The sequence below is a fragment of the Microbacterium sp. PI-SA-G genome (genome assembly GCF_057215335.1).
On the sequence record NZ_CM170103.1, the window covers coordinates 2425152 to 2480372 of the forward strand.

Consider the following 55221-nt stretch of genomic DNA (forward strand, 5'->3'; position numbering starts at 1 on the left):
CCCGGTGGAGCTGTCCGAGGCCGCCGAGCTGGACGGCGCGTCACGCGCGCGCATCCTGTTCCAGGTGCTGCTGCCCACCGCCCGGCCCGCACTGACCACACTCGGACTGCTGACGTTCATGTGGGCGTGGAACCAGTTCCTGCTGGCGCTCATCCTGCTGCGCGACCCGACCATGCGAACGGCACCGTCGGGGCTCGGAGCGTTCGTGCAGCAGTACGGCGAGAACGTCCCGCTGCTGGCCGCGGGAACGCTGATCGTGATCGCCCCGATCGTGATCCTGTACTTCGTCTTCCAGCGACAGTTCATCAGCGGAATGCTGCAAGGAGCGGTGAAATGACCGAACTCGACCTCGTGCTCGAGCACCCCGAGTTGCAGGCCACACCGGTCTCGCACCGACTCATCGTCGTGGGAGCCGGTTCACGCGGAACCAACTACGCTGCCATCGCGACCGCCTCGGGTCGCGCCGTCGTCACGGCTGTCGTCGAACCCGATCCCGAACGGCGTCGGATCTTCGCCGAGCGCTTCGGCATCGCCCCGACGGCGACCTACGCCGAGTGGTCCGATGTCGTCAGGCGTCCGCGTATCGCGGACGCTGCCCTGATCGCCACTCCGGATGACGCGCACGTCGAGCCGGCGGTCGCGTTCGCCGATGCGGGGTACCACCTGCTGCTCGAGAAGCCCATGGCTCCGACCGAGGCGCAGAGCGCGCGCATCGTCGACGCCGCCGACCGCAACGGCGTCCTGCTCCAGGTATGCCACGTGCTCCGCTACAGCGAGTACACGCGTCGGGTGAAGGAGGTCATCGACAGCGGCCGGATCGGCGACATCGTGTCGGTCGAACACCTCGAGCCGATCGGCTGGTGGCATTTCGCGCACTCGTACGTGCGCGGGAACTGGCGCTCGGCGGAGACGTCCAGTCCGATGATCCTCGCGAAGTCCAGTCATGACCTCGACTGGTTGAGTCACATCGTCGGTCAGCCGGTCACGAAGATCAGCTCGTTCGGGGGGCTTCATCACTTCACGCCGGCCAACAAGCCCGCGGGGGCGGCGGAGCGCTGCGTGGACTGCCCTCTCGTGTCGATGTGCGCCTACTCGGCCCCGCGGATCTACTCCCGCTTCCTCGGAGATCCGGTGGGAGAGAAATGGCCTCTGGCCGTGCTGACGACCGACGTCACGGCCGCTGGAATCGCGCGAGCGCTCGAGACGGGCCCCTATGGGGAGTGCGTATACAACGGTCAGAACGATGTCGCCGACCATCAGGTCGTCAACCTCGAACTGCGTGACGGCGCGACCATCTCGTTCACCGTGACCGCCTTCACCGAACTCGACTTCCGCAAGACGCGGATCTTCGGAACGCTCGGCAGCATCGAGGGCGACGGACGCAGCATCGTCGTCACCGACTTCCGTTCCGCGGAGACGACGGCGATCGAGGTCGCCCTCGACGGCGGAGCGAGCGCCGCCGACGGTCACGGCGGAGCCGACACCTCGCTGATCGAGCACTTCCTGACACTGCTCGATCAGCCCGACCGAGACGCCGCCAGACAGCACGCGCACGCGAGCCTCTACTCGCACCGGCTCGCGTGGGCGGCAGAAGAATCACGTCGGCGTGGAGCCGTCGTGTCACTGGACGAGTCGACCGGACTCGTCACCGACTGATCGAAAGGAACTGGTCCGATGAAGCACCGCACGATCCTGACCGTCGCGGCTGTCGCCGTGGCAGCACTGATCGGAGGGTCCGCGTCTCCCGCGGTCGCCGCCGACGCCCCGCCGAACCCGCCGTCCAAGCCCGGCTACACGCTCGACTGGGCCGAGGAGTTCGACGAGCCGAGCCTCGACACGACGACGTGGACGCCCTACTACCTGCCCCATTTCGCCGATGTGCGCGAGGACGCGAAGGGTCGGTACACGATCGCGAACGGGGTGCTCACGCAGCGCGTCGATCAGGATCAGAAGCCGTGGGCGCCGACGCGCGACGGCACGGTCCGCAGTTCCGCACTGCAGACGTACAACGCCGACTGGTGGCACAAGTTCAATGCGAACGCGACGCTGGCGCGCAGCGAGCCGACCTTCGACGGATATCAGGTGAAGTACGGCTACATCGAGCTCCGGGCGAAGCTCTCGACCGTCGGCGGGGGCGGACACCAGGCGCTCTGGCTGGTCGGCACCGAGGACCGCACGAGTGGATCACGCAATCCTGAGATCGACATGCTGGAGTCGTTCTTCTCACACGGGAACACCTGGCAGATCGCCTCGCACTCCTGGGGGTCGCCGGACTTCAATCCGACGGATCGCTCATGCGTGTGCGCGGTGCCCGGAACGCCCAAGGGGGAGTTCCACAACTACGGCATGGAGTGGACCCCGACCGAGCTGAAGTTCTACTTCGACGGCACGCTGATCAAGACGATCGCGGACGCGCCGAATCAGTCGATGGGGATCATCCTGAACATCTACACCGATGCGGGATCGGGCGTGCACAACGACGTCTGGCCCAAGAGCTGGCAGGTGGACTACCTGCGCGTGTTCAAGAAGACCGGCGGGTACTACGAGTACGAGACGCTGAAGGACCGGCAGAACGGTCGTCTGCTGAACGTCGAGAACCGCACGGGCCAGGTCGAGTCGTCCGCCGTTCCGGCGACCGCGTGGAGTGCGCACTGGATTCAGGAGCGCACCCCGGACGGGTTCGTCCGGTTCAAGAATCGTTGGACGGGAGCGTACATGCACACCGAAGGCGCCACGGGCGTCGTGCAGGCCGGAACGGTGCAGAGCGGATGGTGGTCGGCGCAGTTCTCGAAGGAGATCGTGGACGGACATCACCGGCTGAAGAACCGCCAGAGCGCGGGCTACATGTACGCCGACGGCGCTCTGGCCCGCTACGGAGCCGTCGCTCCGTCGACATGGACGAGTCAGTGGAAGATCGCTCCGGCTCCGGTGAGCTGAGAGTGGATCATCTGAGACGCAGCGCCGCGATCGCGGTGCTGCTGGCCCTCGGCATGGGGATGTCGGGATGCTCGGACCCGGGTCCGAGCGGGGATGCCGCGGCGCCCACCGCGGCATCCCCGGCCCCTCCGAACCGCAGCGATGACGCTGAGGTCTCCGCTCCCGACGCCCTCGCCGGCCAGACGTTGTGGAGCATCGACGGCACCGGCGAATCTCTGCCCGACGATGACCCCGACGTCCAGGCGGTGCGCACCCTCGTCACCGTCCACTCCGGTGCCGTCGACGACCGTGGGCCCGACACCGTCGATCAGGCCCTCGAGGACGAGTACGCGGCATATGCTCCGCAGTTCTCGGCGGCGCTCGACGGGGTCGACTGGCGCAGCCGGAGCATCGCGCGCACGCTCGACAGCGATGTGGTGAGTGAGCAGGCGGGTCTGGCCTGGCTGCAGTCGACCATCAGCGCCGACCGGCGATCTGCGACCGCCCAGTACGAGGCGTTCATCGTCTTCACCGCCGCGGACGATGCCTTCTTCGCCGAGAACGACATCGAGCCCGGGCGCGAGTACAGCATGTCGCGCATGGTGGAGGCAGAGAAGATCGACGGCGTGTGGCTGATCTCGGATGTGCGCGAGTCGAGCCTGCGTCCGCGCGGTGAGCCCGACGAGTGAGGGTCGCAGACCGCACGTCACCCGGCCGGCGCCCCGACCGCTCCCGCAGGCCGCTGACGATCATCCAGACCGCATAGACACCGAGTGCGCCCACGAGGACGGGCACGATCACCGCTCTGAGCTCACCCGTGATCAGCTGTGGCACCCAGCCGACCCACGGGAGCGCGTACCAGAGCGTGCCGCGGACCTGCACCTCCTGCACCCAGCCAGGGTCGGGCGAGGGGTTGGCGTCGCCCTGCGTCACGAATAGTCCGAACGGCGCAACTCCCGTCCGTCAGTCGTTCGATGCCACGACGTCGGAGCGACGCCCTTGGAGGAACCACACCGTGGGCCTGAGGGCGGGCGACTTGTCAAGGCAGTTCTCCGGCCGCCTGCGACGAGCGACGATCAGCCGATCACACGGCGGCAGACACGAGCATCGGAGTACTCATGAGAAAGACCACTCGGACGTGACCGAGATCGCCACGTCAGGCAGCTTCCGGAGCGCGTCGCCGCACGACGCGTCGTCGCCCCTCGGCTCCCGGTTCTTCGGCGGGCTGTTACGCGGCGGCATCGCGGGACTTCTGCTGCTGCGGCGGCCCAGACCCATTCACGCCCGCGGTGCCGTCTTCGAGGGGGAGATGACGATCCTGCGACGACGAGACCCGTCGGGAATCGGGTGGATCGATGATCCGCCCGACGGTCAGGTCGAGATCGTCGCGCGGGTTTCGCGCTCGGTAGGGCTGCCCCCCGCGCTTCCGGACGTGTACGGCATCGGAATCCGCTGGGAGCATGAGGGGGCGCCCGTCGATCTGGAACTCTCGTCGACCGGCATCGGCGTTCCGGGCCGATACCTGCTGATGCCACGACTCACACCGTCGCGCGTCACGCTGAGCAGCCTGCTGCCCTATCGGACCGCCCGCGGACCTGTGCTCCTCTGCGCGCGGACCGTACCCGCGCGAAGGCTCCCCGGCGATCTGGCGGGCCTTCGGCGGAGCGTGGATGAAAAGCCCTGGACGCTGCGCCTGTACTTCGCGTCTCCTCAGGGGAGATGGCATCCCTTCGCTGACATCCGTCTGACGCGCTCTCGCCCGGACGACGACCCGACGCTGCGCTTCGACATCGACAGGCATCCTCTTCCGGGCGCCGGAACCTATGCCTGGGTGCGCGCGCTGCGGCAGCCGTCTTACCGGCTCGCTCAGCGCGATCGACGAACCACGGAAACGGTCAGCCGATATTCGCCGTGATCCGCGCCAGGTGGGCGGCTGACTCCTCCGTCGAGCGGGTCCTGCCGCTTACTCCGGGCCGCTGCTCCCACGGGCGGGGGCCATCGGCGTGCCGGTACTCCACGCCCGCCGCGTCGAGGCGGGCGAGGTGCTCGGTCAACCGGGGAGCGAACTCGGCGTATTCGCGGTCGCCGTCGGTCCAGAGAGCTTCTGCGACGGCAGCCAGACGCGGGAATGCCCGGTAATCGAGCCCGCGCATCGAGTCGATGTGCTCGGTCCAGAGATTCGCCTGGCCGCCGAGCACATGCTTTGCCTGGTCGGCGTCGAGTTCCGCGGGCACCGGGTCGAAGGAGTACGCGGTCTCGACGGTCGTGACGGTGCCGGTCGGAATGGGTTCGGTGGCCAGGTCTGACTCGCGGTAGTCGAGATAGACGGTGTCCTCCGGGCACGCGATGACGTCGTGCCCGGCGCGCGCGGCAGTCAGCGCTCCGACCCGCCCACGCCACGACAGCACGGTCGCGCCGTCGGCCAGGCCGCCCTCGAGGATCTCGTCCCAGCCGAGAAGCTTGCGGCCGCGTGACGCGAGGTGTGCGCCGATCCGGGCGACGAACCAGCTCTGCAGCTCCTCCTCGTCATGCACCCCGAGCTCGCGCATGCGCTCCTGGGTGCGCTCGTCCTCCACCCATTGGATCTTTGGGCACTCGTCTCCGCCGATGCAGATGTACTCCGAGGGGAACAGATCGATCACCTCGTCGAGCACGCCGCACAGGAACGCGATGGTCGATTCCTCGACGTTGAAGATCACGGGATTCACACCCCAGAGCGTCCACGGTGTGGTCGGGGCGTTGTCTCCCACACCGAGCTCCGGGTACGCCGCCACGGCTGCCTGCGCGTGACCGGGCAGTTCGATCTCGGGGACGACGGTGATCCCGCGCGCCGCGGCGTACGCGACGATTTCGCGAATGTCGTCCTGTGTGTAGAAGCCGCCGTGCGGTCGCCCGTCGGCGTCGGAGCCGTGGGCGGCGCCGAGCTGGGTCTCCGGACGCCAGCCGCCGATCTCGGTGAGCCGAGGGTAACGGGCGATCTCGATTCGCCATCCCTGGTCGTCGGTGAGGTGCAGGTGCAGCGTATTGAGGCGGTGCATCGCCAGCAGGTCGATGAAGCGCAGCACGTCGCGCGTCGGTGCGAAGTGTCGGGCGACGTCGAGCATGGCGCCTCGCCACGGGAACTTCGGTGCGTCTTGCACTCGGGTGGCAGGGGCGGTCCAGACGGTGGTCGTGTCGGGGGAGCGCCGGTACACCGCCGGCGGGAACAGCTGCAGCAGCGCCTGCACGGCCCAGTGTGCGCCGCGCTCGGTCGAAGCCGTCAGCCGGATCGACCCAGGCAGCACCTCGAGCTCGAACGCCTCGGGCGCGAGCGACGGATCGAGATCGAGCCGGATGCTCGGCGTGTCCGCACCGTCCACCGGGGTCGGGACCTCGGCGACGGAGACGGGCAGCACGAAGCCGGTCGCCGCGCGCAGTCGTTCCTGCAGTCGCAGCACGGGCTGTGTCAGTTCGGGGTGGGTCGACAGCGCGGTGTCGACCGTGAGGACGAACTCTCCCGGCTCGGTGGTCCGGGCGGTCGGCCGGGGCAGAAGGGTCGGCATGGGGGCAACTCCCTGATGAATTCGAGCGGCATGAATTAGTTGGTTTCATGCCCCAATAATTGGTAAATAAAGTGACCTAATACGACGGGCAGAAAACTCCGCCGTGGCGAAACAATACCGTCATATCGCAGAAACGTAACAGCTCTGAAGATATGAACATAATGATTGACAACGGATATGAAACAGGGGTGTACTAACTTCACCGCTCGGCACATCGACGTATCCGTCGCGGTACCCCCACCTACCAAGGAGAGTTAAGTGGCAATCAGGAAGTTGGCGACATTCGGTGCGATGGGCATCGTCACGGCCCTCGCGCTCAGCGCATGCTCGGGTTCCTCAGGTGCAGGCACTGCCGCCGCCCCCAGCGACGGAAAGGTGCCCGAGGTCGACGGCGCGGGCGAGAAGATCACCGTGTGGGTCATGCAGAACGACTACAGCGCCGAGACGCTCGACGCGATCAATGCGAAATTCACCGAGGTCACCGGAGCCGAGGTGAGCGTGCAGTCCCAGACATGGGACGGCATCACCACGAAGATCACGACCGCCCTCGCGACGGACTCCCCGCCCGACGTCCTCGACGTCGGCAACACGCAGATCGCCAGCTATGCCGCCAACGGCGGTCTGCTCGACCTCACGCCGTACGAGGACGATCTCGCCCAGGGGCAGACGTGGCTCGACGGTCTGGTCGAGCCGGCCACGGTCGACGGAACGCTCTACGGCGTTCCCGGATTCGCCGGTGCGCGCGCGGTCATCTACAACAAGAAGATGTGGGCGGATGCCGGGGTCACTGAGGCGCCGACCACCTACGAGGAGTTCACGGCCGCGCTCGACAAGGTCAAGGCCGCGAATGCGCAGATGCCCGACTTCTCGGCGTTCTACCTGCCGGGGCAGTACTTCTACGCCGGCATGCAATTCGTGTGGGATGCCGGGGGCGACATCGCGACCGAGAAGGACGGGGAATGGACGTCGGGTCTCGGTTCCGACGAGGCGATCGAGGGACTCGAGGCGTTCAAGACGTTCCAGAACGAGTACTCCACGGCCGCGTCTGCGACGCTCGACACGTTTGAGCCGAACCAGAGCCAGCTTTTCGCCGACGGCAAGACCTCCGCGATCCTCAACACCAACACCGGCGCGATCCTGAAGATCAACCCGGCGCTCGAGCCCGACCTCGGCACCTTCCCCTTCCCTGGGATCTCGGGTGAGGCGCAGCCGGTCATGCTCGGCGGATCGGACTGGGCGGTTCCGGCGAAGTCGCGCAACTCCGACCTGGCGCTGAACTGGGTGAAGATCGCAGCGAGCCCGGAGATCCAGCGGGACTTCGTCGTGGGCGTCGACGGCTGGATCCCGAACAGCGTCGAGGGCATCGAGTTCGCGCAGGAGTCGCTGGACGAGGTGAAGTCGAGCTTCTTCACCGCCGCGCTGACGTCGAAGGCGACCCCGGCCAACGCGAACTGGACGACGATCGAGAGCAATAAGGACATCAACAGCCTGTTCTCCTCGATCGCCTCCGGCGCGAAGCCCGTCGAGAAGGCGGCGAGGGACTACGACGCCGCCGCCGACAAGACCCTCAACATCCCGTGATCCGAGGGGATGCCGTGCGCTCACGCCGCACGGCATCCCCTCGCATCGAATTCTTTCTGCCGCCCGCGCGCGCGGCACCTCCGCTCTGACGAAAAGCCCGACCTTGGTCACCACCTCCACGGAGCCCCCGCCGACGGCTCCCCGCCGCGCTCCCCGGTCCGCTTCGTCACCGCAGAAGCGGCGCTCCGGCAGCCTGACCCGCACATCCGCGCCGTTCTGGCTGCTGACCCCCGCCGGGCTGATGATCGTGTTCGTCACGCTCCTGCCGATCGGCTTCCTCGTCTTCACGTCGTTCACGAACTACAACCAGCGGACGCTCTTCACCGGCGCCTTCGACTTCGTCGGCCTCGACCAGTACGCGGCCGTGGTGTCGGACCCGGAGTTCTGGCGGTCGCTCCTGCGCACCATCGTCTTCACCGCGGCCCTCGTCGTCGGCAGCGTCGCGATCGGCGCGGGCATGTCGCACCTCATGACGCGACTTCCCTCGGGCATCCGCCACCTGACCACCGTGGTCCTGATCCTGGCGTGGGCGATGCCCAACGTGGCCTCGTCGATCGTGTGGTCGTGGCTGTTCCAGCCGCAGTACGGCGTCATCAACTGGATGCTGACGCAGCTGGGGGCCTTCGGCGATATGACCAGCCGCGACTGGGCGTCCGATCCCGTGCTCGTCTGGGTGTGCATCTGGCTGCTCGTGGTCTGGGGCGCTGTCCCCTTCATCGCACTGACGCTGTACGCGGCAGAGACCCAGGTCGCGGTCGAGCTGAAGGAGGCGGCGCGCCTCGACGGTGCATCCGAGTGGAGCATCTACCGCGTCGTGGTGCTGCCGTCGATCGGGCCGACCATCCTGCTGGTCACGATGCTCTCCATCATCTGGGACTTCAACGTCTTCAACCAGATCTGGCTCATCTCCGAAGGTGGCCCCGACGGGGCGACGTCGACCCTCGGCGTCTTCACCTACACGACCGCCTTCTCGGGCAACCTGCAGATCGGCGCCGGCTCGGCGATCGCGGTCGCCTCGACGATCATCCTCGCGGCGCTGAGTGCCGTGTACATCCGACACCTCGTGCGTTCGGGAGAGGACCTCTGACATGACCACTCGAACCCGCCGTCTGCGTCGTGTGCCCTGGATCAGCAGCAGCATCGCGATCCTGTTCTGCATCGTCTGGGCGTTCCCCGTCTACTGGATGGTCAACACCGCCTTCAAGCCGCGGTCGGAGATGCTCAGCAGCACACCGCACTTCTTCCCCGAGGCGCCGACGCTCGACAACTTCTTCACCGCGATCGGCAAGGGGCAGTTCCTCGTCTACCTGCAGAACTCGGTGGTCGTCGTCGCGGGCGCGGTGATCTTCGCGATCGTGCTCGGCATCTTCGCGGCCGCAGCCCTCTCGCGGTTCCGCTTCCGCGGACGTCGGCCGATCCTCGTCCTCATCCTCATCGTCCAGATGCTGCCGGGGACGGCGCTGCTGATCCCGCAGTTCCTCATCTTCAACTCGATGGGACTGCTGGGCACCTACTGGGGTCTGATCTTCGCGTACGTCGCCAGCGTGCTGCCGTTCTCGATCTGGGTGATGCGCGGGTTCTTCCTGGCCATCCCGATCGAGATCGACGAGGCCGCCCGCATCGACGGCGCGTCGACCTGGCAGGTTCTCACCCGCGTGCTCTTCCCGCTCGTGATGCCGGGGATCATCTCCAGCAGCGTGTTCGCCTTCATCGCCGCCTGGAACGACTACATCGTCGCGTTCACCTTCATGAAGGACCAGGCGAACTACACCCTCCCGGTGTGGCTCAACTCGTTCACCGTCTCGGTCGGCGGCGAGATGGGCACGGACTACGGCGGGCAGTGGCCGCGGCCACCCTGTTCTCCCTTCCGGTGGTGGTGTTCTTCATGATCATCCAGCGCAACCTCGTCACCGGCATGTCCGCCGGTGCCGTCAAGGGCTGAGCGTCCCGGATGCGAGCGGGGGAGCACGAGCAGGATTCCGTATGGACGCAGGGCTCTGCCGAGAGACAATGGGCTGTGGCCGACCTCCGCATCACGACCAAAGCGCTTCCCGAGCACAACCGGCTGCGCAATCGGGCGATGCTGCTGCAGACGCTCTTCCACGAGGGGCCGCGCAGCAGGGCCGACATCGCACGGGGATCCGGCCTGAACAAGGTCACCGTCTCGGCGATCGTCGGCGAGCTCATCGACCAGGGCATCGTCGTCGAGGTGGGTCACTCGGCAGACGTGCGCGTCGGCAAGCCGGCCACGCTGGTGGCCATCGATGACGACTCGCGATCGATCATCAGCCTCGACCTGTCCGATGCGCTGTCGTTCCGCGGGGCCGTGATGAATCTGCGGGGTGAGATCTCTCACCAGCGCCAGGTCGGCGTGCTCACTGAACGGGGTGATGCGGCGATCGCCCGCGCCGTCTCCCTGGCGGAGGAGATGCTGGCGAAGGCGACCGCCCCCGTGCTCGGCATCGGTGTGGGGAGTCCGGGGATCGTCGATCGAGCCGGAGTCGTGCGCTTCGCGCCTCACCTCGGATGGTTCGACGCCGACCTGCGCGGCGCGCTCGCCGAACGGTTCGGCCTTCCCGTGCACGTCGTCAACGACGCGAACGGCATGGCCCTGGCGGTGCACACCTTCCGCGGGAACGACGGCCGCGGCATCCTCATCGTCACCATTCAGCGCGGCGCGGGAGCCGGACTCATCGTCGGCGAGACGCTGGTCGACGGCATGGACTTCACCGCCGGCGAGATCGGCCACGTCGTGGTGGACCCGCGGCGCGAGACCGCCTGCCTGTGCGGGCGGTCCGGCTGCCTCGACTCGATCGTCGCTGTTCCGCAGATCCGGGAACGGCTCGAGCGCGGCGAGGAGCGCGACGTCGTCATGGCGGATGCCGCAGACGCGCTCGCCGCCGCTCTCGCCCCGATCATCTCCGTGCTCGGCGCGACCCGCGTGGTGCTCGTCGGGCCCGACGACATTCTCGACGACGAGTTCGCCGCGCGAACACGCGCGACCCTCACCGAGCGCACCCTCCCCGCCACCACCAGCGTCATCAGCGTCGACATCGGATCCGACGGCGGCCTGCTCGCCCTGCAGGGCCCTCTCGTCGCCGTGTTGTCCGCCGAGCTGGGCATCTCGTGAGCGACGGCAGAGCGCCGACGGCCGCAGCGACGAAAGCGAACCCGAAGAAGATCGATGCGACCGGCGCGTCGCGCGATACCGAGAAGGCGCTCCCCGAGCACACCCGTCGAGCCAACCGCTCGCTGATCCTGCGGACTCTCTTCCGCAACGAGGCGATGAGTCGGGCTGATCTGGCGAGGGCGACGGGCCTCTCACGGGTGAGCGTGTCGCGCATCGTCGACGATTTCTCCGCCGAGGGCCTCGTGCGCGAGACCGGGCCGAGCCCGGAGGGCAGAGTGGGAAAGCCGAGCACCCTCATCGCTCTCAACCCCGACTCGTACCACGTGGTCACGCTCGACCTGTCGGCATACGCCGAGCTGAGCGGCGCGATCATGAACCTCGACGGCGAGGTCGTGCACTCGCTGAGCGTTCCCACCGGCGGCGCTCTCGGTGCGGCACTGCTCGATAAGGTCTGCGCCCTGGCGTCGGCGCTGGTCAAACGCTCGACCGTGCGCGTTCTCGGCCTGGGCGTCGGCTCGCCCGGTGTCGTCGACACGGCCGGGGTCGTGCGCGAGGCTGTGGCCTTCGAGTGGCACGATCTCGACGTCGCCGCAGCTCTCTCTGCTGTCGTTCCGGTGCCGGTTCATGTGGCCAACGACGCCAATGCTGCGGCGCTGGCCGCGCGCACCTACGGCCAGCCCGGCGTCGGCAACCTCGCCCTCGTGCGCATCGGGCAGGGAATCGGCAGCGGCATCATCGTGGAGGGAGCGCTCGTCACCGGTGCGCGTTTCACCGCTGGCGAGATCGGGCACGTGCTCGTCGACGAGGGTGGTGCGGTCTGCCGGTGCGGTCGCCGGGGATGCCTCGAGGTCGTCGCCGCCGTGCCCTACATCCGGCGGCGGCTCGCGGAAGCGGATGCCTCGCCCCACAATGTCCTGTCGCAGGCGGGCCGAGCGCTCGGACAGGTGCTCGCTCCCATCGTCGCCGCGCTCGGAGTCGAGCAGGTCGTCCTGTCCGGACCGCTCGACATCGTCGAAGGCGTGTTCCTCGAGGAGACCAGGGCGGCGATCGAACACCACTCTCTGGCGATCGTCACCGACGATCTCGAGATCCGCGTCGCGGTGCGGGGCGATGACATCGTGCTGCTCGGCGGCGCCGCTCTGGTGATCGCCGAGGAGCTCGGCATCCGCTGACGACGAACGCAGACGGCGCAAAAAATGCATCTTTCCCGATCCACCGTTGACAGCCGAGGCTCATTCGGCATATCTTGCTAATACGAATTACCCACGCGGCACCGACGCCCGGAGCGGACAGAAGAGCATGAAGGCCAAGAGCACCAAGCCCAGCCAGCGCGACATCGCGCTGGCCACCGGGGTGTCTCAGGCGACCGTCTCGTTCGTGCTCACCAACAGCTCGGTGAAGAACGGGATCTCCGACGAGACCCGCCGTCGCGTCGAAGAGGCCGCGATCGAACTCGGCTATTCCCCGAACGTCGCGGCACAGTCGTTGCGCGGCGGCCGCACCGGCCTCATCGGAGTCCACACCTACGAGCGCATCTTCCCCGTCAGCCCCGATCACTACTACCACCCGTTCCTGATCGGGCTCGAAGAGGAGGCATCCGACCTCGGCGTCGACCTGGTGCTGTTCACCTCGGCGCAGAAGTCCACGGGCGCCCGCTCGGTGTACCACGACGGTCACAACCGCATGCGGCTCACCGACGGGGCCGTGATCCTGGGTGCGCGCAAGGACGACCAGGATCTGCGCCGCCTGTCGGAGGAGGGGTTCCCGATCGTCTCGATCGGACGCCCGGCGCACTCCGCCGCGCCCGTCGCATCGGTCGCCGCCGACTACCGCACCGCGGTCGCGAAGACGGTCACGCAGCTCGCCTCGTCGGGTCATCGGCGCACGCTCTACGTCGGGCACACCGAACGCCTGACCGCCCGCCAGGACCGACTCGACGGATACGTGGCCGGGGCCGAGGCGAACGGCTTCCGTCCGTCGCCGCCCGCCCTCCTGGACCCCGTGCGGATCGACGTGGCATGGCTGAACTCGGTCGTCGACGCGGGAGTCACCGCGATCCTCGCCGAGACGACGGCGCATGCCCAGGCGATCTTCTCGGTCGCCGCCGCTGCCGGGGTCATCGTGCCCGCGCAGCTCTCCCTGGTCAGTCTGGACGTGAGCTCCAACCCCGGAAGCTTCGTCCCGTGGAGCCACATCACCGTCCCTCGCCATGAGCTGGGACGCCGATCGCTCCAGGTGCTGAACGATCTGCTCGAAGGACGCGTCACTCCGGACCACACGGAGACGCTTCCCTGCGGGCCGGCGCTCGACACCACCATCGCTGCCATCCGACCCTGAACCTGGGTCACCCGCTCAGATCCCTTTCCATTCTCATTAGCTAATACGAATTAGGAGCCGACATGGACGTCGCATACCCCCGATCGCCGCGCAGAGGCACGCTACCCCGAGCAGTGAAGACCCTGGCGGCTCTGAGCGCCGTCGCGGCCCTGGCCCTCACCGGATGCTCGTCGACGTCGGCAGAGCAGCCGGCGCCGGAGGACAAGGAGCTCACGGTGTGGTTCCCGGGCAACAACCCGGTCGAGATCGAACTCGTGACCAAGACCATCGTTCCGGCATTCGAAGAGAGGACCGGCGCCAAGGTGAACGTGACCTTCCTCGACTACAGCGACCTGTCGACGAAGCTGAACGCCGCCTTCGCCGGAGGCACGGCCCCCGACGTGTTCGGGCACGGTCCGGCCGCGGTGGCGGACTTCGTGGTGAACCAGCGCATCGAGCCGCTCGACGACTATGTCGACAGCATGTCGGCCGACGACCGCGACGACATGGCGAGCGCGCTCGACGGCGGCAAGGTCGACGGCACGCAGTACCTCATGCCGCTGTCCCTTCAGGGCGTCCTCCTCGTCTACAACAAGGACGACTTCGCCGCCGCCGGCCTCGACCCCGAGGAGCCGCCGACGACCTGGGAGGGCGTGCTGGATGCTGCCGAGCAGCTCACCACGCGCGATGCCAGTGGAGCGGTGACGCACTCGGGACTCCTGCTGCCGAGCCAGCCCGTCGGCAGGCAGCAGGCGTTCTCGACACTGCTGGCTTCTGCGGGCGGATCGCTGCTCTCGAAGGACAGCTCGAAGGCCGCGTTCGATTCGCCCGAGGGTCTGCAGGCGCTCGAGTTCTTCGTCGACACCTACCGCGGCCCGGACGCGGTGTCGTCGGGCCTCGGCGCCAACTACATCGACACGCCCACGGCCCAGCAGCCGCTGGCGACCGGCGAGGCATCGATCACCGCCCTCTCCGCCCAGGCCGCGAGCCAGCTGCAGAAGACCTTCCCCGACCTGAACCTCGGGGTGATTCAGCCCCCGAAGTTCGAGGACGCCGACGAGGGATTCGCCACGGGCGGCGCGGGAGCCGGCCTCATGATCAACGCCGACAGCGAGCAGAAAGAACTCGCGTGGACGTTCATCGAGTACATGATCTCGTCGGAGACCGCCACGGCGTACACCGAGGGGATCGGCACCGTCCCGATGCGCGAGACCGCGATCGAGTCGGAGTACGTGAAGTCGAGCCCGATCATCCAGGCGTGGCTCGAGGCCAGCCCCCAGCTGCGGGCCAACCCCAACGTGCAGGGATGGGTGCAGATCCGCGACACGATCGACAAGTATCTCGAGCAGGCGCTGAACGAGACGCTGGATCCCCAGGAGACGCTGACGCAGATGGCCGCGGCCGTCGACGCGATCCTCGCCCAGAACCAGTAGTCCCCCGAGGGGTCTGGGGCGAGCGCCCCGGATCCCTCGGCGACGGAGGAGATCATCATGAGCACGACACCCGTCATTCCGCCGCAGGCTGCCGCGGAGTCCGCCACCAAGGTGCTGACGACGCAACGGCGACGCGGCGTGAAGAAGCTGCGGCCCGCCAGGTCGCATCCCAGGCGCTGGAGCCGCCTGAACTGGGTCGGACTCGCCTTCGTGGCCCCCGCCGCGATCTACATCGTCGTGTTCCATCTGTTCCCGGTGCTGTACGGGCTGGTGCTGAGCTTCACCAAGTACAGCCCCCTCGCCCGCGGCGGCCCCGAGTTCATCGGCACCAAGAACTACGAGGCGCTGCTCACGAACCCCGAGTTCGGCAACTCGCTCCTCGTCACCGGCAAGTACGTGCTGATGGTGCTCCCCGCCACCGTCATCATCGCGCTGCTGCTCGCGCTGATCGTCAACCGCCCGTTCAAGGGCGTCGGCATCGCCCGCTCCGCGCTCTACATTCCGCACATCGTCTCGCTGACGGCCGTCAGCATGGTCTGGCTGTGGATGTACTCGCAGAACGGTCTCTTCAACGAGATCCTCGGCTTCTTCGGAGTCCCCGGCCAGGCGTGGCTGCTCGATGAGGACACGGCCCTCGTCGCGGCATCCGTCATGCGCATCTGGAAGGCCCTGGGCAGCAACATGGTGCTGCTGCTGGCCGGTCTGCAGTCGATCCCGCGCGAACTCTACGAGGCCGCCGAGATGGACGGCGCCGGCAAGTGGCATCAGTTCCGCTACGTGACCCTCCCGGGGCTGCGACCGGTACTGGTCTTCGTCGTCGCGATGGACATCATCGCCCTGGCGCAGAGCTTCGCCGAGATCTTCGTCCTCACCCAGGGCGGCCCCCTCGGCTCGACGACCACGGCGAACTACCTCATCTACACGCAGGCGTTCCAGTACAACCAGTTCGGTGCCGCGTCGGCGATGGCGTTCGTGCTCTTCGCCTTCATCGCCGGATTCTCCATCCTGGCCGTCCGCGGCCTGACCGGGAAGCAGAGCACCCGATGACCCCCGTCATGACCCACCGCACGCGCCGCCGCGTCTCGGGGTTCGGCAAGCTCGTCCTCGTCTTCGGCGCGGCGCTGCTGGTCCTCGCTCCCTTCCTGTGGATGGTGAGCCTGGCGTTCACTCCCGCCGATCAGGCGTTCGGCAGCGTCAGCCTGATCCCCGCCGAGCCCACACTCGACAACTTCACGACCGCTCTCACCGAGGCGAACATGCTGCGGGCGCTGGTGAACTCCGGGGCGGTCGCGGCCATCGTCGTCATCGGGAACTGCCTGTTCGCGGTGCTCGCCGGCTACGCCTTCGCCATGCTGCCGTTCCGCGGGAGCACGGCGGTGTTCTACACGATCCTCGCCACCACAGCGATCCCGGCGTCGGTCACGCTGATCCCGCTGTTCCTGATGACGAAGAGCTTCCCGCTCGCCGGAGGCAACGACCTCCTCGGGCAGGGCGGCACCGGTCTGCTCGACTCGATCGCCGGCCTCGCGCTGCCGAGCCTGATCGGGGCGATGAACATCTTCCTCGCCCGCCAGTACTTCTCGGGATCGGCGCCCGATCTCGCCGAGGCCGCGCGCATCGACGGGGCCGGCGAGTGGCTGATCTTCCGCAGGATCTACCTTCCGCTCGCGAAGCCGCTCATCGCCGTCGTCGCGATCTTCTCGTTCGTGGGCGTGTGGGACGACTTCCTGTGGCCCCTGGTCATCACAACGTCGCGGAGCAGCCAGACGGTGCAGCTCGCCCTCGCGCAGTTCCTGTCGAGCGGCAACGTGCAGTACGGCCCGCTGATGGCCGGTGCGGTGCTCATCACCGTCCCGGTGCTCATCGTGTTCATCCTCAACCAGCGCGGGTTCATCTCGGGGCTCGCCGACGGAAGCGTGAAGGGATGACACCCGCGCGTCGCGCCGTGCTGCCCACTCCTCCCGCCCGTCAGAACGTTCACCGCGGCCCCGCCGCGTCGACTGGAAAGTAGCGTCATGCCGATCCCCCACATCAACCAGCAGCCGGACGTCCTCGTGGTCGGAGGTGGACTCGGCGGCGTCTCCGCCGCGCTCTCGGCGCTGAAGAACGGCGCCTCGGTCGTCCTCACCGAGGAGTACCCGTGGCTGGGCGGTCAGCTGACCAGCCAGGGCGTACCCATGGACGAGCACACGTGGATCGAGCAGACCGGAGCGACGGCCACGTACCGGGCGCTTCGCGACGGCATCCGCGAGTACTACCGGCGCTGGTACCCGCTCACCGAAGAAGCGCGCGCCACGCGGTACCTCAACCCCGGCGCGGGACTCGTGAGCGGGATCTGCCATGAGCCGCGGGTCGCCGTCGCCGTGCTCGATGCCATGCTCGCGCCGTTCCGCAGCTCGGGTCGGCTCACCGTGCTCGAACGGACCGTCGCGGTGTCGGCGACGGTCGACGGCGATCGGGTCTCGTCGGTCACCGTCCGCTCGCAGGTGACCGGCGACGAGTACGAGATCGCGGCGACGTACGTCATCGACGCGACCGAGCTCGGCGACCTCCTTCCTCTCACCGGAACGGAGTACGTGACCGGGTTCGAAGCCCAGAGCGACACCGACGAGCCCAGCGCGCCCGCGGTGGCGCAGCCCGACAACCAGCAGGCCTTCAGCTGGTGCTTCGTCGTGGACCACGTCGACGGCGACCACACGATCGACCGGCCGCAGGACTACGACAGCTGGCGTGCGGTGCAGCCGGACTTCTGGGGAGCACCGATGATCTCGCTCACCGGTCCCGACCCGCGCACGCTCGAGACCTTCACCCGCACCTTCACGCCCACCATGGACGACGACCCGCTCGCCGAGACCGCCGACCAGAAGGCGAGCGGCGGCGACCGGGAGCTGTGGAAGTTCCGGCGCATCGCCGCGCGCAGGCTCTTCCGCCCCGGCGCCTACGAGAGCGACCTCGTGCTCGTGAACTGGCCCATGATCGACTACCTGGGCGGAACGCTGCCCGACAACCCCGACGCCGCGCGGCACCTCGAGGCGTCACGGCGACAGTCCCTGGCGATGTTCTACTGGCTGCAGACCGAGGCCCCGCGACCGGACGGCGGCACCGGATGGCCGGGGCTGCGCCTGCGGGGCGACGTCACCGGCACGGAGGACGGTCTCGCGCAGGCGCCGTACATCCGGGAATCCCGCCGCATCCGGGCGAAGCGCACCGTCCGCGAGCAGGACCTGTCGATCGCGGTGCGCGGCCACGGTCGCCCGGCCACCTGGGAGGACAGCGTCGGCGTCGGCATGTACCGCATCGACCTGCACCCGACCACCGGCGGCGACAACTACCTCGACGTGGCCAGCGCGCCATTCGAGATCCCACTGGGCGCTCTGATCCCGCGACGCACGCGCAACCTGCTTCCCGCCGGCAAGAACATCGGCACCACGCACATCACGAACGGGGCGTACCGCCTGCATCCGGTCGAGTGGAACATCGGTGAATCGGCCGGTGCCCTTGCGGCGTTCTGCCTGCACAACGACACCGAGCCGCACGCGGTCGAGGCGTCGACGGCTCTGACCGCTGACTTCCAGCGGGCGCTCACGAGACAGGGTGTGCAGCTGCACTGGCCCGACATCACGGGGTACTGATCTCCGTTCGGCCCCGCCCGTCCACGACTCCTCCAGAAACGACTGCACCATGAAGATCGACCGACTGGTCATCACGCCCATCGCCTTCCGTGACCCGCCGCTGCTCAACGCGTGGGGGGTGCATGAGCCGCTCGCCCTCCGCACCATCGTCGAGCTGCACCTCGAAGACGGGACGGTGGGCATCGGCGAAGGCACGGGGGAGCGGCACACTCTCGACCGGCTGATCGCCGCAGCCGCTGCCATCCGCGGGGTCGACGTGCACGCCACCACTCTCATCGAGTCTCTGGTGCACGGCCTCGCGCCCGGGGCGGAACGGCTCGCTGCCCCGGCATCCGGCGCAGCGACGAAGGCGTTCTCGATCATCGAGGTGGCCTGCCTCGATGCGCAGGGCAAGCTCGCGGGGGTGTCGGTGAGCGAGCTGCTCGGCGGACGCGTGCGCGACTCCGTCCCGTACAGCGGCTACCTGTTCTACAAGTGGGCCGCGCACCCGGGCGAGGAACCGGATCGGTGGGGCGAGGCGATGGATGCCGCGGGCATCGTGCGCCAGGCGCATCGGCTCGTCGATGAGTTCGGCTTCTCGTCGTTGAAGCTGAAGGGGGGCGTGCTGCCTCCCGAGGTCGAGATCGAGACCATCGGTGCGCTGGCCGACGCCTTTCCCGGGCACGCCCTTCGCCTCGACCCCAACGGCGCGTGGTCGGTGGACGTGGCGGTGGAAGCCGCTCGTCGCCTCGACGGGGTGATCGAGTACCTCGAAGACCCCGTGCTGGGAACGCCGGCGATGGCCCGCGTGGCCGAGCAGACCCGTGTGCCGCTCGCCACGAACATGTGCGTCGTGTCGTTCGAGACCATCGCGCCGGCGGTCGACAGCGACGCGGTGAAGATCGTGCTCGCCGACCACCACGCGTGGGGCGGCCTGCGCCACTCGCGCGAACTCGCTGCGATCTGTGCGGCGTTCGATCTCGGGGTGTCGATGCACTCGAACTCGCATCTGGGCATCTCTCTCGCCGCGATGACGCATCTCGCCGCATCGACCCCGAATCTGGCGTACGACAGCGACACCCACTACCCCTGGAACATGGACGACGACGTGATCGAACGCGGCTCTCTCACCATCCGCGACGGTGCGGTGGCGGTGCCGGATGCTCCCGGGCTCGGGGTGCGCCTCGACCCCGCGCGCCTCGCCCAGGCGCACGAGCGCTACATCCGATCGCGTCGCACCACCCGTGACGACACCGGATACATGCAGACGGTCGACCCGACCTTCGACCCGCAGATGCCGCGGTTCGTGCTGCTGTGACCCTCTCTGGAGAAGGAATGACGATGACCTCGACCCTGACCGCCCTCGACGGGCTCCTCTACTTTCCGGTGACTCCGTTCGCCGCCGACGGCTCGGTCAGCGAGGAGCAGCTCGACGCCCACCTGCGCAGTCGGCTTCCGTACTCGCCCGGTGCGGTCTTCGCGGCCTGCGGCACCGGGGAGTTCCACAGCCTCAGCGCCCGGGAGGTCGCCCTGGTGGTCGCCACCACCGTGGCCACGGTCGCCGGACAGGTGCCCGTCGTCGCCGGCGCCGGCGGACCGCTCGGGCACGCGATCGAGTGCGCACGGGCCGCGGCCGACGCGGGGGCGGACGGTCTGCTGATCATGCCGCCGTACCTGGTCACCGGGCCCGATCGCGGGCTCGTCGCCTACGTGGAGGAGATCATCGCGGCCAGCGGTCTGCCGGCCATCGTCTACCACCGCAGCACCGCGCAGTTCTCCCTCGCGGCGGTGCGGGCCCTCGCGGCGAATCCCCTCGTCGTGGGCTTCAAGGACGGCGTCGGCGACATCGGCCGCACGCAGGAGATCGTGCGAGCGGTCACCGCCGAAGGCCGCTCGGACCTGCAGTTCTTCAACGGCCTGTTGACCGCCGAGCTCACCCAGGCGGGATACCGCGGACTGGGCGTGCCGCTGTACTCCTCGGCAGCGTTCGCGATGGCCCCCGCGGTGGCGATCGCCTTCTACGACGCGTATCGCGGGGGCGACGAAGCGCGCCGACTCGACATCCTCGACCGGTTCTACCTGCCGCTGGTCGCGCTGCGCGACGAGGTCCCCGGGTTCGGGGTGTCTCTGGTGAAGGCGGGCCTGCGGGTGCAGGGACACGACGTCGGCTCGGTGCGGGCGCCGCTGGTCGACCCCGACGCGCGGCAGCTCGCCGAGCTCGAACGCATCCTTGCGGTCGGCGAACGCCTGGCGGCCGCGCAATGAGCGTCAACGAGACGGTGGCGCTCGCCGCCGCAGCCGCGCCCGCCATCGCCTCGGCGCCGCGTGCCGACCGCGCCCGCTGGCTGATCGCCGTGGCGGATGCCGTCGACGCGTCGGCGGACGAGCTCGCGGCCCTCGCCGACGCCGAGACGTTTCTGGGCGAGACACGGCTGCGCGGCGAGGTCGCCCGGACCACCGGGCAGCTGCGTCTGTTCGCCGAGGTGCTGCTCGAGGGCTCGTATCTCGAGGCCACGATCGACCATGCCGACGCGGATCAGACGCCGCCGCGCCCCGACCTGCGACGCCTGCTGATCCCGCTCGGCCCGGTCGCGGTGTACTCCGCCTCGAACTTCCCCTTCGCGTTCTCGGTCCTCGGCGGCGACACGGCGGCTGCGTTGGCAGCCGGAGCACCGGTCGTCGTCAAGGCTCATCCGGCGCATCCGAGGCTCTCCCGACGCGTCGTCGAGATCGGCACAGATGCGCTTCGGCACGCCGGTGCTCCCGAGGGAACGCTCGGGATGGTCGAGGGATTCGACAGCGGCGTCGATCTGATCCGGCATCCGTCAATCACCGCTGCCGCCTTCACCGGCTCCGAGACCGGAGGCCGTGCCCTGTTCGACCTGGCCGCCGCGCGGGAGGTGCCGATTCCGTTCTTCGGAGAGCTGAGCAGCGTGAACCCGGTGGTGATCACTGCCGACGGGCTGCGCGATCGTGGCACGGACCTCGCGCTCGGTCTGGTGACGTCGTTCACTGCGGGCGCCGGTCAGTTCTGCACGAAGCCCGGGCTCGTCTTCGTGCCCGCCGGCGCCGGGTTCGGTGAACAGGTCGCAGAGGCGCTCGGGGGAGCGCGCGTGCACCGGATGCTGACATCGACGATGCAGGAGCAGCACGCCACGCAGGTGGGCGCCGCGGCGGCGGTGACGGGCGTGCGGACTCTGGCCCCGGCACCGGACTCGGCACCAGACTCCCTCGGCGACGAGAGCGCGCCCGTGCTGCTCGCCACCGACGTGGAGACACTGCTGACCCACCAGCCCGAACTCCTCGCGGAGCACTTCGGGCCCTCGACGCTGCTGGTGGAATACCGATCGACGGCCGAGCTGCATCGGGCGCTCGCCGCTCTTCCCGGAGGGCTCACCGCGACCCTGCACGCCGGCGACCGGGAGCCCGTCGGTGACCTGGTGGCGGCGCTCGAACGCGTCGCCGGACGGCTGCTGTTCGCCGGTTGGCCGACCGGGGTCGCTGTCACCTGGGCGCAGCACCACGGCGGGCCGTACCCCGCCACGACCTCGCAGTTCACGTCGGTGGGGGCCACGTCGATCCGCCGCTTCCTGCGCCCGATCGCGTATCAGTCGGCGCCCGAGAGCGTTCTGCCGGAAGAGCTGCGGGATGGCCCGTCGTCCATTCCGCGACGGATCGACGGCGTGCTCCGCGCCCCTGAGGTGGGGTGACGGCATGGTCCGCTCGAGCGTGTGTGCGTACCCCTGGGATCTGCTCGGCGATGATTCCGCCGCAGACCGGTTCGCGGCGCTGGGCGCCGATCGGGTGATGCTCGCAGCGGCGTACCATGCGGTGCGCGCCGGCACGCCTCGGCATGCCACGCGCCGGGTGGTCGAGGCCCCGCGGTCGGCGCTCTACATTCCGGTACGCGAATCCGCGTGGAGCGGACGGCGGCTTCGACCGGTGTCGGCAGCGGACTGGATGGGCGCAGACACGGACTCGTTCGGGCATGCCCGCGCGGCCCTCGAGCGGGTGGGCCTCGCCACGGACGCGTGGGTGGTCCTCACGCATGACGATGCGCCGACGTCGGCGGCCACGGCCGACCTCCGCGTGCGCAACGCCTTCGGCGACACCCTCGCGCACGCGCTGTGCCCGGCGTCGGCCGAGGTGCGGGAGTACTGCGTGACGCTGGTCGAGGAGGTGGTCTCGGTCGGCGTGGAGCACATCATGCTCGAGGCGATGGGCCCACTCGGGATCGAGCATGCGGGCGCGCACGACAAGACCAGCCTCGCCGACTGGACCCCGATCGATTCCGCGCTCCTGTCGATCTGCTTCTGCGCGGTGTGCACCTCGGACCTGGCCGCCGCCGGCGTCGACGCGCATGCGGCGGCTGCGACGGTGCGCGCCGGCGTCGGCTCCCGAGCGCTGACCGTCGAGGAAGCGATCGGCGAGTACGCCGCCCCGATCCTGCGCACGCGCCGGGCCGCGGTCGCGCTCCTGCTCGACGAGGTCGTCGGCGCCGCGCGGTCAGCCGGAGCCTCGCGGGTGTCGGCACACGCGGGTCTCGATGAATGGTCGACGAGCTCGTTCGCCTTCCTCGGTGACGGGGTGGCCGCGGTCGATGCGGTCGTCCTCTCGGAGAACACGATCGACTCCCTCGATGCGGCAGCGATCGCCGCGCTCCGCGCCCAGGGTTCCGGGGCGATCGCGGCATACCTGTCGGCGCCGCCCGACTGCACGTCCGAGCATCTTCGCGTCCGCTGGCGCGAGTACATCGACCGGGGCGTGGACGAGCTGGTCATCTATCACGGCGGACTCCTGTCCGCGCAGAGGGCGGCGTCCGTGACCACGGCGCTCGCAGCGATCACGGCGGCCACCGAGGAGCGGACATGAACGGAACACCGCAGCGCATCGTCATCACCGGCGGTGCCGGCACGCTGGCGTCGATGCTTCGCCCCCGACTGGCGCGACCCGATCGCACTCTTCACCTGATCGACGTGCGCGACGTGCAACCCGAAGCCGAGCAGGCGAGGGGCGAGTCGAGCGCACGCGTCGATCTGCGCGACCTCGATGCTCTGACCGAGGCGTTCGCGGGCGCGTCCCTCGTGATCCACTTCGGCGGTCACGCGCGCGAACGCTCCTGGGAGGAGATCCTCGACGTCAACATCCACGGCAGCCGCAACGTCCTCGAGGCGGCCCGACGGGCAGGCGTTTCGCACGTCATCCTGGGCAGCTCGATCCATGCGGTCGGTTTCGCGCGCACCGATGCCGTCTCGCAGACCGAGAATCCACTGCCGCGCCCCGACAGCTACTACGGGGTGGGCAAGGTGGCCATGGAGGCGCTCGGCAGCCTGTACGCCGACCGGTTCGGCCTGCATGTCCTCTCGCTGCGCATCGCCAACATCGCCGATGCCCCGCACAGCGCGCGGGGTCTGTCGCTCTGGCTCTCGCCGGACGATCTGGCCCGAGCCGTCGAAGCCTTCCTGCTCGACGCGACGCCGGGCCACCTCATCGCCTGGGGGGTGTCGTCGAACACCCGTGGAGTGCTGGATGATCGGGCAGCGCACCGGTTCGGTTTCTTCGCGGCCGACGATGCCGAGCAGTTCGCAGATCAGGTCGACCCGACCGTCCACTCCTGGGACGACCTGCTCGCCGGCGGGTTCCTCGCGCCCGGGCGTGAGCTCGGCGAACCGTTCTGACCCGATCACCGCCATCGCACCGCCCGCCACTGCTCCCGCCCGCCATCGAGAGAAGCCGCCATGCCCCGCACCGATCTCGCACTGCCCGAGCTCGAGAACCTTCGCCCGACCGTCGACGAACCCGACGACTTCGACGACTTCTGGGCGCGCACGCTCGATGAGGCGGCGGAGTTCGACCTCGCGCTCGTGGTCGAGCCCGTCGAGTCCGTCTACCGGCTGGTGACGATTCACGACATCACCTATGCCGGGTTCGGGGGCGATCCGATCCGCGCCTGGCTCACCCGCCCCGCCGACGCCGAGGCACCCCTGCCGACCGTGGTGGAGTTCATCGGGTACGGGGGAGGGCGAGGTCTCCCGGGACAGCACCAGCACTGGGCGTCGGCGGGATACGCGCACCTGCTCGTCGACACCCGAGGCCAGGGAGCGAACCAGGGCGACGGGGGCGCGACCGCCGACCCGCACGGCTCGGGACCGGCGACCTCGGGGTTCACGACTCGCGGGATCGAGAACCGCGACGACTACTACTACCGGCGCGTCTTCACCGACGCTGTGCGCGCGGTCGCGGCGGCGAGGGCGCTGCCCGGAGTCGATCCGCGCCGCGTCGCGGTGCGTGGCGGAAGCCAGGGCGGAGGCATCGCCCTCGCGGTCGCCGGCCTGGTGCCCGACCTGTTCGCGGCGATGATCGACGTGCCGTTCCTGTGCCACTTCCGCCGCGCGGTCGACATCGGCGGCCGCGACCCCTACCTCGAGATCACCCGCTACCTCTCGGTGCACCGCGGGTCGGTCGAGAACGTCTTCGCGGTGCTGTCCGCCTTCGACGGGGTGCACTTCGCCCGGCGCGCGCACGCCCCGGCGCTCTACTCGGTCGGGCTCATGGACCCGACCTGCCCGCCCTCGACCGTGTTCGCCGCGTACAACCACCACGCCTCGGCGCAGAAGGACATCGCCGTGTATCCCTTCAACGGGCACGAGGGAGGCGGGTGGACGCAGACCCTCCGCCAGACCGCGTGGCTGAACGAGCTCGTCGCTCGCGCGGGGGACTGACCTGCCCAGCGGGCACCCGAATCCACCCATCCGCATCATCGAACAAAGGAGTCAGAGATGCATCATTCAATGAAGGGGCGCAGAGGCGTCGGAGTGTTGGCCGCCCTCGCCTTGGCCCTGGGATTCGTGGTCGCCGGCGGGCCGCCCGCGTATGCGGCGCCCGCGACGATCCAACCGGTGCCCGTCACTGCGGCGCACTCCGTCTCGACCTCGTACTCGCTGACCGTGAACGGCGTCGCCGTCCCGGTGAACGGATACGCGAGCACGCAGGAGCCCTACGACTACGCGGAGTTCGCGATGGGCTCCGGCACGGCCGAGATCACCGTGACCAAGCTCGACGGTAGCGCGGTGACGAAGACGTACATCACGCCCATCAAGGACAATCATGTCGCCACGCACAGCGGGCCGCGGTCGACCTTCACGATCTCCACGCCCAAGTATCTGATCGTGAAGCTGGACACGGGTCGCAGGCTGATCATCTCGGCCGAAGCCGCCGAGACGAACGTGCCGGCGACGAGCGGTGCGGGGATCTTCCGCGTCGGCTCCGCCGCCTATCCCGCCGACGCGTCAGGAGGCACGCTGTCGACACCCGGCGTGCAGGCGGCCATCAATGCGGCCAGCGCGTACGGCACCGCAGCCGGGACTCGCGGCATCGTGTACGTACCTGCGGGCGTGTATTCGTTGGGGAACATCGAGCTCCGCAGCAACATCGACGTGTATTTCGCGCCGGGGTCGGTGTGGCGGATGCGGCCGGACAAGAGCCTGTACACGGTCGACGCACACAAGTCCTCGCAGAACAGGGATCTGACGTGGTGGATCCAGACGGAATTCGGCTCGGAGAATATCACGATGCGTGGTCGCGGAACGCTCGACGGCAACGGGAAGGCAGCGTTCGCGGCCGGATTCGGCATGAACATCCTCGCGCCGATCGCGACGAGCAACTTCCGGCTCGACGGCCTGACGATCCGCGAAGCGGCGAGCTGGGCCGTGATCCCCACCCGCTCGAACGACCTGCAGTTCACGCATATGAAGATCTTCAACCGCTTCGACATGGGAGAGAACGACGGGATCGACGTCATCGAGTCGCAGAACGTTCTCGTGCAACACGGAATCGCAATCGGTCATGACGACCCGTACAGCACGAAGAGCTGGCCCAAGAACGTGGGCATCACCATCAATTGGCCGGGCGATCCCGAGATCGTGCAGAACGTCACCTTCGACCGCCTCATCTCGTGGACCGGATGCTTCGGCTTCAAGGTCGGTCAAGGCGTGGTGTCGAATCACACCGACGTGAGGTTCACGAACAGTGTCATCCACGACTCGTCGGTGGGCATCGGCATCAACCACCAGTCGGGGGCCGGCACCGCGGGCGACATCGAGTTCCGGAACATCGACATCGAACGCGTCACGAAGACCAATAACGTGTGGCGCACCTGGGCGCTGTTCCAGATCGGCGATGCCTACAACGACGGAGCCGGACCGATCGACGGCGTCACCGTCAGCCACATCAACGTCCGCGACGACGGAACGAGCACGCCGATCCTGAGCGGATTCAGTCCGACGTCGAACATCCGCAACGTGGTGTTCGACTCCATTCGGATGCCGGGCAGCTCCGGCTATGCGATGTCGCTGGCTGAGCTCGGATTCACCAATCCAGTCCACACCGCGAACATCGTCGTGCAGTAGCGCCGCGCAAATTACGAACATGTTCGTTACGGGTGATATCGTAACGAACATGTTCGTTTGCGCGTCATCCGTCGTCGACAGACCGACCCGGGACGCGTCTACTCCAGGGAGCTCTGCATGACCACCACAGCCATCACCGATGTTCGGATCTTCGACGGGGAGCAGGTCCTCGAGGCCACCACCGTCGTCATCGAGAGCGGTCTCATCGTCGGCATCGGTGACCCGGTGCCCGACGGCGCCGAGATCGTCGACGGCTCCGGACGCACCCTCCTTCCCGGCCTCATCGACGCGCATACGCACACCGACAGGAAGAGCCTGGGTCTCGCGCTCCGGTTTGGTGTGACCACGGAGCTGGAGATGCAGGGCGCGAACACCCGATTCCGTCGGGCCGAGATCGGGGCCGACGACTCGGTCGCCGACGTTCGCTCATCGGGCTTCGGACTGACGCCTCCCGGCGGGCACCCGGAGGAGCTCTTCCCCGAGGGATTTCGGCCCGGTCCGCCTGCCGGGGCTCCGGCTCCGGCAGGCCCGCGTCCGGTCGCGGCTTTCGTCACCACGCCGGAGGAGGCGCGGGCGGTCGTCCCGCGGCTAAAGGCCGACGGATCCGACTACATCAAGTTTATGGTCGACGACGGTTCCGTCGAGGGCCACCCCGGCATCCCGATGCTCGACCAGGCGACGCTCGACGCCGGGGTCGCCGCCGCTCACGAACAGGGCCTGCTCACCATCGCGCACACGCTCACGGCGGATGCCACGCGCATGGCGCTCGACGCCGGTGTCGACGGACTCGCGCATCTGTTCGTGGATGAGCCGCACACCGACGCGATCGTGTCGGCCATCCGCGATGCGGGAGTGTTCGTCACCGCCTGCGTCGTCCTCAACGCATCGATGATCGGCATCACCGGAGTCGAGCTCGCCGACGACCCCCGGGTCTCCTCGCGTCTGCCCGAAGAGTGGGACACCACCTTGCGGTCCAGCTTCGGGCACTACCCGCAGGGGAGCCTCGCAGACGTCCTCGCCACGGTGAAGGCGTTGCACGACGCCGGCGTCGACATCCTGGTGGGAACCGACGCCTCCGTCGCGCTGCCGTTCATGGGAGGCCTCGCGCACGGTGCCAGTGTGCACCAGGAACTCGGCTACCTCGTGCGCGCAGGGTTGACGCCGGTCGCCGCCCTCGCTGCCGCCACCTCGGTCACGGCCCGACGCTTCGGCCTCGACGATCGCGGACGCATCGCCGTCGGGCTTCGGGCTGACCTGCTCCTCGTCGACGGAGACCCGACGGTCGAGATCGGCGACACGCTGAACATCCGATCGGTCTGGCGTCGCGGCACCCGACTCGCCGCCTCGCAGGGGAGCGGTCGGCAGCCCGCGGAGGCGTGAATGACGCTCGATACACTGGGCCGGTGAACGACACGCGGGGCAAACGGCGGGCGCGCACGGCCAAGCCGTCGTTGTCGATGGAGTCGATCGTCACCGAGACCATCAGGATCATGCGTGCCGAGGGGCTCGAGCGGGCGACGATGCGTCGGGTCGCTGACGCGCTCGACACCGGCCAGGCATCCCTCTACGTCTACGTCGACAGCACCGTCGGACTGCACTCGGCCGTGCTCGAGCATCTGCTCGGTTCGCTCACCGTCCCGGTCGACGGTGGATGGCGAGTGCCACTCCGACAGGTTCTTCGGAGCTACGCCGAGATGCTGTTCGAGAACCCCGGGCTCGCCCGATCAGCGCTGCTGCAGCGCCCGACGGGTCCGAACGCCGTGCGCCTCTACGAGCGCATCCTGTCGCTGCTCCTCGCGGGCGGCGTCGAGCAGGATCGGGCAGCATGGGGCGTCGACCTGCTCCTGCTGCACGTGACGGCCAGCGCGGCGGAGCACAGTCCGGCGGGCGGCCGGAGCACGAAGAGCCGCGTGGCGCAGAGCGACGGGCTCGGTGCTCTGCGGGGAGCGTTCAGGAACGCCGACGCGGGGGAGGCGCCGAACGTCGTGCGGTTGGCCGACGCCCTGGTCGCCGGCACGCCGGTGAGCCGGATGACATGGGCACTCGACGTTCTCATCGACGGCATCGCGAGCACTCCGGTGCCGTCCGATTAGTCGAGAAGTATCCGTCACCTCCTTCCTGATGGTACCCCCCGGGGGTATGCTCGTCCCATGAAGAACCGTTCCACGGCGGCCGCCGCCGTCACCCTCACCGCCCTGCTCGCCCTCTCCGGTTGCGCCGGCACCACCGGCTCCGGAGGCGACATGCCGGGCATGGACCACGGCAGCAGCTCCGGTCCGGCAGCCGAGGGCGAGGCCAATGACGCGGATGTCATGTTCGCGACCATGATGCGGGAACACCATGTACAGGCCGTCGAGATGTCAGACCTGATCCTCGGCAAGGACGGCGTAGACGAGCGCGTGCGTGCGCTGGCCGAGAAGATCAAGGCCGCCCAGCAGCCCGAGATCGAGAAGATGGAAGGCTGGCTCGAAGAGTGGGGTGTTGATGCCGCGGACTCCGGCGCGATGGACCACGGCAGCGGCATGATGAGCGCCGACGACATGCAGGCTCTCGAGGATGCCAGTGGTGCCGACGCTGCACGTCTGTTCCTCGAGCAGATGATCGAGCACCACGACGGGGCGATCGACATGGCTCAAGACGAAGTCGACGACGGCCGAGACAGCGAGGCCGTCGCTCTGGCGCAGGAGATCATCGAGGCGCAGACCACCGAGATCGTCGAGATGGAAGCGATCCTGGCGACGCCCTGACCACGGCTGAGCGGGTCAGATCGGCGTCGAGGTCGATGTGACGGAGAGATGCTCGGTGACGAACATCGTGATCGAGAGGGACGTGCTCAAATCGACTCAATCCCGTCATGATTTCGCAGTTGCAGTTGTGGGGCCATCACCGTGCATTTAATCGGGCGGGTCATACGTGCACCCGGCGATCAGCGCTAGCCAGCCGAATGCCGCGCTTCCACGGGACTGCGCTGGTGAGTTTCGGGCTGGCTGTCCTAGCTGCAGACCAAGGCGGCGACGTGACGCACACAGTAGGTTGTGATCCGCGACGCCGCGCGGTTGGTGAGCACGACACCGCGAGGCATCCAGTTGGACCGAACAGATCAGTCAGCCCCGGAAGCTGGACGCGTCGTGAACGCTTAGCGCGCGATGAAAAAGATCACGCCCACCACGGCGATGGCAGCTACACACAGCACAATCCAGCCGATCCAGCCGTCCCTGAGCGGCCTACCGAGCGCTGGAGGCATCCCCAACTGCTGCCGTATCGCGGCTGCCTGGAGTTCGAGTTCTGCGGATTGGGTTCGCAGTGCCCGAGGCGGACCATGCGGCCAGCGCAGACCATCCTGCTCGCGGTCCACTAACCGGCGCTCGAGCTCGGCCAGCCGGCCTTCCACCGCAACACGCTGATAGTCGGTGAGGTTCTCTGAGCCCTCGTCCTCGCGGTCGCTCAAGAACAGCTCGGCTCTGTGAACTAGGTCACCCGAGGCTCAATGATCGCTTCGCCATGATCGAGGGCATACTTGCGCGCTCGACGTAGCTGTATCACCGCGAGAGGTCCGAAAGCGATGATCAGTGCGACGAACAGAATCACGAGCACGAGAGAAAGCACTTCGGTCGGATCATCAAGGAACCGAATGAGCTGCACGGTTCCGATTCCACCCATCAGGCCGATCAGTTGCGCGAGTTGATAAGCCTGCGCGACCGCTGAGAGGGCCGCAAACCGGGGGGCGACGGCCTCAGTCTCGGCGGAAAGGGAAGTTTTCTTGCCGCGAACGATGATCTTTCCAAGTTCACGTATTCGGTCGAGGTCGCCGTCGACGAGGTCTCGCTGCTGCCGCCCCAGACGCACGCTCACGAAGGTGCAAGAGATCGCCGCGGCCATGATCGCAAAGAGCAGCGCATAGAAGATCATTCCCCACCCCGGCGCCTCCCCCTCGTCGAGCGCCAAGATGAGAGCAGTGATTCCCGCAGCGCTCACGACCAGGGACACCAAGCCGGTCACAATAATGCGGCGTAGGTCACGGTGGAGGTCGGTACGCGTGTACACCGCACCCTCGGTCCGCAAGGACGAGGGACCCTCCGTCCGCCTCATCACCGGACCGAGCCCGACAGCGACGGCCGTAAGTCCGATCCCAATGATGGCGAACAGCGGTACCACCCACCAGGGAGTTCGACTGAGGACGACGTAGACGCTCAGCAGAACCGTGGCGAGCACCTGGGCGCCAACCGTCGTGAGCAGCGATCGACGATAGGCGCGCCGGGCGCTGTCGGACTGTCTCGCATCCCAGAACATCAGCATGCTGCCCAGCAATAGCGGCGCGATCACGTATGTGGTCATCGCAGTCGTCGCCAGAAGGATCCACTCACCCCCACCCTCTGCCTGCAGCGCAAGCAGGACCCCACCGCCCACCAACAACGCCACCGTCACAACAATCGCACCGATGATCGCCAGAATTCGCATGCCGTCTCCCCAGACTCGCCCCAGGACTCAGGGTGCCACAGTCAGGCAGCACGGCGCACTCATTCGCCAGCGGCCAATCGGTACGGACCAATCGCTCGTCCCCGCTGTCGGGCGGTGAACACGGCTCGAGAGGTCGACGTGCCTCTAGGTCGCCGCGACCCGCAGTCCTCCTCCAGTACGCCCCGTCCCGACATGCACGCCAAGATCCTGTTCTCTGGGAGGCTTCCGATATGACAACGTCATTTTTCCAAGCGCCTACGCCGGTCCATCGCGCCGACCGACTCGCCGCGTCCCTAGGCCTCGACCCTGCCCGCTTCTGGATCAAGCGTGACGATCTGATCGGACTGGGCGGAGGCGGGAACAAGGTTCGAAAGCTGGAGTACAGTCTCGCCGAAGCCATCGAAGCGGGTGCCGACACCCTCGCGACAACGGGCGCGGCTCAGAGCAACCACGCTCGCCTCACCGCGGCGGCTAGTTGCGCGGCTAGGGCTCGATGTAGTTCTCGTGCTGAGCGGCCCGCCCGCCGAGCCCACCGGCAATGTGCTCCTGGATCAGCTGTTCGGGGCGTCCGTGGTGTGGGCAGGTCAGACGGATGCGGACGTCCACGCCGATCGCACCGTAGAGACTTTGAAGGATCAGGGGAAGCAGCCGTATCGCATCCCGTGCGGCGGCTCGCGTACGCATGCGCCCGGGCAAGGCAGTCGATGACCAAGTTCGAATGCGCGCCGGGCTTCATCTATCGCTGGCAATACATCGAAGTACACTAAGTACACAACCGTTCACAGGAGGTGTCATGAGCGAGACCAACCCATTTCGACCTACGGCTGGGGCCGAGCCGCCTCAGTTGATCGGACGCGCGGGGGTCCTCGATGAGTTCGTTTACGGACTCCGTATTCGCTCCGGCGCCCCGGGTTTGCTCACCATCTTCACCGGCGCGCGCGGCATCGGCAAGACCGTGATGCTGGGCGAAGCGGAAGACGCCGCTCTTACTCAGGGGTGGATCGTGGTTTCTGAGACCGCCACCCGAGGGTTCTTAGGACGGATAGGCGAGTCGATGCGCTCGGCATCCGAGAGCATCGGCGTCGGGCCCGCCGGCCGAAGAATTACTGGTATCAGCGCGGCAGGCTTCTCCGTCACGACAGAACTTCCCCCGGTGCAACAAGCGGGATGGCGCCAGGTCGGCGAAGAGCTGCTGCGCCACCTGGATGCGCGCGGAACCGGGCTAGCTATCACCCTGGACGAGATTCACGGTGCGGATCGCGACGAGCTTGCCCAGCTGGCAGCATCCGTTCAACACTTCATCCGCGACGGCCTACCCATCGCTCTAGTCTTTGCAGGTCTCCCCGCGGCAGTATCTGACCTTCTGAATGAAGGTGTGGCGACGTTCCTCCGACGCGCCGACCGTATCGACCTGCATGCCGCAGCCATCGATGAAGTCGAAAGCTCATACCTTGAGACGTTCTCCGCCCTCACACCTCAGCTGGACCCGGCCCTACTCCGAATCGCTGCGGAATCTACCGGCGGCTACCCATTCCTGATTCAGCTGATCGGCTACCACCTCTGGCAACTCGCCGAAGCCACCGACGCGCCGCTCACCGCTGAGGACGTGCAGCTCGCTCTGTCCGCCGCCCACCGTCGCAACACCCGGGTCGTTATCGAAGCAGCTCTCTCGACCGTGTCCCAAAAAGACTTGGCTTTTCTGCAGGCTATGGCAGAAGACGATGCGCCGGCCTCTACCGCTGATATCGGGCAGCGGCTTGGAGACAAGAAGAACACCGTCGGCAACTACCGCGCACGACTCATCGACGCAGGCCTTATCCAACCGGCGGGACGAGGCCGACTGGAGTTCGCTATCCCAGGACTTCGAGAGCACCTCCGGCGCAACTAACGGCGTCATCGCGCCGCAGGCCCCCGAGATAGGCTCCGAGGTCTTCGACCCTCGGTCACGCACGCTGGCTGGCTGGCTGGCTGGCTGATCCGCACGCAGTAGCAACGACGCCGCACAGTCATCGCCGCGAACGACTCGCAGTGATCAAGGAGCAGCAATCTGAGGTGTGGCGCGCAGGGTTGAGCGTCGGCGGCGGCCATGCTGCCGATAGTCGACGGTGGGAGCTCGAAGACGAAGCGCGTGCGGTGGAGTCGCGATTGGCTGAACTCGCTGATTGAGGATCGCGCCGCAATGCCTCGGCGGGTACTCACCCGGCTCGTGATGGACTTGACGCATGCGTAGGTTCGTAGGAGTTCTTGCTCTGGGTGCGTCGGTGGGAGTAGTCGCCGCGTGTGCGGGGTGTTCCACTGACTCGCTGGTCTGGGGCTCCGAAGGTGCTGCTGTCAGGGCCGTGGCTGAACGTGTCATCGACGACATGCAGTCCTCGGGCGATTCCTCACAGGTGTGTGCGGACACGGATCCCGAGGTGGGGTCATCCCAGCTGTGGGAGACGCTGGCTGCCGGTGAGCCCGAGAGATACACAGACGAGGAGTGGAAAGACTACGCCGACGCATCCCCCACCTGGTTCATCAACCTCTCCCCGACCGATGAGGCGATCGGCGGAAGAGAGGTGCCGAGTTTTCTGTTTCTGCGCGGCTCGGGAGAGAGCCTCTGTGTCGCGGCTATCGAGTGGGGCGAACTCACCACCTCGCCTTAGTCGCCGACATTCGGCAGCTGCAGCGCACAGAGGCTGAGCCTCTCTCACTCGCGGACACCGCTGTGCTCGGCGGCTCCGCGGGTCGCGCCGATCGTGGCGAGCAGGCGCAGGGCATCGTCGCTTGGTGACCCGGGCTCTGCGCGGTAGACGATCAGCTGCTGCCCGGTCGCACCGCGCACGTCGAAGGCGTGGAACTCGAGGGTGAGGCGCCCCACATCGGGGTGCACGAACACCTTGGCCTCGTGGGTCTTTCCGCGGGCATCATTCTGAGCCCAGAGCGCGGCGAAGTGCGCACTGCCGGCCCGAAGTTCTTCGACCAGCGTCAGAGTCGCGCTGTCATGCGCGTCGTAGCCCAGTGCCAGTCGGATGTTGGCGACGCTCGCCTGCGCTGACCGTTCCCAGTCATCGAAGAAGGCCGCTCCGGCAGGGTCGAGGAAGACCATGCGAGCGAGGTTGCGCGTATCGGCGAACGCCGAATAGAGGGCCCGAGCCAGGGGATTCATGGCGAGCATGTCAAGGCGCCGATCGAGGACGAACGCGGGAGTGTCGGGCCAGGCGTCCAGCAGTCGCAGCAACGAGGATTCCACCTGCTCGACGACCGGCGACGGTGCCGGCGCGGGTGCTGTGCCCGCAAGGCGATACAGGTGCTCACGGGCATCGGGCGTGAGGTCGAGTGCGCGACTGAGGGCGTTGAGGACGGATGCCGAGGGGTTCTCCTCGCGCCCCTGCTCCAGTCGGGCGTAGTAGTCGACGCTCACCCCGGCGAGCATCGAGACCTCCTCGCGGCGAAGTCCGGGTACCCGACGGACCCCGCTCCAGCGGATGCCGGCGGCGTCAGGACTGACGGCAGCGCGTCGCGCGCTGAGGAAGAGTCCGAGATCGTTGGTCGCCATACAGACAGCTTGCCCGCATCCGAGCGCCGGATACAGGGTGCGCCACTGCCTGGGTGCGCCACTGCCTGGGTGCGCTGCTGCCTGGGTGCGCTGCGGTCTGCCTGGGCTGCGCGCGGATCCGCAGGCTGGGGACCAGGATCTCCATCCGGGGGATCGAGGAGGACACATGAACGACGCATTCACACCCGAACTGCTCACCCGCATCATCGACAACCAGGCCGACTACGCCCAGCCGCTGCTGTTCGTCGGCGCACGGATCCACCTGTTCGACTCGCTTGTCGACGAGATGGAGCACGCCGACATCCTGCTCGGTGAGGGATTCATCGTCGGCACCGGACCCGGCATCGTGACCGCGGCAGGAGACGACAACGCGCTCGTGATCGACTGTGCCGGAATGGTGATCGTGCCCGTCGTGGTCGACGCCCGCGCAGCGCTCGGGCTCAACGCCGACCGCTCGGCGGATGTCGGAACGCTGTGGCCCGGCAACACGGGGAGCTTCGCGGTCATCGACGAGGAGCTGGCCACCGATGCGCCGGCTGCCGTCGCGGTGATGCTCGCTCGACCCGAGTCGGTCGCCGCAGTCGTCATCGACGGCAGGGTTGTGCTCTGGAACGGGGAGCGGACGGTGAACGCCCCCGCGCGCGTGGACCGGACGCACACGGGCGAGGTGGCTCCATCCACCAGCCCCTACGTCGGGATGTGGATCGACGAGACCGACTTCCTGCACCAGGAGCTGGCCCCCGACGGTCGCTACGACGAGACGCGTGGCGGACGACCGCACGCGTTCCAGGGCGCCTACTGGATCGACGGCGACCGCATCGACTACCTCGACGACCTCGGGTTCTGGGCCTTCGGCGAGTTCGTCGACGGTGTCCTCCACCACGGGCCGTACATCCTCAACCGACGCTGATTGAAAGGCGACTGCGATGACTCACCACACCACCCACCCCTACGTCGGAATGTGGCACACCTCCGACGCGCACGTGCGACACGAGCTGCTCCCCAACGGGCGCTACGTCGAGGCGCGCGGCACGCGGGAGGCCGCGTACACCGGCCGATACTCCGTCACCGGCGACCACATCGACTACGTGGATGACACGGGGTTCACCGCCGACGGCGACTTCGTCGACGGCGTCCTTCATCACGGCGGCATGATCCTGCGTCGCCAGTAGCGCGGTCCCTGTCGCGGTCGGGAGGTGTCGACCCCGACCGCGGCAGGCACCCCTTGCGATCGCGGAACGCTCCGAGCCCCTCGTGTCAAGCCCACACCCGAAGGATGTGGTCGCGGGTATGAAAGCCTGCATGCATCGAACCTCGCGCAAGGCCTTCCTGGGTCCATTGATCATGCTGCCGCTGCTGTGCGCGGTCTTCTTCACTGCCGTCTCTCTGTTGACCATCAGGTCGTGGGGATTCTCGGTCGCGGCTGGCGTGGTGGTGTTCTTCGCGAGTTTCATCGCCTTGGCGGTCGTCTACGTGACTGTCGACCCGGGCGGTCCGGCGGCGTCTGACGGCGAGGTCGACCAGGAGTGATCGGCACCCTGTCGACCTTCGTCAGAACCCCGGACGCTCGTCCGTGCTCAGCACCGACATCAGCACGGAGTCGACCCACTCGCCGTCCCAGAACAGTGTGTGCCGCTGGCGCCCTTCGTGGCGGAATCCGGCCTTCTCGTAGGCGCGCTCCGCTCGCGGGTTGAACGAGTACACGTCGAGTGAGACGCGATGCAGTCCGATGCGCGTGAACGCGTAGTCGAGCACGGCGACAGTCGCCTCCGTGCCCACCCCGCGTCCGGTGGCGGTCGGCGTCAGGGCGATGCGGAAGTTCATCGACGCGTCGGCCCCCTCGAGCTCGTTCAGCACGACCTCGCCCAGATAGGTCCCGGTCGCGGGATCGATGATCGCCCAGTCCGCACGGTCGGCGCGGGAGTGCACCGACTCGAGGTGCCCCGACACCGCCTCGCGGGTGAAGGTCTCGCGGGTGCCGGTCAGTCGCATGGTGTCGGGGTCGGCGAGCCCCTCCATGACGCCGTCGAGGTGCTGGGGTCCCAACGGCTCGAGTCGAAGCCGCGGGGTGGTCAGCGTGGCGACGGATGTCAGAGCGAACTGGTCGACGCTCGGGGTGGTCATCGTTCCTCCGAAGGGGCGGGTGGGATGCTTCCAGTGAACCGGTCATCCGGCGATCCCGCCAGCGCGATCAGCTCGTCCAACCGCCGCGCGTCGTGCGGAGCCCGGCCCTGCGCGTCGTTGTCGAAGTACACGTAGACGTCTCGGCCCCCGGCATCCGGAGCCGTCCAGGCCGCGACCCGCTCCGCCCACTCCTGCAGCTGCGGCTCGGTGTACCCGCTGTGGTACAGCACCTCCGCACCGTGCAGCCGCACGTAGACGAAGTCGGTCGTGAGGGTGTCGAAGAGCGGCCAGCGCCCCGCCGTGTCGGCGACCGTCAGCGCGACCCCGTGCTCCTGCAGCAGCGCGATGCAGCGTTCGTCGGCGAAGGTCTCTGACCGGGGTTCGAGTGCGTACCGAATCGGCTGGTCTGCCTCGATCTCGAGCCACGCCCGCCCCTCGAGCCGCTCGTCGTGGTCCTGCGCGAGCACGGCCGCTTCGCCCGTCGTGCGCGGCAGCGAGCGCAGGAACGCGTCGAGTCCCTCGGGGTCGAACAGCTGGCGCTCCGGCAGCTGCCACAGGATCGGACCGAGCTGGGCGCCGAGAGCGAGGACTCCCGAGGCGAAGAAGTTCGCCAGCGCCTGCGCCGAGTTCTGCAGGCGCAGCATGTGCGAGATGTACCGCGACCCCTTCACCGCGAACACGAAGTCGTCGGGCACGCTGTCGCGCCACCGTCGGTAGCTCTCGGGCCGCTGCAGCGAGTAGAACGAGCCGTTCAGCTCGACCGAGGTGAACTCCTGGCCGATGTACTCCAACTCGCGGCGCTGAGCGAGGCCCGTCGGGTAGAAGTCGCCGCGCCACCGCGCATAGCGCCAGCCGGACACGCCGACCCACGCGCGTCCGCGATCGTGTGCGTCGGTCTCTGCCATGCCAGCACCGTACGCATCCCGTCGCCTGCGCTCCAGCGCGTTGACCGGGGCCGCGTCTGCCGCTAGGCGGGATCCGGCGCGATTCGGCGGGATCGGTCGGGACCAGGCGGGATCAGTCGGCGAGCTGCGACGACAGGTCGTCGGCGATGCGCGCGATCTCGTCCCGTCCCTCCGTCAGTCGCGCGGCCCCGGCGTCGAGGGCCGTGAGCGCCGCAGCATCCGCTCCGTGCCGACGGGCGAGGCGACGGTTCGAATGCAGGTTGATCAGCGCACCCGCGATCCCGGCACGCAGCGCCTCAGCCGCGACCGCGAGATCGGCGAGCAGACTCCGGTTGCCGATCTCGTCGAGCAGCCGCACCTCGGGGGTCAGCCGGATGCCGACGGCTCCGACCTGCGCCGACGACTCTGCCGCCGCGATGGCCGCGTCACGCACCCGCGCGTCGCGTGCGGGGTCGTCGGTCGGCAGCGCGAGGGCCGCACCGAACTGCGCCGAGGCGACGCCGTCGGCCTCCACAGCCGCCAGCGCTTCGGCACGGATGCCGACGAGACGCGCGCTGCACTCCGTCGCCCGCGGTGCGTCGGTGTACTCGGCGACCATGCGCAGCAGGGCGGCTCCGATCGCCAGCATCACGCCCGCCGCCGCTCCGCCCCCGGGCGCCCCCTGCGCCTCACCGAGCTCGGAGAGCCAGCCGTCGAGCGGTGTGGACGTCGGGATGTCAGCGGAATCCTGCATGCGCGACACCCTATCCGGCGGCACCCACCAGGTCACACCCGCGGCAGCACCGTGGCGGCGATGGCCGCGTTGATGACCACCGAGGTCATGGTGCGGGTCACCGCGCTCGAGGCCGCGGCGGCACCCCAGTCGCCGCGCTCGAACTCCTTGCCGCGCGTGTAGACGTCTCCGCTCCAGGGGATCTCGCTGTGGAACTGCGGCAGGGTGCCGCTCGCCGAGAGCAGTGCGATGCTCGCCGCGGTGCGCTCATCGGCTGGATCGCCGTCGACGAGAGCCGCGCGCACCCGCTGCATCAGCGCGACGCGGCGGTTGCTGCCGAGTGCGAGCGTCGTGGAGGGGAAAATGCCCAGCATCTTGCCCTTCTCACGGCTGATGTCACCGCGTTCGACGAGTCGGTCGAGCACCGGTTCTCGCAGCACCGGGCCGATCGCCGCGAGGACGGTCTGCACGTCGCGCGGCTTTTCGGCGATGTACGCCAGGGCGGGGTCGAGGAGTGCGTCCGGCGCATCGCCGGCACCGATGGCGTGTACGCGGGTGGACAGCCCCTTCTTCTGGATCTCGATGCGGCCGGCCAGCGCGAGGTCGGCCAGCACGGCGCCGCCGAGGACGTAGAAGCGGATGTTCTCGCCCGCGATACTGCCCGAGTCGGGCTGGAACAGCAGGAGGAGGGTGTCCTCCACCAGCAACGGCTCGGCCGACACCCGCTCGCCGGTCCCGGGTTCGACGGCGGTCTGGTTCGTGTCATCCGACATGCGGTTCTCCTTCAGTGTTCGACTTCAATGATTCAGCCGCCTCGGCCGTCTCGCTCGCGGGCGCGGTCGGGAGCCCCACGGCCAGGGCGCTCATCCGGGCGATCACGTCGAGCTGTGCCTCGTTGTACAGCTCGACGACGGTCTCGAGGAACGTCTCCTGGGTCGCCTTGCGGCCCTTCGACAGGTGGGCGTCGGGCTGCATCAGCCACGGATAGTCCGCGAGCTGACGGGCGAGTTCCGGGGCCAGCGCCTCGGCCAGGCGCTGCCGCGTCGCGTCGTCGGCGTCGGGCGCGAGCGCATCGAACTCGGCGTCCGCGGCGATCGGTTCGGTGTCGACCATGCGCTTGAGGTCCGACATCGCGGATTCGTCGTAGAGCTGCGAGTAGACCAGCATCAGTGAGCGCTCCGGGGCGGTCAGTCTGCCGGCCACGTCTTCGAAGCCGGCGGGGACATCGGTCGCTGTGGAGCCTTGCAGGATGGCGCGGATCTCGGCGCGGGCACGCTGGAGTCGTTCGATGCTCGCTGTCAGATCGGCGTCGATCGCGAGGAGGGCCGGCGCGGCATCCGCCCCTCGTCCGAACCCGACCGCCTCGATCTGGGTGAGCGGTACGCCGAGATCCCGCAGCCGCCGGATCTGCAGAAGGCGCACCAGATGCCGCGCGCGGTACTGCTTGTACCCGTTCGAGAGGCGCTCGGGCTGCTCCAGGAGGCCGGCGCGGTGATAGTGCCGCACGGTGTTCACGGTCGTTCCGGCGAGATCCGCCACTTCGCGTGTGCTCCACGCCATGGTTGTCGCATCCTCTCGTCGTGTGAGGCGGCCGCCGTCGCGGCCGCCACTGACACCCATTCAAGACCCTGTTCCCGGAACAGGGTCAAGGCCTGCGAGATCGCGGATCCTGCCCGCTTGACCGTGTGGTGAGAACACGGTCTTGACTGCTCTCATCACCCGACCGAAAGAGACGAGACATGGACAACCCGTATCCCTGGCTGCAGGACTTCATCAACCAGGTTCCCGAGCTGCTGCAGCCGCTGATGGTCGCGCTCGTCGCCGCCATCCCCTACATCGAGGGAGAAGGCGCCGCGGCGTTCGGGATCATCGCCGGCATCAACCCGATCGTCGCCGCACTCGCCGCCATGGCGGGCAACATCCTCTGCGTGATCGCCGTCGTGCTGCTGAGTTCGCGCATCCGCGGCGGCATCGTCGCGCGTCGTGCGGCGCGTGCCGAAGAGCGGCCCGTCGTGCCGGTCGCCGCCGGGTCGAGCCTCGGCGCGGCGCCGGTCGACGCCGAGGAGCGCGACGACGGAGACGCCGAGACGCCGACGGATCGACCCTCGAAGGGCCGCGCGAAGCTGACCCGCTGGATGGTGCGCTTCGGAGTGCCCGGCGCGAGCATCCTCGCACCGCTCGCACTGCCGACGATGCTGACCGCGGCGTTCTTCGTGGCATCCGGTGTGCGCAAGGAGTGGGTCATCCTGTGGCAGGTCGTCGCGATCGTGCTCTGGACGGGCGCGGTCGCCGCGGCAGCGACCGGGCTGCTCACTCTGCTCGGGTGGTGAGCGTGGCGCGAACCGCCCTCAGCGACGGATGCCGACGTAGACGGTGTTCGACGAGACGCCGCCGGTGAGGCGGTTGTCGAAGTCGACGACGTGAGCGCGGGCGTCGTCGAAGACCTCGGCGAGAACCGCCATGAACTCGTCGTCGGGCGGATCGTCCGACCAGAGCGCGAAGACGCCGCGCTCTGCGAGATGCTGCGCGAGAGCGGCGAGACCGGTCGACGAGTACAGGTCGGAATGGCTCGGGTCGAGCGTGTGCCGGGGGGAGTGGTCGACATCGAGCAGGATCACGTCGTGCGGCGTGGACGCAGCATCGGGAGCCTGCCGCATGACCGCGAAGAAGTCGTCGTGCGTGAGCGTGGTCCGTTCGTCGTCGACCAGAGCGGCGGATACGGGCAGCAGCTTGCGCTCGTGCCAGCGGATGACGGCGGGGAGCGCGTCGATGACTTCGAGGCGAGTCACGCGCGAGTCGTCGAGCGCGGTCACGGCGGTGTACCCGAGACCGAGTCCGCCGACGAGCACCCGCAGGCGATCACCCGACGCGGCGGCCAGCCCCAGGACGGCGAGCTCCACCTCGGCGACCGTGAAGAGGCTCGACATCAGGTACTCGTCCTTGAGCTTGACCTCGTAGATCATCTCGTGCGTCGCGGGGTCCGCCCGGCGGCGCAGTGACAGCTCGCCCATGCGGGTGGTCTGCCAGTCGAGCTCTTCGAACCGTGCGATCATTCCGAGGCCTCTCGTGGACAGGCTTCCCACCTTACGTGGCCGCCCGGCCGCGCGACCCGGTTCGCGCACGCACGTCGTCACTTCGACCGGACTTTCGGCTGACGCCGAGCGGACAATCGGCCTATCGGCGATGCGGCGCCCGATGGGAGTCTGCTTCCGAGCGCAGTCACCATCTCGTTTCTGCTCTGACTATCGGGAGTCCACATGCAGACCATCTACTCAAGCTCGCGACGGGTCGTCGCGGCCGTGCTGATCGCGGTTCTCGTCACCTCTGCGGTTCTCAGCGCGCTCCGGGGCGTCGACACATCGGCGATCGTGGTGATCGCGAGCGCCGCGGTCGCCTCCCTGCTTCTCGTCATCGTGATCGCGGGTCCGAAGCCTCGATTCGGCGTCGAGATGCTCGCCTTCCTCGTCTGCGCTCTCGCAGTCGCCGTCTCGTGGGGCGCCGCGGTGCTCGAGCCCGGGTACCTGGTCTATCTGCCTCCTCTGGTCGTGGCGATCGGGTTCGCGACCATCGCGCTGATGCTCCGCACGGAGGCGGGGGCGGCCGCAACAGAGGATCGGCTGTGACGCCGATCCCCACAGGGGTCGCTCGAAGCATCCAGGACGCCACGGCCCTCGACCGTCTCGGTTGGCGGCTCTCGCTGTCTGCCTGCCTTCCGCGCGGCTCGCACGTACACGGATGAGGCGCTAGAAGCTGATCAGTCCGGCACGGGCGGCCAGCACGAGAACCTGCACGCGATCGCGCGCATCCCACTTCGCCATGATCGAACTGAGGTAGCCCTTGACCGTGCCTGTCGAGAGATGGAGCGACCTGGCGATCTCGGTGTTGGACTGGCCCCTGGCGAGCTCATCGAGCACTTCGGTCTCGCGCTCGGTCAACGCCGGGAGCCTGATCGTCGCCGACCCGGGACCCGATCCGTCGCGTATTGAGGACAGCAGCCGCTCGGTGACCGGCGGCGAGAGCACGCCACCCCCGGAGTGGATCTCCCGGATGGCGGAGATGATGTCTTCAGGATCCGTGTCCTTGAGCAGATAGCCCGATGCGCCGGCATGCAGCGCCGCGAGCACGGGCTCCATCGTCCCGAACGTGGTCAAGGCGATCACCCGTGTCATGGGGAATCCGGAGGTGATCTCTCTCATCGCCTCAATGCCGCCGACGCGGGGCATCTGCAGGTCCATCAGCACGACATCGGGCCGGATCTGCGCCGTCAGAGCCACCGCTTCCGCTCCGTCGGCGGCGACACCGGCGACCGTCATCCCGGACTCGCTCTCGATGAACACGGAGAGAGCGCGCCGGACGAGCGACTCGTCGTCGGCGATCAGCACACGGACCGTCCCCATGGAATCAGCCTACGCATCACCGACCGGTCGACCGGCGGGATCCGCCTGTGCCCGGGGTAGCCTAGACGCTCAGCGAGAGGTTCAGGAGACGACCAGGAGATGGGCGCACCGCGACGACGGCTGATCGCAGCTTCGGTGGGCGAGCTGTTCATGGGTTCCTCGTCGCTGTCCAAGGCCGAACGTCTGATCCTCGGGATCGTCGTCGGGGCCGGTCTGGTCGCGGCCCTTCTGACCCCGGTGTCTCCGAGTGAGAGCCTTGGGGAGAGCCTCTTCGAAACGCTGCTCATCGTCGCGTTCGGCGTCTTCCTCTGGGCGCCGCGGATCGCCGCCGCGGCCCTGCTGGCGGCGATCGCGTTCTCGTTCACGATCGACGAGGTCGCGCCGGCGCTCCTGGCCGGAGCGATCGCGGTCGGGCTCGTCGCGCGCACCTGCACCAGGGCGTTCGTGTTCGGGTACTCATCGGTGTGCGTGGTGCTGGTCCTCGTCGCCGCGCTCACGCAGGGCGATATCGCGCTCGGTGGGACGCTCGTCATCCTCATCACAGCCGGACTTGCTGCCGCGGTGGGAGCGTTGCAGCGATGGGCGATCACCAAAGAGCGGAGGTCGGCCGTCCAACTGGCGGCGCGAGCTGAACAGGAGGAGGCGGCCGCGCATGCCGAACGGCAGCGGATCGCCGATGAGCTTCACGACGGCCTCGCACACGATCTGACGATCATCGCGATGCACGCCAGCGTGCTCGAACGCACACCGGGGATCGAGGAACGACGACAGTCGCAGCAGGCAATCTCCGCCGCCGCGAGGAAGGGACTCGCGGATCTGCGCTGGATGCTCGGGCAGATGGATGTCTTCCAGGGCAACGAGAATCTTGTCGTCGGGGACCTGGCGTCCGCGGTCTCGGAAATGGTCGACGAACTGACGGCTGCCGGCTGGGTCGTCGCTCTGCAAGGCGCGGACCTCACAGCGGACGACCTTCCACGACCTGTCTCGACAGCCCTCGCCCGCATCGTGCGGGAGGGCGGAACGAATGCCCTCAAGCACGCGAGCCCCGGTCGCGCGGAGCTCAGCTTCGTCAGTGAAGAGGCCTTCGTCGGCGTGCGCATGATCAACGACATCGGTCTGGGGGAACGCCATCGCCTTCCCCCGGGTGGCTATGGCACGGTGCGCATGGCCGAGCGCGTGCGAAGCCTCGGCGGCACGCTCGATGTGGGGGAGAAGAACGGACGTTGGATCCTTGAGGTTCGCTTGCCGCGAGGCATCGCGGTTCCGACCCGATCAGGGATCTGAGACGGTCACGGCGCTGGGAGACCACGTCGCCGCTCGGCGCACCGACGCCGCACCAGCCGCCCGCGTCACGGTCGAACGCGGACCGTGCGTCCCTCGAACGTGACCAGGTCGCCGTCGTGCAGCTGCCGCCCGCGCCGGCGATCGACCTCGTCGTTCACGAAGACGTAGCCGTCGATGATGACCTCTTTCGCGTCGCCGCCCGAGTCGAGCAGACCCGAGAACTTCAGGAACTGCCCGAGGCGGATCATGTCGCCGCCGATGGAGATGTCGTCGATCCGGCCGCTGTTCGTCATCCCTGAATGCTAGTCGCCCGAGAACCGCGCGTGATTATGCGTCGTGCTCCCCGGATCTGGCAACCCCCTCATCTGGTATCCCATCGCTCCGTACGGTCATCACATGCACCCAGACCCTTCCGCCCCCTGACGCCGACGCACCAGACGTGTGATCACCGCGACCACGACGGTGATCTCCGGGAGACGTCGGGCGGTCCAGCGTCGGGCCGTCCGTGAGATCGTCTCCGCCTAGCACCGGCGGCGCGAGCGTCACTCTGACGCCACGCCGCCGGTCACCAACTCGAAACCACTTCATCCCGAGACTGTCCTTGCGGACAGGGCGATCCCGTGCGGCGGACGGGGGCGCACCGAGGCCTCGATCGCGAGGCTGGGGATATGGACATCTCCTCATCCCCGCCGCCGCTGCAAGCGCGCGGACTGCACAAGACATTCCGTGGTCGCACTCGCGTCGACGGAGTCACCTTCACCGCTGACGCCGGACGCGTGGTGGGCCTGCTCGGGCCCAACGGCGCCGGCAAGACGACCACGATCCGGCTGCTTCTCGGACTCGTGGCATCGGATGCCGGTGAGGCGCTCGTCTTCGGACGCCCCTACCGCGACCTCGAGCGGCCGGCCGCAATGGTCGGCGCCGTGCTCGACGCCGGCGGACTGCACCCCGCTCGCACCGGGCGTCAGCATCTGCGCATCGCCGCGGCGCGCGCCGAGGTCGCCCCCGAACGCGTCGACGCCGTTCTCACCGAAGTGGGCATGACGGCCGACGCCGACCGTCGGTCGGGCGGGTACTCGCTCGGAATGAAGCAGCGCATAGCGATCGCCGCAGCGCTGCTCGGCGAGCCGCGGCTCCTCATGCTCGACGAGCCGTCGAACGGCCTCGACCCCGCCGGCATGCGCTGGCTGCGTGATCGCCTGCGGGCCTTCGCAGATGCGGGCGGCACCGTGCTCCTCTCCTCCCACCTGCTGTCGGACGTGCAGGACATCGCTGACGACATCGTCGTGATCACCGACGGACGGGTCGTCGCCGACGTGACACTGGCCGATGCCGTCGCCACCGCGAGCGGAGACCTCGAGGGCTACTACCTCGACGTCACCCAGACGGCGGAGGTGCGCTGATGTTCCGTGCAGAACTCATCGGACTGACCACGACGACCGCGACCAAGGTCAGCGCCCTCGTCGCCGTCATCGGCCTCATGTTCACGCAGCTGACGTTCGTCACCCTGCTCCCCGCGCTGGCTCGCGGCGACATCGGTCCCGGCGCCGCGGCGCTCGGAGCCGAGATCCCGGTACTCGACCTGACCTCGGCCGCCGCACAGCTCGACACGATCAACCCGCTCGGGGCGTCGATGGGAAGCGGATCCATCGGCATCGCGCTCATCGCCATCGTCTTGCTCGGCGCCCTCGCCGGCACCAGTGACGACCGCTACGGCGGGATGGTCGGCGCCGCTCTCGCGTCCCCGCGCCGAGGACGCATCGTCGCCGGCAAGGCGATGGCTGTCGGACTCGTCGGCATCGTGATCGGCGCGGCCATGGCCGTCGCCAGCCTCGCGACACTGCTCGCCACACTCGCGGTGACGGGGATCCCCTTCACCGCCGGCATCGGCGACGTGGTCGCCACCCTCGGCCGCGGTGTCGGGGCGATCGCCGGCCTCGCCCTGATCGGGCTCGCGGTCGGAATTCTCGTGCGCACACAGCTCGCCGGCATCATCGCCATGCTCGCGATCCTCTTCGCCGAGCCGATCATCACCGGCATCGCCCAGCTGATCACCGGCGGCTCGCCGGTCTGGACGCAGTTCCTGCCCGCCGCCCTCGCGCAGAACGTCATCCACGGCGGTTCGGCCGAGGTCAGTGTCGGCGTCGCTGCGGCCGCACTGGTCGCGCTCTCGGCGGCGGCGCTCGCCGCGGCATCCGTCGCTCTCTCCCGACGCGACCTCTGACCCGCATCCCCCGAAAGGACAGGACACATCATGAACAGCACCAGTACGCCATCCCCATCCCCATCCCCGAACCTGCCCACAGGCCGTCGCCGGGTGCGGACGGTCATCGCGATCGCCGCCACCGCCGTCCTGGTGGGCGGAGCGATCACCGCCGGCGCGCTCTTCCGTGCCGCCGACGCACCGGCCGCCTCGGCCGACGAGGCAGGCGCGCTCGAAACCCGGATGCAGTCGCTGGTCGATGCCGGCTACCCCGCCGTGCTCGCGTCGGTGACCTCGCCCGACGGCGACGTGCAGAACGTCGTCGTCGGTGAGGGTGACATCGCGACCGGCGAGGCGCCTCCGCTCGACGGAGAGGTGCGGATCGCCAGCAACACCAAGATGCTGGTCGCCACGGTCGTGCTGCAGCTGGTCGATGAGGGGCTCGTCGACCTCGAGGCGCCGATCGAGACGTATCTGCCGGGCCTGATCCGGGGCGAGGTGCTCGACGGGGCCGGCATCTCGGTCCGTCAGCTGCTTCAGCAGACGACCGGCCTGCCCGAGTACGCCGATCAGATCGCCGCCGACGCCTTCGGGGCGCAGAAGCTGTACATCTCTCCGCGCGACATGCTCGACATCGCTCTGAGTCGCCCCGCGGGGTTCGCGCCGGGCGAGAAGTGGGAGTACAGCAACACGAACTACCTCATTCTCGGATTGCTGATCGAGGCGGTCACCGATCGAGCACTCGCCGAGCAGATCGACGAGCGCATCGTGCGCCCGCTGGACCTGGAGCACACGTACTTCCCCGCGCCGGGAGAGCGGGAGATCCGCGGCGAGCACCCTACGGGCTACCATGCCGAGAAGCCGGGAGAGCTGCGCGACTTCTCTGCCATGGACACCTCGTTCGCCTGGTCTGCGGGTGCCATGGTCTCGACGCCCGGCGAGCTGAACACCTTCATGGCCGCGCTGTTCGACGGCGAGCTGCTGAGCGATGAGACGCTCGACATCATGCAGACCGGCGTGCCGGCGGGCGACGAGCTGTGGCCGGGGGCCGCGTACGGTCTCGGCGTGCAGAGCTATCCGCTCAGCTGCGGCGGGGTGGCCTGGGGGCACGGCGGCGATATTCCGGGCACCCAGACCCGCAACGCGGTCGGCCCCGACGGCACCGCCGTCACCATCGCGGTGACCGCGCTGCCGTGGGCCCTGGTCTCGCAGGAAGACGAAGAGGCTCTGCTCGAGCAGTACCGGATCGTCGTCGCCGCGCTCGACGAGACGCTGTGCGACCGGTGACCGGAGCGCCCTTCACGCCGGGCCCCGTCTCCCTCCGGGGGCGGGGCCCGGCGTGGTTGACTGAGGCCATGTCCTCTGCGGAGCCCCCCTTCCTGCGCGCTGAGCTCGTGCGACGGGCGATCCCGCCGGTGCTGGTGTTCGCGGCCGCGCTCGGCTACATCGGCGCCGACCTCTGGAGCGACGAGCTGCCCGCCGCGGTCCCCGGCGACCTCCCGCCGATCCTGCACGCCGGTCTCGTCGCGCTGCAGGCGGGGTTCCTCCTGTTCCGCCTGCGGGCGCCGATCGCCGTCTTCGTCGCCGTGGTGCTCATCGACGCGGTGATCCTGGCCACGTCGGCGGGCGAGTTGGGTGTCGGCTCGCTGGGCGTGATCTTCGCCGCCTACGGCATGGTTCGTCACAGTTCGAGGAACCGGGCTGTGTGGGCGCTGGTCTTCGGTGCGCTGGTCACCACGGTCGTGGGCGGGGGTGCCATGATGCTCGGATCCCGCGAATCGGTCCTCATCCTGATCGTCACCGTCGCCGCGCGCATCGCGCTGCAGTACGTGGCTCCGGCGGCCGTGGCGGAGTACTTGCGTGGGCGTGAGCGTCTCGCCGACGCGCTGCAGGAGCAGGCGCGCATGGCCGAGCACGAGCGCAGTGAGCGAGCGGAGCGCGAGGTGCGGGCCGAGCGCGAGGCTCTCGCGCGCGAGCTGCACGACATCGCCGGACACCATCTCTCCGGGATCATCGTGAGCGCCCAGGCGGCCACCGCACTGACGCGCAGCGACCTCGACCGCGCGCGCGAGATGATGCAGACCGTGCAGGACGACGCCCGCATCGCGCTCGCCGACCTGCGCCGCACGGTGGGGCTGCTGCGCAGCGACGACGGTGAGCCGTCGGGTCGTCCGAGCCCCGTGCCCACCGTCGCCGGCATCGGCACGCTCGTCGACGTGGCGCGCGAGCGGGGTCAGCGCGTCGCACTCGCCGTCACCGGCGATGCCCGCCCACTCGGCGCGCTCGCCGAGACCACCGCATACCGGATGGTGCAGGAATCCCTCGCGAACGCGGCCCGCCATGCACCCGGGGCCGGATGCGAGGTGAGCGTGCGGTTCGGATCGGATGCCGTCGACATCACCGTCGTCAACGAGGCACCGGCACAGGGCGCCGCGCCGGCAAAGGGAGAGGAGTCGGGGGTCCGCTACGGCCTCTCCGGCATGGCCGAGCGCGCCGAGCTCATCCACGCACGGCTCTCCGCCGGCCCGACCGACGACGGCGGATGGACCAACCGCCTCACCATTCCTCTCGACGGACGGAGCTCCGCATGATCCGCGTCCTCATCGCCGACGACCAGGCCGTGGTCCGCGCCGGTCTCGCCGTGATCCTGGGCACCGAGGCAGACATCGATGTCGTCGGCGAAGCGGTCGACGGCGCCGACGCGGTGCGTCTCGCCCGCAGCCTCCGCCCCGATGTGGTCTGCATGGACATCCGGATGCCGGGCACTGACGGCATCGCCGCCACCCGCGAGATCGTCGAAGACCCGACGCTGTCGACCGACGTGCTGATCCTCACCACGTTCGACGTCGATGCCGACGTGTTCGCCGCACTCGAAGCCGGTGCCGCCGGGTTCCTCCTCAAAGGCGCCGACGAGACCACTTTGCTCGCGGCCGTCCGCTCGGTGGCCGCGGGCGACGGAACCCTCGATCAGCGGCTCACCCGGCGCATCCTGCACGAGTTCGGCGAACGCCGTCGCGCGAGCAGCACCCCGGTTCCCGCGGCGGGGCTGCCGCTGACCGAGAGGGAACTCGACGTCTTGCGACTCCTGGCCGAGGGACTGTCGAATGCCGAGATCGCCGACCGGCTCTTCGTGGAGCCCACCACCGTCAAGTACCACCTCGCCGGCATCCTGCAGAAGACCGGTGCGCGTGACCGGCTGCAGGCGGTCCTCTGGGGGATCCGTGCCGGAGCGGTCCAGCCGGGCTGAGCTCCGCCAACAAGAACAGCTGGCAAACGAGGCCCCTGGGAGCGGTCCCGCGGCGTAGCATGAGCCCGTGGCTACCAAATTCAACCCGGCCGAAGTCATCAAGCAGGTCACCGAGCGTCTCTCAGAGCGCTACCCGGAGACCAGCCGTGACACCATCGCCACGCTCGCGACCGAAGAGCTCGGCAAGATCTCCAGCAGCAAGGTGACCGACTACTTCACGGTGCTCACCGAGCGGGCCGTGCGCGAGCGCCTCCGCGCCTGACCCACTCTCTGCCAGCCAGCTCAGGAAGCCGGACTCTGCGCGGCCTCATCCGGATGATTCGGTGTCCAGCCGAGCCATCCGTCCGGGGTCTCGGCGACGCTCCAGGCGCCGCAGGCGAAGACCGACGACACGCTGTACACGTCGACCGTGTCGTCGATCGAGTACGCGGGTGCCGATTGGCGCGGCACCTCGACGCACTCTGCAGCCGACAGATCTTGTCCGCTGTCGACGGCCACCGAGGCATCGTCGGATTCCGTCGACTGCGTGATGCGGATCGCCGAGCTGTCCCCGGGAAGCCACGGCACGGTCAGGTCTCCGTCGGCCTCCAGGGCTGCGGCGTCGGCGAACTCCGCGGACTTCTGCTGGTGGACGAGTGAATCGACGATGCTGCACCCCGAGAGGGTGACGGTGACGGTGGCGACGACCGCGGCGACCGCGAGTCTGGGCAGGAGGGAAGTTCTCATGACTCCAGCCTCGCGACACGCAGCGCCCGCGTCGTCGCCCGCCAGGCTGATCGCGGCTACATCGTGAGACGGATCTTCGTCACTCCTCGGGGGTGTCGAGGACTTCGTCGATGAGCGTGATGCCGCCGGAGCTGCTGGCGGACTGCATGAGCGCTTCGATCCACTTGACGTTGAGTTCGGGAGTCTCGGGCTCGTCGAAGGTGAAGCGGAGCGGGATCGAGGGGTGCAGCCAGATGGTGCTGCGTCCGTTGGATTCGTCTCCCTCGGCGTGCCGCCAGGAGAGCGTGAACGACTCGTTGCGACGGAGCTTGGTCGCGACGACGACTTTGAGGTGCGCGAGGGCGCGTTCCTCGATGTGGATCGGATTCTCCGACCCACCGTAGTGAAGTGTGGCCATGCGCCGACCGTATCCCATATATCGGCGATCCACCTCGTGGCATGACGTGAGGCGTCGTGAGGGCGCGCTCAGTGATGCTCGGGCATGTCGTAGTCGACCTGCGAGTGCGACTCTTCGGACTCGGACTCGGCGGCCATGGGGCGGGCGATCGCGTCGATCCGCTCCTGCATCTCGACGACCGCGTCGCTGTTGTCGGGCGGCGTGACCTCGGAGTTCGTCGATTCGACCACGAGGATCGTGCTCGGCGTCAACAGGAAGGACGCTTCGACGGTGTTGCCGTCTGGGCTGATCGACGTGAGAGTCACCGTGTCGGACGTCTCGTTGTTGGCCAGGAGGCGGGCATACTCCAGCAACGTCTCGGCTGCCTCGTCGCCCATGAGGAGTGATTTCTCTGCATACGTGACGTGTTTCATGCAGGCACCATAGGACCGGACGTGAACCTTCGTCTCGGGTCTTGACAGCGCGATCGATTCGGGCCGCGTCGCGCTCATCGAGAAGAGTCAGACGTGCAGGCGCTCGACGGGAGCCGAGTGTGAAGTGTGCTCCTGCCCGGTGTCGGGCTCGTGCACGAGATACAGTCCCGAGGGCGAGTTCGCCGTGAACGAGAGAGCATCGACCCATGCCCGGTTGATCGCCGGCTGTCGGCTGCCCGCGTACTTGAACACGAGGTTGCTGCCTTCGTGCACCCACACCGTGGTGCGTCCGCCGCCGATGCTGGCGTCTTCCCGCCACGAGAACGGGAACGGCTCACCGCGACGCAGCTTGGCGGTGATCACGAGCTGCAGATGGGTGAGCGCTCGATCCTCGATCTCCGTCTTCGGTCCACTTTCGTAGACGAACTTGCCCATGATGTGTCATCCCTTCGTGCTCAGTAGTCCCAATCCGCGCCGGCGAGTGCGGGTTCGTGAATCGGTTCCTCAGCCGTCTCGCCCTGCACCGAGATCACGATGCGGCTCGCCGCCGTCACGAACACGCTCATGAAGACCACGCCGGTCAAGGCCATGCCGGTGGTGAAGTGCACGAAACTTCCGGCGGACCGCGCCGCACCCTCCAGCCGCGACATGAGTTCGACGAGGTCCTGCCCGGGTGTCAGCACGAAATCGCTGCCGTTGATGGCGACGTGTGTGGTCAGAGGTGTTCTTAAGTCGCTCATTACATGAACCTACGCAGGAAACCCTCTTTGCACGAGGGGCCTTGCTATCCGGGGCGAGAGCGAGAACACATCTCAGCGACTCATTCCCGGAGGGAGAAGCGGGCGCGCGGGCGGGCAGCCCTCTCGAAGGCCGGGTTCCCATACCCGTGCCTCGAGAGGGCTCGCCACAGGGGGAGTGTGGCGTCGCCTCGCTGCGTGGCGTAGCGCCCCAGACGCTCCGCATGTAGCCCCAGCTACGAAGAAGACAGTACCACGCCTTGTCCCCCATATGGGGGACAGGGCGGAAATGTCCCCGGGTACCCGGGGAGCTGCGGTAGAGATCGTGTGGGATGACGCGGGATGACACGACGACGCCGCCGACCCGGGGAGCGGTCGGCGGCGTCGGGGGCGTCGTCAGGACGGGCGTTGCTCAGTCGGCGTCGGTGCCCACGACGGCGAAGTCCGCGCCGAAGTCGATGTCGATGGAACGGTTGTCGGTGGTGAGCACCGAGGCGTCGTACGGGCTGACGTCGTCGCCGTCGACGTCGAGATCGGTGATCATTCCCTCGGCCTCGTCGAGCGCGGCGGTGACGAGCGCGCGGATGGTGTCTTCGTCGAGGCTGAGCGTCGGACCGGTGTCGTCGCCGTCGGCCGCGTCGGTTCCGACCACACTCGTGGCGAGGTCGGCGTCGACGCGCACCTCGGTCTCGTCGCCGTTCGCGGCGGTCAGCTGCACCTCCCACGTGCCGTCGCGCTTCGCGTCGATCGAGGTCACATCGCCCTCGGCGGCCTCGCGGGCGGCGTCGGCGATCTCGACCAGCTCGTCAGCCGATGCCGTGCCGATGCCGGTGACGGGGCCGCCGCCGTTCGACGGGGTGCCCTCGTCGCGGTCGCTGTTGTCGTCACTGTCGCCGCGCGGGCCGGCGGGCTGCCCACCGCGATCGTCGTCGTTCGGGCCGTCGGACATTCCGGGACGGTCGTCCTCGCCGAACTCGTCACCGATCGCCGCACCGACGGCGACGCCGCCACCGGCGAGCACCACGACTGCGGCGATGCCTCCGCCGATCAGCAGGGCGCGCTTGCGGCGGGGCTTGGCTTCGGGGGCCGCGGCCTGCGCGGTCGGGGCGGGAGCGGGGGCTGCGGCATCCGGAGTCGGAGCGACCGGGACGGTCGGGGAGTCGGGAGTGCTGCCGTGGATCGGCTCGGGCGTCTGGTCGGGGGTGGGTGTCTTGTCGTCCATGTGACGATCGTCTCGCGGCACCGCTGAAGCCCTCCTGAAGCGACCTGAAGACCTCTTCAGGAAGGCGCGAGCGGCAGCGTGACGACGAACCGCGCCCCGCCCCACCGTGAATCGTCGACGACGACCGTGCCTCCGCTCGCCGCGGCGATGGCGCGCACGATCGCGAGCCCCAGACCGCTGCCGCCGGCGTCGCGGCTGCGTGCCTCATCGAGGCGCACGAACCGCTCGAACACGCGCTCGCGCTCGTCTGCCGGCACTCCGGCGCCGTCATCCTCGATCGTGAGGAACACGTGCCCGTCGACGGGTGTCACCCCGATCACCAGGCGTCCCTCGGCATGCCGTGCGGCGTTGTCGGCGAGGTTGCGCAGCAGCTGACCGAGCAGGCGCGGATCCCCGGTGACGCGCGCCGCGCCGATCCCGCTGCCGTCGACGTCGAGCCCCAGAGCCCGCAGCCGGCGCACCTCGCCGAGCGCGAGATCGTCGAGGTCGACCGACTCCTCACGCGTGGTGACGCCCTCGTCGAGCCGGGCGAGCAGGAGCAGCGACTCCATGATCCCCTGCAGGCGCAGCCCCTCCTCCGACACGACCTCCGCGAGCTCACCGATGCTCGTGGCGCCGGGGTGCGCCTGGGCGAGCTCGGCGTGCTGACGGATGGTCGCGAGCGGTGAACGCAGCTCGTGCGAGGCGTCCGACACGAAGCGCCGTTGCGCGGTCGCCGAGGCGTCGAGCCGATCGAGCATGCCGTTCATGGTGGTCGCGAGTGCCGCGATCTCGTCGGCGGAGTCGGGCACCGCGACGCGTCGGTCCAGGTGCTCGGCGGTGATGCCGTCGACCTCGCCGCGGATGCGCGTGACCGGGCGGAGAGCACGTCCGGTCACCAGCCAGGTCGTCACGGCGACGAGCAGCAGGAGCAGCGGCACCGCGACCGCGAGCAGAACCCCGACCGTCGCCAGCGTCTCGGCGTCGTCTTCGGCCGAGACGGCGAGCACGAGGGTCTGGTCGCCCTCGAGATCGTCGGAGACGACCAGCATCCGCTCTCCGTCGACCGTCGTCGTCTGCGGGTCGTCCGAGACCGGCAGCGGCGTCGATCCCAGTCCATCGCGCGCCTCGTCGCTGGCGCCACGCACCGCGCCGTCCGCGCCGATGACCTGCACGATCTCGTCGTCGAGTTCTTCGATGTCGCGCCCGCCGGGTCCGCCGGGTCCGCCCAGGCGGTCGCCGAGCTCCTCGAGGCGCTGCTCGGCCGCGCGCTCGGTGCTGCCGTGCACGCTCGCACTCAGCACGCCGTAGAACGAGACCGCGCCGATGAGCAGGGCCACCGCGACGACGACCGTCGCGCCGAGGGTCGTGCGACCGCGCACCGACCGCCACCAGCGACTAGCCACCGTCGGCCGCCAGCCGGTAGCCCGCACCGCGGATCGTCTCGATCGCCTCACGGCCGAACGGCTTGTCGAGTTTGCGACGCAGGTGGCCCACGTAGACCTCGACGATGTTGGGGTCGCCGTCGAAGTCGTCGTCCCACACGCCGTCGATCAGTGCGCGCTTCGAGAGCACCTGTCCGCGGTGGCGCATCAGATGCTCGAGCACCGAGAACTCGCGAGCGGTGAGCGTCACGGCGGTATCGCCTCGCCACACGCGGTGCGATGCAGGGTCGAGGCGCAGATCGCCAGCCTCGAGGATCGTCGGGCGCGCGACGGCACCGCGGCGGATCAGGGCGCGGATGCGGGCGACGAGGATCGCGAACGAGAACGGCTTGGTGACGTAGTCGTCGGCTCCGGTCTCGAGCGCCTCGACCTGGTCCCACTCGCCGTCCTTGGCGGTCAGCATCAGCACCGGCGTCCAGTTCTCCTCGGCTCGCAGCGCCTCGCACACCTTCCACCCGCTCATGCCGGGCATCATCAGGTCGAGCACGATCGCGTCG

Annotated in this window: 60 protein-coding genes and 1 pseudogene (2 of these 61 running past the window's edge); 40 read left to right on the forward strand and 21 right to left on the reverse strand. The window is 68.4% G+C overall.

Features of this window, described 5'->3' with window-relative positions; translation table 11 throughout:
• From AC2D10_RS11840 to AC2D10_RS11860, 5 genes are all read left to right on the forward strand, one after another.
• Nucleotides 1-337, forward strand: the final stretch of a protein-coding gene (locus AC2D10_RS11840; protein WP_484707925.1) for a carbohydrate ABC transporter permease. The gene continues 482 nt to the left of window position 1, outside the view; only the last 337 of its 819 coding nucleotides appear in the window; its start codon lies beyond the left edge, outside the window; it ends in the stop codon at nt 335-337.
• Nucleotides 334-1656, forward strand: a complete 1323-nt coding sequence (locus tag AC2D10_RS11845) for a Gfo/Idh/MocA family protein (RefSeq protein WP_484707926.1) — start codon at nt 334-336, stop codon at nt 1654-1656. The genes AC2D10_RS11840 and AC2D10_RS11845 overlap by 4 nt, the downstream gene beginning before the upstream one ends.
• Before the next feature lie 18 nt (nt 1657-1674).
• Nucleotides 1675-2937: a family 16 glycosylhydrolase gene (locus tag AC2D10_RS11850; RefSeq protein ID WP_484707927.1), complete on the forward strand. Its 1263-nt coding sequence runs from the start codon at nt 1675-1677 to the stop codon at nt 2935-2937.
• Nucleotides 2938-2939: 2 nt separating this feature from the next.
• Nucleotides 2940-3605 (forward strand): hypothetical protein, encoded by a 666-nt coding sequence (locus AC2D10_RS11855; protein WP_484707928.1) that lies wholly within the window; start codon nt 2940-2942, stop codon nt 3603-3605.
• Between the two features lie 449 nt (nt 3606-4054).
• The gene (locus AC2D10_RS11860) at nt 4055-4831 is read left to right on the forward strand and encodes a hypothetical protein (protein WP_484707930.1); all 777 of its coding nucleotides are present in this window, start codon (nt 4055-4057) and stop codon (nt 4829-4831) included.
• On the opposite strand, the gene AC2D10_RS11865 is transcribed toward AC2D10_RS11860, so the two are convergent.
• Complete coding sequence (locus tag AC2D10_RS11865; RefSeq protein WP_484707931.1) at nt 4812-6458, reverse strand: beta-N-acetylhexosaminidase; 1647 nt, start codon at nt 6456-6458, stop codon at nt 4812-4814. The genes AC2D10_RS11860 and AC2D10_RS11865 overlap by 20 nt on opposite strands.
• 258 nt (nt 6459-6716) lie before the next feature.
• On the opposite strand from AC2D10_RS11865, the gene AC2D10_RS11870 reads away from it, so the two are divergent.
• The 20 genes from AC2D10_RS11870 to AC2D10_RS11965 all read left to right on the forward strand — a co-directional run bounded on the left by AC2D10_RS11870 (nt 6717) and on the right by AC2D10_RS11965 (nt 29684).
• Nucleotides 6717-8039: an extracellular solute-binding protein gene (locus AC2D10_RS11870; RefSeq protein ID WP_484707933.1), complete on the forward strand. Its 1323-nt coding sequence runs from the start codon at nt 6717-6719 to the stop codon at nt 8037-8039.
• A gap of 103 nt (nt 8040-8142) precedes the next feature.
• Nucleotides 8143-9126: a carbohydrate ABC transporter permease gene (locus AC2D10_RS11875; protein ID WP_484707936.1), complete on the forward strand. Its 984-nt coding sequence runs from the start codon at nt 8143-8145 to the stop codon at nt 9124-9126.
• A gap of 1 nt (nt 9127) precedes the next feature.
• Nucleotides 9128-9928: a carbohydrate ABC transporter permease gene (locus AC2D10_RS11880; protein WP_484707937.1), complete on the forward strand. Its 801-nt coding sequence runs from the start codon at nt 9128-9130 to the stop codon at nt 9926-9928.
• A 128-nt stretch (nt 9929-10056) separates the two neighbouring features.
• Entirely contained in the window at nt 10057-11169 is a 1113-nt protein-coding gene (locus AC2D10_RS11885; RefSeq protein ID WP_484707938.1) for an ROK family transcriptional regulator, read from the forward strand.
• On the forward strand, nt 11166-12341 hold the full coding sequence (locus AC2D10_RS11890) for an ROK family transcriptional regulator (RefSeq protein WP_484707939.1): 1176 nt from the start codon (nt 11166-11168) through the stop codon (nt 12339-12341). The genes AC2D10_RS11885 and AC2D10_RS11890 overlap by 4 nt, the downstream gene beginning before the upstream one ends.
• A gap of 127 nt (nt 12342-12468) precedes the next feature.
• The gene (locus AC2D10_RS11895) at nt 12469-13506 is read left to right on the forward strand and encodes a LacI family DNA-binding transcriptional regulator (protein ID WP_484707940.1); all 1038 of its coding nucleotides are present in this window, start codon (nt 12469-12471) and stop codon (nt 13504-13506) included.
• Nucleotides 13507-13568: 62 nt separating this feature from the next.
• Complete coding sequence (locus AC2D10_RS11900) at nt 13569-14918, forward strand: ABC transporter substrate-binding protein (protein ID WP_484707942.1); 1350 nt, start codon at nt 13569-13571, stop codon at nt 14916-14918.
• Nucleotides 14919-14975: 57 nt separating this feature from the next.
• Nucleotides 14976-15965, forward strand: a complete 990-nt coding sequence (locus tag AC2D10_RS11905; protein ID WP_484707944.1) for a carbohydrate ABC transporter permease — start codon at nt 14976-14978, stop codon at nt 15963-15965.
• Nucleotides 15962-16846: a carbohydrate ABC transporter permease gene (locus AC2D10_RS11910; RefSeq protein WP_484707946.1), complete on the forward strand. Its 885-nt coding sequence runs from the start codon at nt 15962-15964 to the stop codon at nt 16844-16846. Before AC2D10_RS11905 ends, AC2D10_RS11910 begins: the two co-directional genes overlap by 4 nt.
• 87 nt (nt 16847-16933) lie before the next feature.
• Nucleotides 16934-18550, forward strand: a complete 1617-nt coding sequence (locus AC2D10_RS11915) for an FAD-dependent oxidoreductase (protein WP_484707947.1) — start codon at nt 16934-16936, stop codon at nt 18548-18550.
• A 49-nt stretch (nt 18551-18599) separates the two neighbouring features.
• Complete coding sequence (locus AC2D10_RS11920; RefSeq protein WP_484707948.1) at nt 18600-19847, forward strand: enolase C-terminal domain-like protein; 1248 nt, start codon at nt 18600-18602, stop codon at nt 19845-19847.
• Nucleotides 19848-19870: 23 nt separating this feature from the next.
• A complete protein-coding gene (locus AC2D10_RS11925) occupies nt 19871-20794 on the forward strand; it encodes a 5-dehydro-4-deoxyglucarate dehydratase (RefSeq protein WP_484707949.1) in 924 nt (307 codons plus the stop codon).
• Complete coding sequence (locus AC2D10_RS11930; RefSeq protein WP_484707950.1) at nt 20791-22239, forward strand: aldehyde dehydrogenase (NADP(+)); 1449 nt, start codon at nt 20791-20793, stop codon at nt 22237-22239. Before AC2D10_RS11925 ends, AC2D10_RS11930 begins: the two co-directional genes overlap by 4 nt.
• A 4-nt stretch (nt 22240-22243) precedes the next feature.
• A complete protein-coding gene (locus AC2D10_RS11935; RefSeq protein WP_484707951.1) occupies nt 22244-23401 on the forward strand; it encodes a hypothetical protein in 1158 nt (385 codons plus the stop codon).
• Complete coding sequence (locus tag AC2D10_RS11940; protein ID WP_484707952.1) at nt 23398-24207, forward strand: NAD-dependent epimerase/dehydratase family protein; 810 nt, start codon at nt 23398-23400, stop codon at nt 24205-24207. Before AC2D10_RS11935 ends, AC2D10_RS11940 begins: the two co-directional genes overlap by 4 nt.
• Before the next feature lie 60 nt (nt 24208-24267).
• Nucleotides 24268-25251, forward strand: coding sequence for an acetylxylan esterase (locus AC2D10_RS11945; protein WP_484707953.1), 984 nt, complete (start codon nt 24268-24270; stop codon nt 25249-25251).
• Nucleotides 25252-25308: 57 nt separating this feature from the next.
• Nucleotides 25309-26937 (forward strand): glycosyl hydrolase family 28 protein, encoded by a 1629-nt coding sequence (locus AC2D10_RS11950; RefSeq protein ID WP_484707954.1) that lies wholly within the window; start codon nt 25309-25311, stop codon nt 26935-26937.
• 117 nt (nt 26938-27054) lie between these two features.
• Nucleotides 27055-28317 carry an amidohydrolase family protein gene (locus tag AC2D10_RS11955; protein WP_484707955.1) on the forward strand — a complete coding sequence of 421 codons (1263 nt, stop codon included), beginning with the start codon at nt 27055-27057 and terminating at the stop codon, nt 28315-28317.
• Between the two features lie 23 nt (nt 28318-28340).
• Nucleotides 28341-29030, forward strand: a complete 690-nt coding sequence (locus AC2D10_RS11960; RefSeq protein WP_484707956.1) for a TetR/AcrR family transcriptional regulator — start codon at nt 28341-28343, stop codon at nt 29028-29030.
• A gap of 57 nt (nt 29031-29087) precedes the next feature.
• Nucleotides 29088-29684, forward strand: a complete 597-nt coding sequence (locus tag AC2D10_RS11965) for a DUF305 domain-containing protein (RefSeq protein ID WP_484707958.1) — start codon at nt 29088-29090, stop codon at nt 29682-29684.
• A 389-nt stretch (nt 29685-30073) separates the two neighbouring features.
• On the opposite strand, the gene AC2D10_RS11970 is transcribed toward AC2D10_RS11965, so the two are convergent.
• Complete coding sequence (locus tag AC2D10_RS11970) at nt 30074-30385, reverse strand: hypothetical protein (RefSeq protein WP_484707959.1); 312 nt, start codon at nt 30383-30385, stop codon at nt 30074-30076.
• A gap of 20 nt (nt 30386-30405) precedes the next feature.
• Complete coding sequence (locus AC2D10_RS11975; protein WP_484707961.1) at nt 30406-31395, reverse strand: hypothetical protein; 990 nt, start codon at nt 31393-31395, stop codon at nt 30406-30408.
• A gap of 230 nt (nt 31396-31625) precedes the next feature.
• Here AC2D10_RS11975 and AC2D10_RS11980 point away from each other — a divergent pair.
• Nucleotides 31626-31868, forward strand: a pseudogene (locus tag AC2D10_RS11980) (pyridoxal-phosphate dependent enzyme); the annotation flags it as partial.
• 10 nt (nt 31869-31878) lie between these two features.
• Here the strand turns inward: AC2D10_RS11980 and AC2D10_RS11985 are convergent.
• Entirely contained in the window at nt 31879-32079 is a 201-nt protein-coding gene (locus tag AC2D10_RS11985) for a hypothetical protein (RefSeq protein ID WP_484711879.1), read from the reverse strand.
• A 109-nt stretch (nt 32080-32188) separates the two neighbouring features.
• Here AC2D10_RS11985 and AC2D10_RS11990 point away from each other — a divergent pair, with 109 nt between their 5' ends.
• Both AC2D10_RS11990 and AC2D10_RS11995 read left to right on the forward strand, forming a co-directional pair.
• Complete coding sequence (locus AC2D10_RS11990; protein ID WP_484707962.1) at nt 32189-33283, forward strand: ATP-binding protein; 1095 nt, start codon at nt 32189-32191, stop codon at nt 33281-33283.
• 334 nt (nt 33284-33617) lie between these two features.
• Complete coding sequence (locus AC2D10_RS11995; RefSeq protein ID WP_484707964.1) at nt 33618-34040, forward strand: hypothetical protein; 423 nt, start codon at nt 33618-33620, stop codon at nt 34038-34040.
• Between the two features lie 44 nt (nt 34041-34084).
• On the opposite strand, the gene AC2D10_RS12000 is transcribed toward AC2D10_RS11995, so the two are convergent.
• Nucleotides 34085-34933, reverse strand: coding sequence for a helix-turn-helix domain-containing protein (locus tag AC2D10_RS12000; RefSeq protein ID WP_484707965.1), 849 nt, complete (start codon nt 34931-34933; stop codon nt 34085-34087).
• A 166-nt stretch (nt 34934-35099) separates the two neighbouring features.
• Here AC2D10_RS12000 and AC2D10_RS12005 point away from each other — a divergent pair, with 166 nt between their 5' ends.
• From AC2D10_RS12005 to AC2D10_RS12015, 3 genes are all read left to right on the forward strand, one after another.
• Entirely contained in the window at nt 35100-35843 is a 744-nt protein-coding gene (locus AC2D10_RS12005) for an Atu4866 domain-containing protein (RefSeq protein ID WP_484707966.1), read from the forward strand.
• Nucleotides 35844-35859: 16 nt separating this feature from the next.
• Nucleotides 35860-36105 (forward strand): Atu4866 domain-containing protein, encoded by a 246-nt coding sequence (locus AC2D10_RS12010; protein WP_484707967.1) that lies wholly within the window; start codon nt 35860-35862, stop codon nt 36103-36105.
• Nucleotides 36106-36235: 130 nt separating this feature from the next.
• Nucleotides 36236-36463 carry a hypothetical protein gene (locus AC2D10_RS12015; protein ID WP_484707968.1) on the forward strand — a complete coding sequence of 76 codons (228 nt, stop codon included), beginning with the start codon at nt 36236-36238 and terminating at the stop codon, nt 36461-36463.
• A 21-nt stretch (nt 36464-36484) separates the two neighbouring features.
• Here the strand turns inward: AC2D10_RS12015 and AC2D10_RS12020 are convergent, their stop codons facing one another.
• From AC2D10_RS12020 to AC2D10_RS12040, 5 genes are all read right to left on the reverse strand, one after another.
• On the reverse strand, nt 36485-37057 hold the full coding sequence (locus tag AC2D10_RS12020; protein ID WP_484707969.1) for a GNAT family N-acetyltransferase: 573 nt from the start codon (nt 37055-37057) through the stop codon (nt 36485-36487).
• The gene (locus AC2D10_RS12025) at nt 37054-37962 is read right to left on the reverse strand and encodes a DUF72 domain-containing protein (protein WP_484707970.1); all 909 of its coding nucleotides are present in this window, start codon (nt 37960-37962) and stop codon (nt 37054-37056) included. Before AC2D10_RS12025 ends, AC2D10_RS12020 begins: the two co-directional genes overlap by 4 nt.
• Nucleotides 37963-38074: 112 nt before the next feature.
• Complete coding sequence (locus tag AC2D10_RS12030; protein ID WP_484707972.1) at nt 38075-38695, reverse strand: cyclodeaminase/cyclohydrolase family protein; 621 nt, start codon at nt 38693-38695, stop codon at nt 38075-38077.
• A 32-nt stretch (nt 38696-38727) separates the two neighbouring features.
• Nucleotides 38728-39447 (reverse strand): GOLPH3/VPS74 family protein, encoded by a 720-nt coding sequence (locus AC2D10_RS12035; RefSeq protein WP_484707973.1) that lies wholly within the window; start codon nt 39445-39447, stop codon nt 38728-38730.
• Complete coding sequence (locus tag AC2D10_RS12040) at nt 39437-40234, reverse strand: MerR family transcriptional regulator (protein WP_484707974.1); 798 nt, start codon at nt 40232-40234, stop codon at nt 39437-39439. Before AC2D10_RS12040 ends, AC2D10_RS12035 begins: the two co-directional genes overlap by 11 nt.
• Before the next feature lie 179 nt (nt 40235-40413).
• Here AC2D10_RS12040 and AC2D10_RS12045 point away from each other — a divergent pair, with 179 nt between their 5' ends.
• The gene (locus tag AC2D10_RS12045; RefSeq protein ID WP_484707975.1) at nt 40414-41004 is read left to right on the forward strand and encodes a small multidrug efflux protein; all 591 of its coding nucleotides are present in this window, start codon (nt 40414-40416) and stop codon (nt 41002-41004) included.
• Nucleotides 41005-41022: 18 nt separating this feature from the next.
• Here AC2D10_RS12045 and AC2D10_RS12050 read toward each other — a convergent pair whose 3' ends face one another.
• Nucleotides 41023-41727, reverse strand: coding sequence for a spermidine synthase (locus AC2D10_RS12050; RefSeq protein ID WP_484707976.1), 705 nt, complete (start codon nt 41725-41727; stop codon nt 41023-41025).
• Between the two features lie 204 nt (nt 41728-41931).
• On the opposite strand from AC2D10_RS12050, the gene AC2D10_RS12055 reads away from it, so the two are divergent.
• A complete protein-coding gene (locus AC2D10_RS12055; protein ID WP_484707977.1) occupies nt 41932-42297 on the forward strand; it encodes a hypothetical protein in 366 nt (121 codons plus the stop codon).
• A 120-nt stretch (nt 42298-42417) separates the two neighbouring features.
• On the opposite strand, the gene AC2D10_RS12060 is transcribed toward AC2D10_RS12055, so the two are convergent.
• Nucleotides 42418-43071, reverse strand: coding sequence for a response regulator (locus AC2D10_RS12060; RefSeq protein WP_484707978.1), 654 nt, complete (start codon nt 43069-43071; stop codon nt 42418-42420).
• A gap of 99 nt (nt 43072-43170) precedes the next feature.
• Between AC2D10_RS12060 and AC2D10_RS12065 the strand changes: the two genes are divergently transcribed.
• Nucleotides 43171-44355, forward strand: a complete 1185-nt coding sequence (locus tag AC2D10_RS12065; RefSeq protein ID WP_484707979.1) for a sensor histidine kinase — start codon at nt 43171-43173, stop codon at nt 44353-44355.
• A 65-nt stretch (nt 44356-44420) separates the two neighbouring features.
• On the opposite strand, the gene AC2D10_RS12070 is transcribed toward AC2D10_RS12065, so the two are convergent.
• On the reverse strand, nt 44421-44648 hold the full coding sequence (locus AC2D10_RS12070; protein WP_484707980.1) for an RNA-binding S4 domain-containing protein: 228 nt from the start codon (nt 44646-44648) through the stop codon (nt 44421-44423).
• 375 nt (nt 44649-45023) lie between these two features.
• On the opposite strand from AC2D10_RS12070, the gene AC2D10_RS12075 reads away from it, so the two are divergent.
• The 6 genes from AC2D10_RS12075 to AC2D10_RS12100 all read left to right on the forward strand — a co-directional run bounded on the left by AC2D10_RS12075 (nt 45024) and on the right by AC2D10_RS12100 (nt 50067).
• Nucleotides 45024-45758, forward strand: coding sequence for an ABC transporter ATP-binding protein (locus AC2D10_RS12075; protein WP_484707981.1), 735 nt, complete (start codon nt 45024-45026; stop codon nt 45756-45758).
• The gene (locus AC2D10_RS12080) at nt 45758-46579 is read left to right on the forward strand and encodes a hypothetical protein (protein WP_484707982.1); all 822 of its coding nucleotides are present in this window, start codon (nt 45758-45760) and stop codon (nt 46577-46579) included. The genes AC2D10_RS12075 and AC2D10_RS12080 overlap by 1 nt, the downstream gene beginning before the upstream one ends.
• Before the next feature lie 93 nt (nt 46580-46672).
• Nucleotides 46673-47845 (forward strand): serine hydrolase domain-containing protein, encoded by a 1173-nt coding sequence (locus AC2D10_RS12085; RefSeq protein WP_484707984.1) that lies wholly within the window; start codon nt 46673-46675, stop codon nt 47843-47845.
• A 68-nt stretch (nt 47846-47913) separates the two neighbouring features.
• Entirely contained in the window at nt 47914-49149 is a 1236-nt protein-coding gene (locus AC2D10_RS12090; RefSeq protein ID WP_484707985.1) for a sensor histidine kinase, read from the forward strand.
• Nucleotides 49146-49805 carry a response regulator gene (locus tag AC2D10_RS12095; RefSeq protein ID WP_484707987.1) on the forward strand — a complete coding sequence of 220 codons (660 nt, stop codon included), beginning with the start codon at nt 49146-49148 and terminating at the stop codon, nt 49803-49805. Before AC2D10_RS12090 ends, AC2D10_RS12095 begins: the two co-directional genes overlap by 4 nt.
• A gap of 67 nt (nt 49806-49872) precedes the next feature.
• The gene (locus AC2D10_RS12100) at nt 49873-50067 is read left to right on the forward strand and encodes a three-helix bundle dimerization domain-containing protein (RefSeq protein WP_484707988.1); all 195 of its coding nucleotides are present in this window, start codon (nt 49873-49875) and stop codon (nt 50065-50067) included.
• A 20-nt stretch (nt 50068-50087) separates the two neighbouring features.
• Here the strand turns inward: AC2D10_RS12100 and AC2D10_RS12105 are convergent, their stop codons facing one another.
• The 8 genes from AC2D10_RS12105 to AC2D10_RS12140 all read right to left on the reverse strand — a co-directional run.
• A complete protein-coding gene (locus AC2D10_RS12105) occupies nt 50088-50531 on the reverse strand; it encodes a hypothetical protein (RefSeq protein WP_484707989.1) in 444 nt (147 codons plus the stop codon).
• 79 nt (nt 50532-50610) lie between these two features.
• Nucleotides 50611-50928: a DUF7882 family protein gene (locus AC2D10_RS12110; protein WP_484707992.1), complete on the reverse strand. Its 318-nt coding sequence runs from the start codon at nt 50926-50928 to the stop codon at nt 50611-50613.
• 68 nt (nt 50929-50996) lie between these two features.
• Nucleotides 50997-51341 carry a hypothetical protein gene (locus tag AC2D10_RS12115; RefSeq protein ID WP_484707994.1) on the reverse strand — a complete coding sequence of 115 codons (345 nt, stop codon included), beginning with the start codon at nt 51339-51341 and terminating at the stop codon, nt 50997-50999.
• 87 nt (nt 51342-51428) lie between these two features.
• Nucleotides 51429-51776: a DUF7882 family protein gene (locus AC2D10_RS12120; RefSeq protein ID WP_484707995.1), complete on the reverse strand. Its 348-nt coding sequence runs from the start codon at nt 51774-51776 to the stop codon at nt 51429-51431.
• 20 nt (nt 51777-51796) lie between these two features.
• The gene (locus AC2D10_RS12125; protein ID WP_484707996.1) at nt 51797-52081 is read right to left on the reverse strand and encodes a hypothetical protein; all 285 of its coding nucleotides are present in this window, start codon (nt 52079-52081) and stop codon (nt 51797-51799) included.
• Between the two features lie 409 nt (nt 52082-52490).
• Nucleotides 52491-53300, reverse strand: coding sequence for a PepSY domain-containing protein (locus tag AC2D10_RS12130; RefSeq protein ID WP_484707998.1), 810 nt, complete (start codon nt 53298-53300; stop codon nt 52491-52493).
• Between the two features lie 56 nt (nt 53301-53356).
• Complete coding sequence (locus tag AC2D10_RS12135; RefSeq protein ID WP_484708001.1) at nt 53357-54685, reverse strand: sensor histidine kinase; 1329 nt, start codon at nt 54683-54685, stop codon at nt 53357-53359.
• Nucleotides 54678-55221, reverse strand: the 3' portion of a protein-coding gene (locus AC2D10_RS12140; protein ID WP_484708002.1) for a response regulator transcription factor. 134 nt of this gene lie beyond the right edge of the window; the window shows 544 of its 678 coding nt (coding positions 135-678); the start codon falls outside the window, past its right edge — the gene reads right to left on this strand; it ends in the stop codon at nt 54678-54680. Before AC2D10_RS12140 ends, AC2D10_RS12135 begins: the two co-directional genes overlap by 8 nt.

Coding starts and splice junctions, on each gene's coding strand:
- AC2D10_RS12020 (WP_484707969.1), bottom strand. CDS start 37,057: ATGACCACCCCGAGCGTCGACCAGTTCGCTCTGACATCCGTCGCCACG.
- AC2D10_RS12125 (WP_484707996.1), bottom strand. CDS start 52,081: ATGAGCGACTTAAGAACACCTCTGACCACACACGTCGCCATCAACGGC.
- AC2D10_RS12050 (WP_484707976.1), bottom strand. CDS start 41,727: ATGATCGCACGGTTCGAAGAGCTCGACTGGCAGACCACCCGCATGGGC.
- AC2D10_RS12035 (WP_484707973.1), bottom strand. CDS start 39,447: ATGTCGGATGACACGAACCAGACCGCCGTCGAACCCGGGACCGGCGAG.
- AC2D10_RS11990 (WP_484707962.1), top strand. CDS start 32,189: ATGAGCGAGACCAACCCATTTCGACCTACGGCTGGGGCCGAGCCGCCT.
- AC2D10_RS12075 (WP_484707981.1), top strand. CDS start 45,024: ATGGACATCTCCTCATCCCCGCCGCCGCTGCAAGCGCGCGGACTGCAC.
- AC2D10_RS11940 (WP_484707952.1), top strand. CDS start 23,398: ATGAACGGAACACCGCAGCGCATCGTCATCACCGGCGGTGCCGGCACG.
- AC2D10_RS12010 (WP_484707967.1), top strand. CDS start 35,860: ATGACTCACCACACCACCCACCCCTACGTCGGAATGTGGCACACCTCC.
- AC2D10_RS12095 (WP_484707987.1), top strand. CDS start 49,146: ATGATCCGCGTCCTCATCGCCGACGACCAGGCCGTGGTCCGCGCCGGT.
- AC2D10_RS12110 (WP_484707992.1), bottom strand. CDS start 50,928: ATGGCCACACTTCACTACGGTGGGTCGGAGAATCCGATCCACATCGAG.
- AC2D10_RS11845 (WP_484707926.1), top strand. CDS start 334: ATGACCGAACTCGACCTCGTGCTCGAGCACCCCGAGTTGCAGGCCACA.
- AC2D10_RS12030 (WP_484707972.1), bottom strand. CDS start 38,695: ATGCAGGATTCCGCTGACATCCCGACGTCCACACCGCTCGACGGCTGG.
- AC2D10_RS12090 (WP_484707985.1), top strand. CDS start 47,914: ATGTCCTCTGCGGAGCCCCCCTTCCTGCGCGCTGAGCTCGTGCGACGG.
- AC2D10_RS12015 (WP_484707968.1), top strand. CDS start 36,236: ATGCATCGAACCTCGCGCAAGGCCTTCCTGGGTCCATTGATCATGCTG.
- AC2D10_RS11905 (WP_484707944.1), top strand. CDS start 14,976: ATGAGCACGACACCCGTCATTCCGCCGCAGGCTGCCGCGGAGTCCGCC.
- AC2D10_RS11965 (WP_484707958.1), top strand. CDS start 29,088: ATGAAGAACCGTTCCACGGCGGCCGCCGCCGTCACCCTCACCGCCCTG.
- AC2D10_RS11985 (WP_484711879.1), bottom strand. CDS start 32,079: ATGCGTACGCGAGCCGCCGCACGGGATGCGATACGGCTGCTTCCCCTG.
- AC2D10_RS12070 (WP_484707980.1), bottom strand. CDS start 44,648: ATGACGAACAGCGGCCGGATCGACGACATCTCCATCGGCGGCGACATG.
- AC2D10_RS12045 (WP_484707975.1), top strand. CDS start 40,414: ATGGACAACCCGTATCCCTGGCTGCAGGACTTCATCAACCAGGTTCCC.
- AC2D10_RS11880 (WP_484707937.1), top strand. CDS start 9,128: ATGACCACTCGAACCCGCCGTCTGCGTCGTGTGCCCTGGATCAGCAGC.
- AC2D10_RS11910 (WP_484707946.1), top strand. CDS start 15,962: ATGACCCCCGTCATGACCCACCGCACGCGCCGCCGCGTCTCGGGGTTC.
- AC2D10_RS12055 (WP_484707977.1), top strand. CDS start 41,932: ATGCAGACCATCTACTCAAGCTCGCGACGGGTCGTCGCGGCCGTGCTG.
- AC2D10_RS12105 (WP_484707989.1), bottom strand. CDS start 50,531: ATGAGAACTTCCCTCCTGCCCAGACTCGCGGTCGCCGCGGTCGTCGCC.
- AC2D10_RS11895 (WP_484707940.1), top strand. CDS start 12,469: ATGAAGGCCAAGAGCACCAAGCCCAGCCAGCGCGACATCGCGCTGGCC.
- AC2D10_RS12025 (WP_484707970.1), bottom strand. CDS start 37,962: ATGGCAGAGACCGACGCACACGATCGCGGACGCGCGTGGGTCGGCGTG.
- AC2D10_RS12005 (WP_484707966.1), top strand. CDS start 35,100: ATGAACGACGCATTCACACCCGAACTGCTCACCCGCATCATCGACAAC.
- AC2D10_RS11925 (WP_484707949.1), top strand. CDS start 19,871: ATGACCTCGACCCTGACCGCCCTCGACGGGCTCCTCTACTTTCCGGTG.
- AC2D10_RS11955 (WP_484707955.1), top strand. CDS start 27,055: ATGACCACCACAGCCATCACCGATGTTCGGATCTTCGACGGGGAGCAG.
- AC2D10_RS12080 (WP_484707982.1), top strand. CDS start 45,758: ATGTTCCGTGCAGAACTCATCGGACTGACCACGACGACCGCGACCAAG.
- AC2D10_RS11930 (WP_484707950.1), top strand. CDS start 20,791: ATGAGCGTCAACGAGACGGTGGCGCTCGCCGCCGCAGCCGCGCCCGCC.
- AC2D10_RS11950 (WP_484707954.1), top strand. CDS start 25,309: ATGCATCATTCAATGAAGGGGCGCAGAGGCGTCGGAGTGTTGGCCGCC.
- AC2D10_RS12065 (WP_484707979.1), top strand. CDS start 43,171: ATGGGCGCACCGCGACGACGGCTGATCGCAGCTTCGGTGGGCGAGCTG.
- AC2D10_RS12120 (WP_484707995.1), bottom strand. CDS start 51,776: ATGGGCAAGTTCGTCTACGAAAGTGGACCGAAGACGGAGATCGAGGAT.
- AC2D10_RS12115 (WP_484707994.1), bottom strand. CDS start 51,341: ATGAAACACGTCACGTATGCAGAGAAATCACTCCTCATGGGCGACGAG.
- AC2D10_RS11975 (WP_484707961.1), bottom strand. CDS start 31,395: ATGCGAATTCTGGCGATCATCGGTGCGATTGTTGTGACGGTGGCGTTG.
- AC2D10_RS12040 (WP_484707974.1), bottom strand. CDS start 40,234: ATGGCGTGGAGCACACGCGAAGTGGCGGATCTCGCCGGAACGACCGTG.
- AC2D10_RS12130 (WP_484707998.1), bottom strand. CDS start 53,300: ATGGACGACAAGACACCCACCCCCGACCAGACGCCCGAGCCGATCCAC.
- AC2D10_RS11995 (WP_484707964.1), top strand. CDS start 33,618: ATGCGTAGGTTCGTAGGAGTTCTTGCTCTGGGTGCGTCGGTGGGAGTA.
- AC2D10_RS12000 (WP_484707965.1), bottom strand. CDS start 34,933: ATGGCGACCAACGATCTCGGACTCTTCCTCAGCGCGCGACGCGCTGCC.
- AC2D10_RS11920 (WP_484707948.1), top strand. CDS start 18,600: ATGAAGATCGACCGACTGGTCATCACGCCCATCGCCTTCCGTGACCCG.
- AC2D10_RS11945 (WP_484707953.1), top strand. CDS start 24,268: ATGCCCCGCACCGATCTCGCACTGCCCGAGCTCGAGAACCTTCGCCCG.
- AC2D10_RS11850 (WP_484707927.1), top strand. CDS start 1,675: ATGAAGCACCGCACGATCCTGACCGTCGCGGCTGTCGCCGTGGCAGCA.
- AC2D10_RS11915 (WP_484707947.1), top strand. CDS start 16,934: ATGCCGATCCCCCACATCAACCAGCAGCCGGACGTCCTCGTGGTCGGA.
- AC2D10_RS11900 (WP_484707942.1), top strand. CDS start 13,569: ATGGACGTCGCATACCCCCGATCGCCGCGCAGAGGCACGCTACCCCGA.
- AC2D10_RS12060 (WP_484707978.1), bottom strand. CDS start 43,071: ATGGGGACGGTCCGTGTGCTGATCGCCGACGACGAGTCGCTCGTCCGG.
- AC2D10_RS11935 (WP_484707951.1), top strand. CDS start 22,244: ATGGTCCGCTCGAGCGTGTGTGCGTACCCCTGGGATCTGCTCGGCGAT.
- AC2D10_RS11865 (WP_484707931.1), bottom strand. CDS start 6,458: ATGCCGACCCTTCTGCCCCGGCCGACCGCCCGGACCACCGAGCCGGGA.